This window comes from Undibacterium sp. TC4M20W (assembly GCF_049340245.1).
Classification (GTDB): domain Bacteria; phylum Pseudomonadota; class Gammaproteobacteria; order Burkholderiales; family Burkholderiaceae_D; genus Undibacterium.
Genome location: NZ_JBMPPI010000002.1, coordinates 1 through 57671, shown reverse-complemented (window position 1 = coordinate 57671; position 57671 = coordinate 1). Strand labels below are relative to the sequence as shown.

43 protein-coding genes (1 of these 43 running past the window's edge) are annotated in these 57671 nt (G+C 50.7%); 27 read left to right on the top strand and 16 right to left on the bottom strand.

The features are described from left to right. Positions 1-431, bottom strand: the 5' portion of a protein-coding gene (locus ACO0LL_RS02750; RefSeq protein WP_422949371.1) for a 2OG-Fe(II) oxygenase. It extends 139 nt beyond the left edge of the window; only the first 431 of its 570 coding nucleotides appear in the window; it begins with the start codon at positions 429-431; its stop codon lies beyond the left edge, outside the window. A 157-nt stretch (positions 432-588) separates the two neighbouring features. On the opposite strand from ACO0LL_RS02750, the gene ACO0LL_RS02745 reads away from it, so the two are divergent. The 3 genes from ACO0LL_RS02745 to ACO0LL_RS02735 all read left to right on the top strand — a co-directional run bounded on the left by ACO0LL_RS02745 (position 589) and on the right by ACO0LL_RS02735 (position 5645). Then, positions 589-1341 carry an NUDIX hydrolase gene (locus ACO0LL_RS02745; RefSeq protein WP_422949370.1) on the top strand — a complete coding sequence of 251 codons (753 nt, stop codon included), beginning with the start codon at positions 589-591 and terminating at the stop codon, positions 1339-1341. 261 nt (positions 1342-1602) lie between these two features. Then, entirely contained in the window at positions 1603-4554 is a 2952-nt protein-coding gene (locus ACO0LL_RS02740; protein WP_422949369.1) for a LodA/GoxA family CTQ-dependent oxidase, read from the top strand. Positions 4555-4556: 2 nt separating this feature from the next. After that, on the top strand, positions 4557-5645 hold the full coding sequence (locus tag ACO0LL_RS02735) for a tryptophan 7-halogenase (RefSeq protein WP_422949368.1): 1089 nt from the start codon (positions 4557-4559) through the stop codon (positions 5643-5645). 69 nt (positions 5646-5714) lie between these two features. Here ACO0LL_RS02735 and ACO0LL_RS02730 read toward each other — a convergent pair whose 3' ends face one another. The 3 genes from ACO0LL_RS02730 to ACO0LL_RS02720 all read right to left on the bottom strand — a co-directional run bounded on the left by ACO0LL_RS02730 (position 5715) and on the right by ACO0LL_RS02720 (position 10575). Continuing rightward, positions 5715-6908 carry a trans-sulfuration enzyme family protein gene (locus tag ACO0LL_RS02730; protein WP_422949367.1) on the bottom strand — a complete coding sequence of 398 codons (1194 nt, stop codon included), beginning with the start codon at positions 6906-6908 and terminating at the stop codon, positions 5715-5717. After that, positions 6905-8290 carry a pyridoxal-phosphate dependent enzyme gene (locus ACO0LL_RS02725; RefSeq protein WP_422949366.1) on the bottom strand — a complete coding sequence of 462 codons (1386 nt, stop codon included), beginning with the start codon at positions 8288-8290 and terminating at the stop codon, positions 6905-6907. Before ACO0LL_RS02725 ends, ACO0LL_RS02730 begins: the two co-directional genes overlap by 4 nt. A 950-nt stretch (positions 8291-9240) precedes the next feature. Then, the gene (locus ACO0LL_RS02720) at positions 9241-10575 is read right to left on the bottom strand and encodes an MFS transporter (protein WP_422949365.1); all 1335 of its coding nucleotides are present in this window, start codon (positions 10573-10575) and stop codon (positions 9241-9243) included. Between the two features lie 861 nt (positions 10576-11436). Between ACO0LL_RS02720 and ACO0LL_RS02715 the strand changes: the two genes are divergently transcribed. After that, positions 11437-12798, top strand: coding sequence for a GH1 family beta-glucosidase (locus tag ACO0LL_RS02715; RefSeq protein WP_422949364.1), 1362 nt, complete (start codon positions 11437-11439; stop codon positions 12796-12798). 95 nt (positions 12799-12893) lie between these two features. On the opposite strand, the gene ACO0LL_RS02710 is transcribed toward ACO0LL_RS02715, so the two are convergent. Together ACO0LL_RS02710 and ACO0LL_RS02705 are read right to left on the bottom strand one after the other, a co-directional pair. After that, positions 12894-13370, bottom strand: a complete 477-nt coding sequence (locus ACO0LL_RS02710; protein ID WP_422949363.1) for a cache domain-containing protein — start codon at positions 13368-13370, stop codon at positions 12894-12896. Between the two features lie 215 nt (positions 13371-13585). Continuing rightward, entirely contained in the window at positions 13586-16015 is a 2430-nt protein-coding gene (locus tag ACO0LL_RS02705) for a TonB-dependent receptor (RefSeq protein ID WP_422949362.1), read from the bottom strand. Positions 16016-16418: 403 nt separating this feature from the next. On the opposite strand from ACO0LL_RS02705, the gene ACO0LL_RS02700 reads away from it, so the two are divergent. Then, positions 16419-17999: a tryptophan halogenase family protein gene (locus ACO0LL_RS02700; protein WP_422949361.1), complete on the top strand. Its 1581-nt coding sequence runs from the start codon at positions 16419-16421 to the stop codon at positions 17997-17999. Positions 18000-18212: 213 nt separating this feature from the next. Then, positions 18213-19235, top strand: coding sequence for a LacI family DNA-binding transcriptional regulator (locus tag ACO0LL_RS02695; protein WP_422949360.1), 1023 nt, complete (start codon positions 18213-18215; stop codon positions 19233-19235). A 118-nt stretch (positions 19236-19353) separates the two neighbouring features. Here the strand turns inward: ACO0LL_RS02695 and ACO0LL_RS02690 are convergent, their stop codons facing one another. Beyond that, positions 19354-20325: a phospholipase A gene (locus ACO0LL_RS02690; protein WP_422949359.1), complete on the bottom strand. Its 972-nt coding sequence runs from the start codon at positions 20323-20325 to the stop codon at positions 19354-19356. 695 nt (positions 20326-21020) lie between these two features. Between ACO0LL_RS02690 and ACO0LL_RS02685 the strand changes: the two genes are divergently transcribed. The 6 genes from ACO0LL_RS02685 (at position 21021) to ACO0LL_RS02660 (ending at position 28586) form a co-directional block, all read left to right on the top strand. After that, positions 21021-21653: a TetR/AcrR family transcriptional regulator gene (locus tag ACO0LL_RS02685; protein WP_422949358.1), complete on the top strand. Its 633-nt coding sequence runs from the start codon at positions 21021-21023 to the stop codon at positions 21651-21653. A 148-nt stretch (positions 21654-21801) separates the two neighbouring features. Continuing rightward, complete coding sequence (locus ACO0LL_RS02680; protein ID WP_422949357.1) at positions 21802-22992, top strand: efflux RND transporter periplasmic adaptor subunit; 1191 nt, start codon at positions 21802-21804, stop codon at positions 22990-22992. A 2-nt stretch (positions 22993-22994) separates the two neighbouring features. Further along, a complete protein-coding gene (locus tag ACO0LL_RS02675) occupies positions 22995-26195 on the top strand; it encodes an efflux RND transporter permease subunit (protein ID WP_422949356.1) in 3201 nt (1066 codons plus the stop codon). 40 nt (positions 26196-26235) lie between these two features. Then, complete coding sequence (locus ACO0LL_RS02670) at positions 26236-26886, top strand: protein-L-isoaspartate O-methyltransferase family protein (protein ID WP_422949355.1); 651 nt, start codon at positions 26236-26238, stop codon at positions 26884-26886. Positions 26887-26913: 27 nt separating this feature from the next. After that, the gene (locus tag ACO0LL_RS02665) at positions 26914-27237 is read left to right on the top strand and encodes a rhodanese-like domain-containing protein (protein ID WP_422949354.1); all 324 of its coding nucleotides are present in this window, start codon (positions 26914-26916) and stop codon (positions 27235-27237) included. Positions 27238-27260: 23 nt separating this feature from the next. Next, entirely contained in the window at positions 27261-28586 is a 1326-nt protein-coding gene (locus ACO0LL_RS02660; protein WP_422949353.1) for a TolC family outer membrane protein, read from the top strand. A gap of 81 nt (positions 28587-28667) precedes the next feature. On the opposite strand, the gene ACO0LL_RS02655 is transcribed toward ACO0LL_RS02660, so the two are convergent. From ACO0LL_RS02655 to ACO0LL_RS02645, 3 genes are all read right to left on the bottom strand, one after another. Further along, positions 28668-29543, bottom strand: a complete 876-nt coding sequence (locus ACO0LL_RS02655) for a metal-dependent hydrolase (protein ID WP_422949352.1) — start codon at positions 29541-29543, stop codon at positions 28668-28670. A 75-nt stretch (positions 29544-29618) separates the two neighbouring features. Continuing rightward, positions 29619-30416 carry a helix-turn-helix domain-containing protein gene (locus tag ACO0LL_RS02650; RefSeq protein WP_422949351.1) on the bottom strand — a complete coding sequence of 266 codons (798 nt, stop codon included), beginning with the start codon at positions 30414-30416 and terminating at the stop codon, positions 29619-29621. A 198-nt stretch (positions 30417-30614) separates the two neighbouring features. Continuing rightward, complete coding sequence (locus tag ACO0LL_RS02645) at positions 30615-32714, bottom strand: TonB-dependent receptor plug domain-containing protein (protein ID WP_422949350.1); 2100 nt, start codon at positions 32712-32714, stop codon at positions 30615-30617. Positions 32715-33076: 362 nt separating this feature from the next. Between ACO0LL_RS02645 and ACO0LL_RS02640 the strand changes: the two genes are divergently transcribed. The 11 genes from ACO0LL_RS02640 to ACO0LL_RS02590 all read left to right on the top strand — a co-directional run bounded on the left by ACO0LL_RS02640 (position 33077) and on the right by ACO0LL_RS02590 (position 50906). Further along, a complete protein-coding gene (locus ACO0LL_RS02640) occupies positions 33077-33469 on the top strand; it encodes a hypothetical protein (protein ID WP_422949349.1) in 393 nt (130 codons plus the stop codon). Positions 33470-33546: 77 nt separating this feature from the next. Next, the gene (locus tag ACO0LL_RS02635) at positions 33547-34413 is read left to right on the top strand and encodes a PhzF family phenazine biosynthesis protein (RefSeq protein ID WP_422949348.1); all 867 of its coding nucleotides are present in this window, start codon (positions 33547-33549) and stop codon (positions 34411-34413) included. A 539-nt stretch (positions 34414-34952) separates the two neighbouring features. Beyond that, positions 34953-37751 carry a TonB-dependent receptor gene (locus tag ACO0LL_RS02630; protein WP_422949347.1) on the top strand — a complete coding sequence of 933 codons (2799 nt, stop codon included), beginning with the start codon at positions 34953-34955 and terminating at the stop codon, positions 37749-37751. 83 nt (positions 37752-37834) lie between these two features. After that, positions 37835-39343, top strand: coding sequence for a tryptophan halogenase family protein (locus ACO0LL_RS02625; RefSeq protein ID WP_422949346.1), 1509 nt, complete (start codon positions 37835-37837; stop codon positions 39341-39343). A gap of 83 nt (positions 39344-39426) precedes the next feature. Beyond that, positions 39427-40638, top strand: coding sequence for a cation:proton antiporter (locus ACO0LL_RS02620; RefSeq protein ID WP_422949345.1), 1212 nt, complete (start codon positions 39427-39429; stop codon positions 40636-40638). 365 nt (positions 40639-41003) lie between these two features. Continuing rightward, positions 41004-42377, top strand: a complete 1374-nt coding sequence (locus tag ACO0LL_RS02615; RefSeq protein ID WP_422949344.1) for an MFS transporter — start codon at positions 41004-41006, stop codon at positions 42375-42377. 27 nt (positions 42378-42404) lie between these two features. After that, positions 42405-44081 (top strand): alpha-amylase family glycosyl hydrolase, encoded by a 1677-nt coding sequence (locus ACO0LL_RS02610; protein ID WP_422949343.1) that lies wholly within the window; start codon positions 42405-42407, stop codon positions 44079-44081. Positions 44082-44108: 27 nt separating this feature from the next. Continuing rightward, positions 44109-46517, top strand: a complete 2409-nt coding sequence (locus ACO0LL_RS02605) for a TIM-barrel domain-containing protein (RefSeq protein WP_422949342.1) — start codon at positions 44109-44111, stop codon at positions 46515-46517. A gap of 147 nt (positions 46518-46664) precedes the next feature. Beyond that, positions 46665-48545, top strand: coding sequence for a glucokinase (locus ACO0LL_RS02600; protein WP_422949341.1), 1881 nt, complete (start codon positions 46665-46667; stop codon positions 48543-48545). An 82-nt stretch (positions 48546-48627) separates the two neighbouring features. Then, positions 48628-49725 (top strand): helix-turn-helix domain-containing protein, encoded by a 1098-nt coding sequence (locus ACO0LL_RS02595; protein WP_422949340.1) that lies wholly within the window; start codon positions 48628-48630, stop codon positions 49723-49725. Between the two features lie 206 nt (positions 49726-49931). After that, a complete protein-coding gene (locus ACO0LL_RS02590) occupies positions 49932-50906 on the top strand; it encodes an alpha/beta hydrolase family protein (RefSeq protein WP_422949339.1) in 975 nt (324 codons plus the stop codon). Positions 50907-50913: 7 nt separating this feature from the next. On the opposite strand, the gene ACO0LL_RS02585 is transcribed toward ACO0LL_RS02590, so the two are convergent. From ACO0LL_RS02585 to ACO0LL_RS02575, 3 genes are all read right to left on the bottom strand, one after another. Beyond that, a complete protein-coding gene (locus tag ACO0LL_RS02585; RefSeq protein WP_162057867.1) occupies positions 50914-51489 on the bottom strand; it encodes a putative 2OG-Fe(II) oxygenase in 576 nt (191 codons plus the stop codon). A gap of 97 nt (positions 51490-51586) precedes the next feature. Further along, positions 51587-51877 (bottom strand): GNAT family N-acetyltransferase, encoded by a 291-nt coding sequence (locus tag ACO0LL_RS02580; protein ID WP_422949338.1) that lies wholly within the window; start codon positions 51875-51877, stop codon positions 51587-51589. Further along, on the bottom strand, positions 51874-52650 hold the full coding sequence (locus tag ACO0LL_RS02575; RefSeq protein ID WP_422949337.1) for a sulfite exporter TauE/SafE family protein: 777 nt from the start codon (positions 52648-52650) through the stop codon (positions 51874-51876). The genes ACO0LL_RS02580 and ACO0LL_RS02575 overlap by 4 nt, the downstream gene beginning before the upstream one ends. A gap of 109 nt (positions 52651-52759) precedes the next feature. Here ACO0LL_RS02575 and ACO0LL_RS02570 point away from each other — a divergent pair, with 109 nt between their 5' ends. The 4 genes from ACO0LL_RS02570 (at position 52760) to ACO0LL_RS02555 (ending at position 55969) form a co-directional block, all read left to right on the top strand. After that, positions 52760-53653 (top strand): LysR substrate-binding domain-containing protein, encoded by an 894-nt coding sequence (locus tag ACO0LL_RS02570; protein WP_422949336.1) that lies wholly within the window; start codon positions 52760-52762, stop codon positions 53651-53653. Between the two features lie 84 nt (positions 53654-53737). Next, entirely contained in the window at positions 53738-54604 is an 867-nt protein-coding gene (locus tag ACO0LL_RS02565) for a DUF6348 family protein (RefSeq protein ID WP_422949335.1), read from the top strand. A 93-nt stretch (positions 54605-54697) separates the two neighbouring features. After that, positions 54698-55534, top strand: a complete 837-nt coding sequence (locus tag ACO0LL_RS02560; RefSeq protein ID WP_422949334.1) for a branched-chain amino acid aminotransferase — start codon at positions 54698-54700, stop codon at positions 55532-55534. A 42-nt stretch (positions 55535-55576) separates the two neighbouring features. Beyond that, positions 55577-55969, top strand: coding sequence for a VOC family protein (locus ACO0LL_RS02555; RefSeq protein WP_422949333.1), 393 nt, complete (start codon positions 55577-55579; stop codon positions 55967-55969). An 84-nt stretch (positions 55970-56053) separates the two neighbouring features. Here the strand turns inward: ACO0LL_RS02555 and ACO0LL_RS02550 are convergent, their stop codons facing one another. From ACO0LL_RS02550 to ACO0LL_RS02540, 3 genes are all read right to left on the bottom strand, one after another. Further along, entirely contained in the window at positions 56054-56488 is a 435-nt protein-coding gene (locus tag ACO0LL_RS02550; RefSeq protein ID WP_422949332.1) for an ExbD/TolR family protein, read from the bottom strand. A 14-nt stretch (positions 56489-56502) separates the two neighbouring features. Continuing rightward, positions 56503-56937 carry an ExbD/TolR family protein gene (locus tag ACO0LL_RS02545; RefSeq protein ID WP_422949331.1) on the bottom strand — a complete coding sequence of 145 codons (435 nt, stop codon included), beginning with the start codon at positions 56935-56937 and terminating at the stop codon, positions 56503-56505. A 225-nt stretch (positions 56938-57162) separates the two neighbouring features. After that, positions 57163-57671: MotA/TolQ/ExbB proton channel family protein (locus ACO0LL_RS02540; RefSeq protein WP_422949330.1), on the bottom strand; the 509-nt coding region annotated here is incomplete at its 5' end.

Sequence of the window (57671 nt, the reverse complement as noted above, 5' to 3'; positions counted from 1 at the left end):
TGTATAGTTTCCCAGCGAAAGGATGTGCTGCCGCCAGTGTAGTCACCATTCAGATAAATCAGCAGAGTCAAAAAGCTGACCTCATCTTCGTTGCGGGCATAATTGCCATCCTTATGCCATTTGAAGTATTGACCTTCTTCATACCGGTAAAAGCGAAAGCGTTCATTCAGGCCCAGCAAAGTCCATTCCTTCAATTCTGCAGGCAGGAACAGTTTTGCTCTTTCAAATATGGCAGCTGCCAGGACTTTGTCATCAAAGATAACACGGTCATTATTACGCACATCTTTATACATGCGCATGCCTGTGCCAGTCTGTATCATGGCTTCTTCATAGCCCATTTGTTCACTGGTAAATATCATGCGTTCGCATTCTTCTTCAGTGATAAAGTTTTTGATGCCAAATACGCCTGCACCGTAGTTATTGAGTTCCATATCGTTCTCGGTTTTGTTTCGTCCTGACTGTAATATAAGATACTTTGTTGTAAATTTCAACTAAGTTAGTTTTAAATATTTACGAACTTAGTGACGGATTTGTACTAAATCCAGCTATCGCTTACAATCGCAGTATTGAATACTCAGAGGTAAAAGCATGGCGACTGCTAAACAAAGCGAAAAAGAATTTCTGCTCAATTACAATATCCATGACTATGATGTGCCTTTGACGAGTGTGGATCTGGTGATTTTCACGATCAGAGACCAGGCTCTGCAAGTCTTGCTGGTCAAACGTGGTGATCATCCCTGCAAGGGGCAGTGGAGTTTGCCTGGCGGTTTTATTGATGTTCACAATGATATCGACCTGGATGGTGCCGCCCTGCGCAAACTCAAGGAAAAAACCGGGGTTGAGGCGCCTTATCTTGAGCAATTGCAGGGTTTTGGTAGCCGCAACCGTGATCCGCGTGGTTGGTCCACTACCTTTGCTTACTTTGCCCTGATTTCTTCTGACCGTATCACACTCAGTCACGGCGGCAATGCTGATGCGGTACGCTGGTGCCCGGTTGAATCGGACGAAGGTTTGCCCAAGCTGGCCTTTGATCATTCGCAGATTTTGGATATTGCTGTCCAGCGCCTGCGCAACAAGGTGGAATACACTTCCCTTCCTGCCCATTTGTTGCCGGAAGAATTCACGCTGTCTGAGCTGCAGCGTGTGTACCAGGTCTTGCTGGGGCGACTGGTCGATAAGAGCGCGTTTCGCAAGCGCATCCGTGAAGGTGACTTCCTCGAAGAATTGCCGGGCAAGTGGCGTTTGGGTAGCAATCGTCCTGCGCAACTGTATGGCTTGCGCAAAGGGCAGGGTACGGTCTATTTCAATCGCCTGATGACGGGTGAGGTCGGGGCGAAATAGTTTTTCCTCCATCTTTAGTTTGGGGCATTTTGAGTTAATGCCCCAAACCAACATCGTCAAGTTTTGTCAAAAGTGCACATTCGCGGCCAACTAAACTTGACGAAAATTCAATATTATCAAATAATCATCCTGCATTCCTGATATTCATGTTTGCCGGACTCGCCTTGCTGCGCGCGTCCGGCAAATGTCCGCATCAACAATGCGCACCAGCCAAAACTAAAGCTGGCAATTGCGCATTCAGTACAAAAAGGGAGACAGTGTATGAGCAAAGATCAAGACCCCATTCCGCCATGTTTTGACCAGGCCAATCAGGCACCTGAGCGTCTGACCGAGATGTTCGTTGGGATAGCACAGGGAAACCGCATCAGGCTGGGCCAGCGTCCGGCGGAGCGTGCGGTGTTCCGCAAATTGCATGGGGTTGCCAGCGCCAGGCTGGTCATGGAAAAGAAAATACCGGCCAAACTCAAGGTCGGTGTTTTTGCGCATGAGAGCCTGGATGCCTGGGTCAGGTTTTCCAGTGACACCACGCCAACTTCACCTGACCTGTATTCGACTTTGGGCATAGGTATCAAACTGTTTGGCGTGCCCGGTCCTAAGGCGCTGGGTGATGGTGGCGACACGGCTGACTTCATCATGCAAAACTTCCCGGTCTTCTTTGTCGATAATGCCAAGGAGATGGTGGAGTTCACTTATGCTGGTGTGGTTGCGCAGGATTACCCCGGCTACCTGAAAAAACATCCCAAGACTGCAAAAATACTGGACCAGATGGAAAAGGTCGAGGGCAGTACCCTGACCACGACTTACTGGGCCATTCTGCCTTTCCAGGCCGGGAAAAAAGAATACGTCAAATACCGTCTGGAGCCTGTCACTCCGCCAGAGAATGTGCCGAATGATGAGCGCGATTATCTGGCAGTCGATATGTGCAACCGTTTGGCCAAGCGTGAATACCAGTTCCGCTTCATGGTACAACTGCGTACCAATCCCAAGACCATGCCGCTGGATGAGGCAACGGTGGAATGGCCGGAATCTGAAAGCCCCTTCATCCATGTCGCCACCTTGATCTTGCCGCAGCAGGATATCAGTGTGCGTGGACAGTCTGAATATGGTCAGGGCCTGGCCTTCAATATCTGGCGCGTTCCACAAGCACAGGCGCCGGTAGGTTCCATCGCTGAAGCGCGCAAAGTCGTCTATGCAGCAGGTGCAGATGCCAGGCATGAAGCCAATGGACAGAGCCTGCAAGACCCCCGTGAGCCGCGTTCCCCAACTGCGGGCTGCCCCTTTCACGCAGTAGCGCAGGCAAAAGCAGAATCCGTATTCAAGGACACTTGCATCGTCAAGGCGGTGATTTACCCGTCCATAGGTGTTGCGCGTGTAGGCACCAGTGAGAAGGAATGGTTTTTGGGGCCAGAAGTACCTTATCCCAAACCAGAAGCACCTGGCTACTACCGCGATGCCCACAAAAAACTCAAGCGCCAGGGAGCCAGGTTCCGCGTCTATGGCGTGAATGCCAAAGGCGAGATCGTCAAGGAACTCAATGCCGACAATGCAAAAGTAGAGTGGCAAGTGCAACTGGCCAATACCAAGTCAGCCTGGTATGGCTTCCAACTGGCGCTGGATATCCCTGAAGCCGCCTCTGCGCCGCAAACCACCTTGCGCAATGCGGCAGTGCCGGACAGGACCATGTTGTCGATCACACCCAAACAAAGAAAAGTCAGCGGCAAGAAAAGCAAGCCGCAGCGTTTTGATGATGGCAAATTCATGGGCAAGCCTGTATATCTGGGCGAGGCGTTTACCGATGAGCAAGGTCGTTTGATTGTATTGGGTGGGCATGGTGTATCCGCCTCCTACGATAATAGCCGCGCCATCACCTTTGCCAATAATGAAGGCTGGCATGATGATACTTCTGACGGCCCAATCAACGCCAAGGTTGTCTATGAAGGACTGGAATTGATGGTAGAGCCGTCCTGGGTTGTTGTCGCCCCTCCCAACTATGCGCCACAAAGAAAATCAGTGCGTACCATGTGGGACTTGATGCGCGATGTCGCCATTACTGCTGGTACCTTGCCCAAGCCTAAACGTCCCAGCTTTACTTTCGATATTCTGCCCCTGTTTGAGCGCCTGAATGGCTTGCAATGGGTGAATGCTGGCTTCAATGCAGGCTTTGGCTGGAAGGGCGCCATCGACCTCACCAGTGCAGATGCTTTGTCACGCCTGGCCAGCAATAACACCGCCTATGTAGAATTGCGCCGCACCATTGCCAATCAATTCCGCAACTATGAAGTCGATTCCTGGTCACCAAAGCCTTGGCCGTGGTTGTATGGCGATGCCATGGCTATCCCTGCTGCGCAAACACCAAGACAAAATGCCTCGCTGACAGCCACCCAGCTGGCCATGTTGATGGAATGGGCAGAAGGTAATTTTGTAGAAGATTATGACCCCGATCGCAAACATGCTGAACGCATAGACCAGGTGCCGCTGGAGCAGCAGGGTGATACCCTGACAAAGGCAGCGCTGGATTTTTGCCTAGCTGATGCCTTCCACCCAGGTTGCGAAATGACCTGGCCGGTACGTGCCAGCACCATGTATATAGCACCTTTCCGCTTTGCCCACGCACTCGATGGCTGGATCGCACCTGGTCTGGGCGAGATACTCACCAGCGATGGCGTCACCATACCTAATGGCCCCTTGTATGGACAACAGGCTGGCGGCATCACCCGTTGGATGGCTGTGCCATGGCAGACAGATACGGCAAGCTGCCGTTCCGGTTACGATAAGTCGTATGACCCTTATGTGCCGAGCTTCTGGCCAGCACGCGTGCCCAACCAGGTTCTGACCAAGCAAAACTATGCCGTCGTCATGGATGAGAAAAAACCGCTGGGTGAAAGGCTGGCTGCATTTGCCAACCGTGCCTCGTGGATCAACCCGCTGGGGAGCACCAGTTATACCGACCAGATCAATAATATGATTCATCATTTTGATCATCTCGGTGTCGTTGAAGTGCATCCCGGCCCGGCAGATCATCTGCACTTTCCGGCGGAGTTTGAGGTGGAAGACCAGCACATACCTATCGCCGACATGCCTGCGCCAAATGCTCAGCACGTCGCACATGAGGAGCATGCCAGGGTAGGCGCGGCAGAAGTGACGAATGCTGAATCTGTCGATATCATGACGATAGAAAAAGTACGCCGCTTCCCGCGTGGTTTGCATCGTTAGACGTGGGAACGTTGCAGATAGATGCATTGGTCTTAGGGGCAGGGCCTGCGGGCTCTGCTTTTGCCCTGAACCTGGCACCGTTTCAAAAGGTAGTCATGCTGGAAGCATCACCGCCAGCAGCTATGCGCGTAGGTGAATCCCTGCCGGCCGCAGCCGGTAAGCTGCTGGCTGACATGGGTTTGTATGAAGCATTTTTGCAGCAAGGTCATCAGGCTGCGCATCTGAACATCAGTCACTGGGGCAGTGATCTGGCGACCGAGCAGGATGCCATGCGCAATCTCGATGGACATGGCTGGTATCTTGATCGTCACCGTTTTGATTGCTGGCTGCAGGATGTCGCGCAAGAACGTGGCGCAGCTTTGCTGAGGCAAAGCAAGCTGCTGTCTTTTGCTCCGGCAAAAAGCAATCCGGAATATTGGGATGCTGTCATTGCCGTGCAGGGCAAGACCGTGCAGGTTGAAACCAGAATGCTGATCGATGCCAGCGGCAGAAAATCTCTACTAACGCGGCAACTGGGCATAGCCCGCAAATCCACGGATAAACTGGTGTGCAGCTGGCTGGTGGGCCGAGACACTGACAATACAGCAGGCTCAAGTCACATCAGTGCGGAGGCAGGAGGCTGGTGGTATAGCTCATCCCTGCCAGGGCAAGGCCGCATTGTGGCGTTCTACACTGATGCTGATTTACCAGCAGCAGCCTGCAACCATCAGCAAGGGCTATTGCAGCGCCTGCGTCAGAATCCGCAATTGTCAGCCTGTCTTGATGAATATGGTTTTGTGCCAGGACAGCAGCATGGATATTGTGCTGCCCATACTGCAGTGCTGGAACAGTTTGCCGGTTCCAATTGGCTGGCCATCGGTGATGCTGCGCTGAGTTTTGATCCGCTGTCTTCACAGGGTGTTTTCAATGCCTTATATACTGGCTTGGCAGCAGCGGAGGCGGTGTCGCATTATGATGCTGATGCGCGAGCTGGCTATATAGCTGAGCTAAGCTCCATACAGGCAGCCTATGTGAATCATCTGCAAGTCTGGTATCAGCAGGAACAACGCTGGGCAGATCAAGCATTTTGGCAGCGGCGGCTTGCTGCTTGAATTTACTACCCCTGGTTTGCCAGGCCAGGGGCATTAGTTCAACATTACATCAAACTACGTCAGACTACGTCAAACCGCATCTAGCGCAGATTGCAAATCCTGTCTTAAATCTTCCACATCTTCTATGCCTACCGACAGGCGTATGAATGAATCTGTGATACCCAGTTTGGCTCTTTGTTCTGCCGGGATCGTTGCATGCGTCATGATGGCCGGATGTTCTATCAGGCTTTCTACGCCACCCAGACTTTCAGCAAGGGCGAATACTTCGCAACGTTCGAGGAAGCGGCGTGCGCCTGCCAGGTCGGTGTCAAGTTCTATGGAAATGATGCCGCCAAAGCCATCCATCTGCTGTTTGGCTAGCTCATGTTGCGGGTGGCTTTCCAGACCTGGGTAATAAACCTTTTTGATCTTGGGCTGTTTTTCCAGCCAGCGTGCCAGGTCCAGGCCATTTGAATTGTGGCGTTCGACGCGGATATTGAGCGTCTTGATGCCACGCAAGGCGAGGAAGCTGTCGAAGGGGCTGGCGATTGCGCCAACGGAGTTTTGCAAAAAGCCCAGACGCTCGCGCCAATCAGCCTGATGTGCTTCGCCACCAACGATGGCGATACCGCCGATGATGTCCGAGTGGCCATTCAGGTATTTGGTCATGGAATGGACGACGATATCGAAACCCAGTTCCAGCGGACGTTGTACCTTTGGGCTGGCAAAAGTATTGTCAGCCACGGCGATGATATTGTGCTCGCGGCAGATTTTGGCAATCGCGCGCAGATCAGCCAGCTTCAGCATGGGGTTGGTTGGTGTTTCTACCCACAGCATCTTGGTGTCAGGGCGTATCGCAGCCAGCACTTCTTCCGGCTTGGTCATGTCCACATAAGTGAACTGCAGGCCAGCGCTGCGTTTGCGTACACGTTCAAACAGGCGGTAGCTGCCGCCATACATATCGTCACCGGCGATGATATGGGCACCGCTGTCGACGATTTCCAGCACGGTGGCTATCGCTGCCAGGCCAGAGGCAAAGGCAAATGCCTGCGCGCCGCCTTCGAGGTCAGCTACGGCACGTTCCAGCGCCCAGCGCGTAGGATTGTGTGAGCGGCCATAGTCCAGGCCCTTGTGGACACCTGGGCTGTCCTGCACGAAGGTGGATGTCGCATAAATAGGCGGCATGATGGCGCCGGTGACCGGGTCAGGGAACTGTCCGGCGTGGATGACACGCGTGCCAAAGGCTTGCGGGTGGGTAGGCTTCTTGTATTCGGGATAGCTCATGAAAGTGTCCTGCGCATATGGTTAAGGAGGTCAAAGCGGGTAATCAGGCCATAAAACTGCTTTTCCGGTTTGTCGGCTGCAATGATGGCAACCAGGCCGCGGTCCAGCGTTGCGCGTAATGCAGCAATGCTGGCATCCGGTGCCAGGGTTTCTATCTGGCTGGTCATGGTGTCTTCTACGGCACTGCGGAACAGGCTGGCATCGGCAGATACTTTCAACAGCAGGTCTGATTCATCAATGATACCGATAATCGCGCCATCGCGTATGACGGGCAGTTGCGAGATATCGGCACTGCGCATGCGGTTGAACGCTACCATCAGGGTATCGCTGGCATTGACGCTGATGACGCCGCCTTCATCGTAACGGCGGCTGATGATATCGCGCAGATCGTTATAGTTTTTACGCTTGAGCAAGCCCTGGTCTGTCATCCAGTTATCGTTATACACCTTGGACAGATAGCGTGTGCCGGTGTCGCAGACAAAGGTGACTACGCGCTTGGGCGTGGTCTGGGCGCGGCAAAAGCGCAGGGCTGCTGCCAGCAGGGTGCCGGTGGAAGAGCCGGCCAGTATGCCTTCTGCTCGCAGCAGTTCTCGTGCGGTGCCAAAACTTTCAGCATCATCAATGGTATAGGCATGCTTGACAGCGCTGAGGTCAGCAATGCCGGGGATGAAATCTTCACCTATGCCTTCTACCGCCCAGGAACCGCTGACTTCATTGATATTACCTGTCTCTACATATTCAGTCAGTATCGAACCTTTGGGGTCAGCGAGTACAAATTCCAGTGCTGGCTGGACCTTGTTGAAATAACGTGTCAGGCCCGTCAGCGTGCCGCCCGAACCTACGCCAACGACGATGGCGTCGATTCTGTGATCAGTCTGCGCCCAGATTTCTGGTCCTGTCGTGGTTTCATGTGCGAGCGGGTTGGCTGTGTTATTGAACTGGTCGGCAAAGTAAGAGCCTGGTATTTCTTTGGCCAGGCGTGCTGCATAGTCCTGGTAATACTCAGGGTGGCCCTTGCCTACATCAGAGCGGGTGATGTGGACTTCTGCACCCATGGCTTTCAGGTGCAGGATTTTTTCTGTGGACATTTTGTCCGGTACCACCAGCACCACGCGGTAACCCTTGGCGCGCGCTACCAGCGCCAGACCGAGGCCAGTATTACCAGCCGTTGCCTCGATTACGGTACCACCCGCCTGCAGACGGCCTTCGCGTTCTGCTGTTTCTATCATGGACCTGCCTATGCGGTCCTTGATGGAGCCGCCAGGGTTTTGTGATTCCAGTTTGAGGAATAATTCACATGGCCCTGTGTCAAAGCGGGTAACCTTGACCATAGGCGTATTGCCAATCAACGCAAGTACTGCGGGATCAGTTTGTTTTGTCATCTTAGTGTGCTCCTGGGTGCATACAATAGGGGTGCAACAGGTTTAGCATTTGTTTATGAGGCAGCTATGCTAGCTATTTCATCTCCTGAGGCTAAGGAATTTTTCCAACTAAGCATAGTTGGAAAATGATTTACTTGCATTTGGGTAAGACTGATTTGAGGTCAAAGTGGCAAGTATGGGGATAGTATAGCCATAGTTTGGAAATTTGTTGGGGTATATGCGGTTTGCTTATATCGATGCTTTGCGTATTTATGTTTGGCGTAGATTCTGATTGAGGCACTGAGGATTTACTGTATTTATGTTATTCGTCAAACGCTCTGATATGAAGTTGGAGGGGGCCTGGCTTTGGTTGGTGGATTGATCAGTGCATGACGGCAATCTATATAGCGTCATTCCAGCGTACTTTTGGCTGGAATCCAGTGGCGTTATTAGTGTACCGAGAGGTCTATTAATTTCAGCCTTGAGGGAGTTTATGGATTAGATTTTTAAAATCCGTATACGTAATTTGCGATTGGAGGCCGGTGGTAGACCGGCAGCTACACACCCTTTTGCTTCGCCAAAAAGTTGTGCCAAAAAAGGCGACCCAGGCGTCGCTGCCCCTGCGGGGTTCCCTTTGCTGCATGACAAAAAATGGGAAAGTCCGAAAACTCGCTACGCTCAAACATCGGACTTTCTATTTCCATTTTCTGTCATGCAGCAAAGGCATCGACACATGGGAACTGCGACCTTCAAAAGCAACTACAACACCAAGATCAACGGCAACACCAACGCGACCTTGATTTATATTTCTTTGATACTGGTGAAGAGTCTATAACAAATGAATTTGTTCACTTTATCCGCAACCCGCAAAAGTAAATGCCGCACGAGGCGGCATTGAAAGTGGGGGACTTGTTACGTTAAAGCGTGAACGGTTGGGACGAGCCGCCTTTATTTTATTGTGTGCTACTGATTCAGTTTTCTGTTTGCCCTTCTTTGTGATGGAAGGGCGCAAACCAGCATACCGCAAAAGAGGGGATCGTTGCCAGCATAACGAAGATGAAATAATTTGTATAACCCAGCAATTGCTGTAAATGGCCGCTGATGACGCCGGTGACCATCATGCACAGGCCCATGAGGCCGGTGCCGAAAGCGTAGTGGGTTGTCGTGTATTTACCGGGGGCGAGTTGTTGCATCAGGTAGATCATGAAACCGACGGAGCCAAAGCCAAAGAAGAATTTTTCGATAGCAACGCCGGCGGTGATCAGCCACAGGCTTTCAGGTTGGAAGATGCTCATGACCAGAAAGCTGGCATTCGGGATATTCACGGCGCAGCAGAGTATGAATAAGGTAGGCTGCAAGCCGCGCTTGGCGACAAACCAGCCGCCGAGCAATGAGCCGAGCAAAACGGCGATCAGGCCATACGTGCCATAGGTCAGGCCCAGCATTTCATTCGATAAACCCAGGCCACCCTTGCTGACAGGATCGACCATGAAGAAGGGGCCGATTTTTTCCAGGAAACCTATGCTGAGGCGGAACAGGAAGGCGAAAGCGATCATCAGCCAGACATCGCGTTTCTGGAAAAAGGTAACAAAAGAATCGCGCAGGATGAACAGGGCCTCACTCATGTTAGTGGGCGTGTTTTCTGCTTTCGCGCCATCTGGCATGGTGCGTAAATGCCAGGCTGCCATGAGGGCCATGACACCCGCGACGATGAGGAAAATGATGCGCCAGGCATCCACCCAGTCTGCACCAAATACCTTGGGGTCATGATGGAAAAAATCGGTATGCAACTTGCCACTCAAATAAACCAGGCCACCTGCCGCCACGATGGGGCCTATATTCCAGCTCAGGCTCTGGATGCCGCAATACAGGGATTGTGCCTTGCTGTTCAGCGAGGTGACATACACGCCGTCAGCCGCAATATCCTGGGTGGCTCCGAGGAAGGAAATGACCCAGAACAGGCTCATCAGTATCAGCATGTAGTTGGGCAAGGACATAACCAGGGTAACGCCGACAAAACCGACGGCAATGATCAACTGTGTGCAGATGACAAAGAATTTCTTGGTCTTGTACATTTCTACAAATGAGGCAAACAAGGGCTTGATGGTATAGGCCAGGATCAGGTAACTGGCATATTCAGCGGCCTTGCCATTGTCCATGCCCATGTTCTTGAACATGATGGCGCTGACATTGGTCAGCATCATATAGGCCAGGGCCATCGTAAAGTAAGTGGTCGGCACCCAGAACAAGGGTGATTTCCTGGCCGGGCTTGCTGGCGGGATATTGACTTCTGTCTCAGTAATCATGGGCTGCACGCTTCTTTATGAGTAGGCGGCATGCCTGCTGGTTTCCATTCATGCATAGCACGTCATAGGGCGATGCATGAATGGTGCTCACTTGATGTCTGCCGGTACTGAATCCTCTTTGTGGAGGATATGACCAGTCATGAATGACAAATGAGTTGGCAGGCTGTCTCGTTAATAGTTTTAATTGGAATCAGTGATCATTGTTATGAAAACCTTTTCAAGCGCAGAATAGCATGAATTTTTAAAACGGAGCATTGCATTCGCAAAAAAATATAAACGGATACAGAAAATCTTACTGGCCTGATAGCTTGATACCTCTGAGGAAAGTCTTGTTTACAGCGTCAGCCGGGCAAGGGCGGTTCAAGTATTTGAATTGAAATCGTGTTGTATTACCAGCAGCGGAAAAGGGGTTGCGACTGAAATTGATTTCAGTGAAGGCATTGGAGAGATGCAACATGCAGTATGAAAAAATTTGCATTTTTGAGGTAGTTCGCGATTTTTGTAGAGTGATATAGACGGTTTGTGAAAGTCTGGCGTTGACAGCCCACATATCCGGTGATAAATTCCCATTTGTGAAAACGTTTTCATTAATTTGCTCAAATAATCTTCATGTTGATTGGTTTAAGGTTTGAGCGGCGATTTTTGTTTCAAGCTTAATTGGTGATTAAAAAATCACTTTTTACGATGATTTGAAAACGGTTTCAAACAAATGCATGCTGCATTGATGTCTGGCACTGGCTCTGGTTCTGGCTTTCAGGAGAGGAGTTGGTAGCCAATTCTTGGACAATGAAGCATGACAACTTATAAGAACAGTATGCATGCTTGCCACATGCAGAATGTGAACCTATCCAAAAACAGACCATGACTAATTCATCAACGATGCCCGAGTTTTCTCCTGCTTTTACCTGGGGCGTTGCCACCAGTGCTTACCAGATAGAAGGGGCCGCAGCTACTGATGGCCGTGGCCCTTCTATCTGGGATACCTTTACCCATACACCCGGGACTATCATTGACGGCAGCACCGGCGACGTGGCTTGTGACCATTACCATCGCTATGCTGAGGACGTAGGCATTATTGCTGGCCTGGGGCTCAAGGCTTACCGCTTTTCTGTGTCATGGTCGCGTGTGCAACCCCTGGGCTATGGTGACTGGAATGAAAAAGGCTTTGAATTTTATTCCCGCTTGCTGGATAAGCTGGAAGAGCGTGGTATTGCTGCCCACCTGACTTTGTATCACTGGGATTTGCCGCAGGGCTTGCAAGACCTGGGCGGTTGGCTTAATCGTGATACCTGCGTGCGCTTTGCCGAATACGCAGCAGAAATTGCGCGCCGTTTTGGTCATCGCCTTGCCAGCATTGCTACCCACAACGAACCTTGGTGTACTGCCAATCTTGGTTACGGCAATGCTCAGTTTGCACCCGGTGTGGCAGATACTGCGTTGTCGATACAGGTGTCGCATCATCTTTTGCTGTCGCATGGCTTGGCGTTGCAAGCCATGCGCGCTATCAATTGTCCGGCCAAACTAGGCATAGTCCTGAATCAGTGGCCAGCCATGCCAGCTACTGACTCAGCTGCTGACATTGCCCAGGCAGAATGGGAATATGCGCGCTCTGTGCAATGGTTCATGGACCCGATCTTCAAAGGCAGCTATCCACAAAAAGCACTGGACCGCATGGATATGAGCAAGTTTCATGTGCATGCAGAAGACATGGATAACATTCGCCAGCCTCTGGATTTTCTTGGTGTGAATTATTATTTCCGCGCTTTTGTCAGTACCGACAATCCACCCAAACAGCCTGAAGGCAAGCTCGGTTTTAGTGATATGGGCTGGGAAGTTTATCCTTCCGGCATGACAGATTTATTGTTGAAACTGCGAGCTGAATATCCGACCTTGCCACCGATTTACATCACTGAAAATGGCATGGCAGTTGCTGACAAACTGGAAGATGGAAAAGTGCATGATGAGCAGCGCATCAAATACCTGCAATTGCATTTCCAGGCCATGCATGATGCGATAGCTGCCGGCGTTGATGTGCAAGCTTATTTTTACTGGAGTTTGCTGGATAATTTTGAGTGGAATTCGGGCTATGCGAAGCGCTTTGGCCTGGTGTATCTGGATTACGCAACACAGCAGCGCACCTTGAAAGACAGTGCGTATTGGTATCGTGATTTTGTCCGTGCACAATTGCAGGAACAGCTAGTTCAAACTCCTGCTGCAGCCTGAGCCATAACGACGTATTCCCGCCAGGATTGAAGCCCTGTCTCACTACGAACTTTGCAAAGGCGCAAACTGTGCCTTTGCAAAGTTGTTCTGCTATATCACTTGTATATCCCGCAACCTATCAAGACATCACCCACGCGTTCGATATAAGTTGATTTCGGCTCCATTTGCTTTGTCGTCGGATTGGGCCATTTGTAATCGACCCAGCCATGACCGGTTTTGCTGTTGGCAACATCGAGAAAACTTTTGACGATGGGCATGCCGTCCGCATCTTTCAATTCCAGTAAATTCTTACCCACCATCTTGGCATTCGCTCCATGAGCGCGGTTGATGCCGTCACCATTGGTGTTGTACACAAAAACATATAAATCCTTGACGACAAATTGCCCGGTGGGATTGTTGAACTCGGCATAGGCCTTGTCTTTGCCATTTTCTTTAAGGTAAGCAGCGGCTCTTTTCACCAGGGCCATTGCTTCATCGGCATTCCCTTTGTCTGCAGCGGCAGATATCTGGCTCACTGCCAGCATGGAAAAACCGGCAAGCGCAAGCAAGGACTTAATAAATATTCTTCGCATCTTGATCTCCTGTTATTAAAAAATACATGGCAAGGGGGAAGCTTTATGCTGCTGAGCCAAAATTCATTTTAATGACGAATTTACGTAATGCAATGTTTGTGATTTGCACTTGTGTTAAACAATGCTAAAACGTCTGTTTTCCGGGCGAACAAAGAAAAACCCCGGGCCACTTGCGTGGGCCGGGGCATGTATTGGCAGTTTGAGTCTATGTACTTTTAGAAATCAATACCAACATTGACGCCAAAGGTGCGTGGCGGCAAGTACTGCGCTTGCCATGGGCCATTGGCATTCATGGCGCTGGTCTTGACTTTGTTGTCACCAACATTGCGAACAAAGAAGTCTGCATACCAGCTGGATTTGCCTGTGGACTGATAGCGCAAGCCCAGGTCAGCACGGGAATAGGCTTCTTGCTTATCGCCATCACCATAATTGAAAACGCTGAGCCAAGTTTCAGTCTCGTAATGCAGGCTGATACGTGGTGTCAGTGTGCCTTCATTCAAATGGAAGGTGTGCTGGTACAAGACCTGGGCAGAGAACTTCGGTGTATGTGGCATGGTGTTGCCAGATACATCCAGGCAGTTGCTGATGCCAGGTATTTTACAGGCAGGCAGGGCATAGTCATTTGAGCCGCCTACCAGGTTGCCGAGGGTGGCCTTGGCGATGGCAATGGTGACTTGCAACTTGTCGTCCTTGCTCAGTTTTGCTGCCAGTTCAGACTCAAAGCCATACACGGTTGCGCCATCGGCATTGGATGTCTGCAAGCCGCGTGTGCCGTCAGGTGCAGTAACGGGCGCACTGAACTGGAAGTCTTTGAACTTGCCATAGTACAGGGCGTTATTCCACCTGACAGTGCCGCCCAGCAAAGTACTCTTGCTGCCGAGTTCAAAGTTGGTCAAAGTTTCTGGACCGTAGGTTTTGCCACCATCTTGCAGACCACCAGATTTATAGCCCGTGGAGATGCTACCGTACACCATATTGTCTTTGTCAATGTCGTGTGAAATGCGCAGCAAGCCTGTTACCTTGTTGCCGCTATAGCTGCCATCATTGAAAGAGTAGGGCGCAAAGTTGGAATTGGCAGAAGCCGGATTGACATTCGGTGTGATAGCCGCCTGGCTAAGCTCAGGCTTTCCAGAAAAACCGTAACCACGTCCATCGACATTCGTGCGTTTGTCCTGGGTGTAACGCAGGCCGCCAGTGATATGCGTGTCATTGCCGGCGTTCCAGGTTGCCTGGCCAAACGCTGCTGCTGTTTCCACTGTTTCTTTAGGCTGGATGAAAGAACCTTGCCAGCCTACTGTACCCTGGTAAGTACCATTCAGGATAGGGATGTCGAAACGGATATCATTGGTTTCAGAACCGTAGTACAAACCCAATTGCCAATCTACATCACGTGTGCCGACGGATTGCAGTTCTACTTCATGGCTAAAGTTTTTATAGTTGGATGAAACAGTATTGTTTGCCTGCATGCTGCCACCAGAGGTGAAACTGGTTGGCGCATTGGCACCGCCGTCCTGGTCAAAACGGGACGAGCCACTGAACTTGGAATAACCACCGATGTAAGTCAGTTGCATTTCCTTGTTGATGGCATATTCTATGCGGCCACGGATGGCGTCGCTATCGCGCTCTGAAAACGGGGCTGTATCGATCAGGGCCGACCAGTGGCTTTGTCCCGCACGTGGCGTTTGCAGCAGGTTCATGGATGGAGTGCCACGGTCTATGAATTTCTCATAAGACAGATCGATCTTGGTGGCAGCGTTAGGTTTCCACAGCATGCTGATACGGGCAGCAGTCTGATCTTGTGCACCATACTTGGGGCCATCCTGCACGAACAATGCATAGTTGATAGGCTGGAAGGGAACTACTGTGCCACCATTCTTGAGATAAGTGGCAAACGCAGCTTTCTGGCTATCGAGGGACAGCATGGTAGGTGCCTGATAATCGACATAACCATCATGTTTTTCATGTGCATAGGCAAAGCGCAGCGCCATTTCATTGCTGACCGGGATATTGAATGCGCCACGGGTGCCAAAACGTTTGTAACTGCCCAGGCCGCCCTCTACCGAGCCAGAACTTTCACCGATTTTTGGTTTGGCGGTTTGCATATTGACTGCGCCAACTGTGGCATTACGGCCCCATAAAGTACCTTGCGGGCCGCGCAATACTTCTATGCCTTCCAGGTCAAACAGCAGGGATGTTGCGCCTTCAGGGCGGGGCGCATAGATACCGTCGATAAACAGGGCAACTTCAGGATCGGCGTATTCAGTTTTAGCACTGTCGTTACCGATACCACGCATGGTCATGGTGATGACGCCATGATCACCCTGGCCGGTGGCCTGGAAGCCTGGCACCAGATTAACCACGTCCTGCACGTTTTGCACATGGGCGTCTTCAAGTGCTGCGGCATTGATGGCGGTGATCGCTACCGGGGTTTTTTGCAGTGACGTGGCACGCTTGGTACCGGTGACGATCACTTCAGAAATAGTCGTGCTTTCGCTATTTGCCTTGGCTTGGCTGGCGCTGGTTGGTGCTGGAGCAGGCGCTTGTGTTTGCGCGTGGGCAGCACCCATGCTGGTGATCAGGGTAATGATCGCCAGTTGTATAGGTGTGGTCGCGACTTTACTAGTCGCAAGATTGCGGATTTTCATATGTCTCCTGTTACAGGTTGGATTGGTTTTTTTGCTCTGATTAAACCATGACGTTTTTGAAAACGTTTTCTTATTGGTGTTTCTTTGATTTTGTTTTGAAACCGTTTTCATAATACATAAAACTTGAATTCTGTGTCAAACATAAAATGATAACGTTTTCAAAATGTTGTAATATAAGCCGGATTGAGGTGAAAACCACTGTGCAATGCGTAGTCTGCATCCCTGACTGGTTTGCAATAAACGGGAATTGATTGCCGTCCAGCCAGTTGGTTTTCAAGGTGTTTGCGTGTCACTGCCATTGATATTGTCCTGTGTGAGAGCAACTGATACTGCTAGTGAAACATACCTGTGCGCCGTGAAGCTATTTACTCTTGACCGCAGCTAAACCGAGGAGCTTGCTCAAATGAAAGCCGTAAAAAATGTATTGATCGTAGGCGGTGGAACAGCCGGCTGGCTGACTGCATGTTTCATGGCCAAACACCTGTCATCTTCCAAAGAGGGAGAGGGCATACAGATACGCCTGGTGGAGTCAAAAGACATAGGCATTATTGGTGTTGGTGAGGGCAGCTTTCCTTCGATACGCGGTACGCTGGCGGCGATAGGTATAGATGAGGCACGTTTTATCCGGGAGTGTCATGGCACATTCAAGCAGGGCATACGCTTTGATCATTGGGTCAGGCCAGCTGGTAGCCCGGGTGTTGATCACTACTTTCATCCCTTCAGTCATCCCAGTCAGCGTGGGCCGGAATTATTACCTTACTGGTTGAAGGGGCTGGCTGCGCGCAATGGCCAACAGCCAGCTTTTGCGGATGCCGTGACCATGCAAAAATGCATAGCAGATGCGTCACGCGGGCCTAAGAGATTTGCCGACAAAGATTTTTTGGGGCCGATGAATTATGCCTACCATTTCGATGCTGGCCGTCTGGCAGCATTATTGTCTGAGCACGGGCAATCACTTGGAGTGAACCGGATACTGGGAACAGTAGAGCATGTGCAACTGGATGAACAAGGTGCGATTGCAGCCGTGCATACGCAAGATGGCCAGATGCTGGCGGCAGATTTGTTCATAGACTGCACAGGCTTCAGCGCAGGTCTGATAGGCAAGACCCTGGGGGCGCCATTCAAGTCTTTGAATGATGTGTTGTTTGTAGATAGGGCTCTGGCCTTACAAGTGCCCTATGCTAAGCCAGATGCACCTATACCTTCATATACTATCTCCAGCGCGCAGGAAGCAGGCTGGATATGGGACATAGGATTGCAGGAAAGACGCGGCATAGGTTATGTGTTTTCCAGTCGTCATACGGACGAGGCCAGAGCGGAGCAAGTTTTGCGTCAATACATCGGTCCGGCAGCTGATGGCATGACGCCGAGGTTGTTGAAGCTCAATGTCGGTTATCGCGAAACCCAGTGGATCAAGAACTGTGTGGCCATAGGCTTGTCCGGTGGTTTTATTGAGCCGCTGGAATCATCAGGCATAGGCCTGATAGAAACGGCAGCCTATTTGCTGACTTATCTGTTTCCATTCAATGGCGAGTTTGATGCAGTGGCGACCCAGTTTAATCAACATATGAAAGCGCGTTATGAACGCGTCGTTGATTTTGTCAAAATGCATTTCAGTCTGAGTCAAAGGACAGACTCTGCATTCTGGCGTGATAACAGGGATGCTAACTCTATACCTGAGAGCCTGCAGGAAAAGCTGAAGATGTGGAGCTGCCGCCCGCCACACCGTATGGACTTTATTGCAGATCTGGAAATGTATCCGCCATCGAGCTGGCAGTTTGTTTTGTATGGGATGGAATTTCAGACCGATATGGCGAGCAATAAATTCGTTTATCCACAAGACCAGGAAGCTGCCCAAGAATTTCAGATGATAGCCCAGATGGCGCAACGCGCCCTGGCTGATTTGCCTGACCATAGAAAACTGGTTGAGCACTTGTGCAGGGCGGCGTCTCCGCTTCCTTCGGTGCTGGCAAGGCAGGTTTGAAAGCGATCAACAAGGTGGGCGCAACGATGTCGCGAATGTCGTGATTGTGTTTGTTTGAGTACAGAGACAATGGATAGAAGGCAGACCCACTGCGCACGCGCAAAAATCCATGTTATGCTAATTGTGAAAAGCTTTTCACTGAATTGTGAAGATAAGTTGTTAATACTAAAATAAATCTAAAATAAATAATTACCCTGCTTGGGAAGGCATTGCGTGGTCGAGAGAACAAAAAGTAAAAATGAGCCGGTGACCTTGTTGGATGTTGCGCGTGAGGCGGGTGTGTCGCCCAGCACGGTGTCGCGCATCCTGAACGGCACGGCCAAGGTCTCTGATGTCAAGCGCAAGGCAGTCGAAACTGCCATTGCAGAAATGAAATTTGAGCCCAACCAGCTGGCGCAAGGGCTGAAAAGTGGTCGATCCATGACCATAGGCATCGTCGTGCAGGATATTTCCAGCCCCTTTTTTGATGAAACCCTGCATGGGGTCGATGATGGTTTGAAGGGTACTGGCTATGCCTCGGTGATCGTCAGTGGGCACTGGAATGCTGACGAAGAGGCTTCCCGCATCAAGCTTTTACTGGCACGCAAGGTGGATGGCATTATCTTGCTGTCTGGCCGTATTGCTGATAAAAAAGTGCTGGAATTTGCCCTCGATAAACCCATCGTCGCGACTGGCCGCAGCTTGAATAGCAAGACTGCGGTCGGCTTCAAGCTCGACAATGTCCATGGCGCTTATCTGGCAACCCGGCATTTGATAGAGTTGGGGCACAGGCGCATCGCCTTTGTTACTGGGCCGGCAAATAATACCGATGCTGCAGAGCGGCAAGAGGGCTATCAAAATGCCCTGCGTGAAGCCAATATCCCCTTTGAAAAAAACCTGGTGGCTGAAGGTAACTTTCATGAGGCTAGTGGCTTGCTGGCGATTAACCGCTTGCTGGAAACCCAGCAACAATTCAGCGCCGTGTTTGCGGCCAACGATCTTTCTGCCTACGGTGTCAGGCTGGGCCTGTACCGCAAGGGGATACGCGTGCCGGAAGATATCTCCCTGATAGGTTTCGATGACTTGCCCAGTTCACTGTATACAACGCCACCCCTGACTACCATCCACCAGCCTTTGTATGACATGGGTTTGCTCGCGACCAAGACCCTGCTGGGCCTGATTGCCGGGAATGAAGTCGATACCAGCTTACCTGGCCTGGAACTGATTGCCAGGGAAACCACCAGACGGATGCGCTAAGGACGGTATGCTGGACATATCTTTGCGCCTGTAAAACAGGTAAAAGATATGTCAGCGTGCCTGCCCGGTCGTAAATAATGGGCAGCCTTGCAGGGGCAAAATTCCACAATCAAAGCGGTCAGAAATCAACCATGAATCCCGCACCGATTGATTTTTGCGAATAATTATAATCAATCAGGCTCTGGCCATATCCCGAGAACATTTGCAGATAGGCCTTGAGATTGGTAGTAATAGGCATAGCGAGGCTGGCTTGCAATGCACCATGGCCGGTATTGAAATTGCGGCGTGCGGTCAGGGAAAATTCGCGCCCGCCTTTTTCGCGATAGGTGGCATGTATGTCGCCATGCCCCATGTAATCAACGATATCGATATTGTCATTATCTGACCTTGCGTTATCAAGACGACGCCAGAGTCTTGTGCTGAATGAGAAATTGCCGTGCTCAACACCCAGCTCGGCATAGACGCGGTTCCAGCTGCGCGATAAAGTCGAGGTCTGACCATTAGACTGATGTACCATGCCAAAATTAAGGTAGCGGATATTGAAATCACCCAGGCTTTTATTGATGGGGATCATTGCCATGACTTCTGGCTGGTAATTGGTCTCGCGGAAAGGGCTGGATGCACTGCGGTTATACGCCTGCCAAAAACTTTGCTGGGTGTAGGCTACCCACAGATCAACAGGCGAGTTACCCACTTCTTCAGCCAGTTTCATTTTCATGCTCAGTTGATAAGTCAATTCCACATGCTTGGATTTGACGCCGGCAGGTGTGAATTTCTTGAACGGTTCATCGTTCGAAGCATTGCTGTAATTGCCCACCAGCAGATAATTATCATGATGAGGCCTAAACACGAATTTACCGCGCTTGGATGCTTCATCAAGTTCCCAGCGTTGCACCATGCGCGACATTTCGGGTGCTGCTTCTGGTGGCTTTTCAGGCGCCACGGTCTCTTTCAAATCTTGCAGGGCTTCTGCCTTGGCGATTGGTTTGTCAGCCTCCACCGGGGTAGCTGCCTTGGCGAGGGCATCAAAGCAACTAAGGCGGACACTCGCGTCTCCTAGCACGGAACAACGCAGCATCTGTTGTTCCATCTCGGTAGCCTGTGCCTGGCTAAATAACGCAGGCGAAATGATGAATAAAGGGAATATTATTTTTTTGAAGTGGGCGGGCATAAGCGCTTTAAGTGGCATTTAGTTGTCAAGTGGCGAGTCGGTGGCACATCGCCTGATTAAGTTAACCAGTCGGCGTGCTTCTTTTATGATTGACAAGGATAAGCGGGCTTCAGCAAGAGGTATGTTCGGTAGCAAACATAATTCCGGCTAATTTGCGGGCTGCATCACTGACTCGCAAATTGGCGGACTTTCTTTGTATTTTCTAAGGGGTGGCTGTCATATATCTGCAGCCTGTTCCAAAATTCTTATGTTTGATCTACTCATTTTTGCATCCTGTCGCATGGCGATTGCAATAATCGAATCAGCTTGGCAAAGTAGCTAAAAATCAAAAGGAAGTTGAGTTATAACAAAATTGCAAAGCCTGCTCATGTACGGTTGCTTAATATGCATCTCTGAATACTTTCAACCGCGAACTGGTGATTGTTTAAGACTTTGTTCAAGGCGCTGTTCAACGCTTTATTTAAGGCTTTATTGTTTGACCATTGCTTGATATTTAAGAATTTATTGTTTCGTTCAAGACTTTATTTGGACCTGACAAGTGTTTATCTTGACGCTGAACGGGGGGCGGACTATATTACTGACTCAAAAGTAAGTTAATTTGAGTTGTTAATATTATGCTATGCCCTTTTAAGCCCAAGTGGGAGCGCCGCAAGGATGCCCGCCCGCAAGAATTACTCGCTGCTGCCCTCGATTTATTCGTAGAGCGCGGTTTCGCTGCAACACGTCTGGACGATGTGGCGCGCGCTGCCGGCGTCTCCAAGGGCACTTTGTACCTGTATTTTTCCAGTAAGGAAGAGCTGTTCAAGGCCGTGGTCAGGGAAAGTATTGTTCCCCTGATTGGTGAAGCAGAAAGCGTCATTGAACAGTTTGAAGGTAATAGTGAAGAGTTGTTTCGCCTGATCATGAAGACCTGGTGGGGCAGCATAGGTAATACCAAGTTGTCTGGTCTGCCCAAACTGATGATGGCAGAAGCCGGGAATTTCCCTGAGCTGGCCAGGTTTTATCAGGAAGAGGTCATCAACCGCGGTGAAAACCTGGTCATGACCATGCTCAAGCGCGGCATGGCGCGTGGTGAGATACGCAGTGTTGATGTGGAAATTGATGCCAGGATACTGATCGCCCCCATGATCATGATGATGATCTGGAAGCATTCTCAAGGGGTGTGCAATATAGAGCCAGATAAGCTTGATACCTATCTTGAACACTATATAGAGTTGTCTTTACATAGCTTGTTGTTGAAAAAATAGTTTTAACTTGTGGTTTACGTGTTTAGTTGCATGCGTTGCTTGACCCTCACCTTGTGTCAGGCTTTAAAGTCAGGGTTTTTTACGACCTGGATAGTTTATTTACCATCTTAGCCCAGGCCATGAAACCATTACTTTTTGGAAAACAAGCATGTTAAAACGCAAGACTTTCTGGATCATTGCCGTTGTGCTGTTAGTGGCTGCCGGCGTGATACTGGTGAAGAAAAAATCTCAGGGCAAGGTCGTGCCCGCATCGGCCAGTGCTGCTGCCGTGGGTACGCAATCATCTCCGGCAGTGCTGGAATTCTTGCCCGCCGACATCGTCGAAGTGGCTAATGCCGAAGTCAGAAAACTGTTGGCTTTGTCCGGCGCTCTGCGCGCCATCAACCAGGCTGCCGTCAAGGCCAAAGTGGCTGGTGATATTACCGAAGTGCTGGTGCGCGAAGGCGAAGCCGTGCAGGCAGGCCAGGTCCTGATCAAGATGGACAGCAGTGATTACCTGGCGCGGCAAGAGCAGGCCAAAGGTGCTTTGGCTGCTGCGCAAGGGCAGCTTGAAATTGCCCGCCTCGCACGCGACAATAACAAGGCCTTGCTGGAGAAAAGTTTCATTTCCAAAAATGCCTACGACAATACCAACAGCCAGTATGCGATTGCCGTCGCCAATGTAGACAGTGCCAAAGGCGCATTGAATGTGGCGCAAAAAGCGCTGGCAGATACCGTCATACGCGCTCCCATCTCAGGCATGATCAGCAACCGCATGGTGCAACCCGGTGAAAAGATTTCGCCAGATAACCGACTGCTGGATGTCGTCGATTTGCGCATGCTGGAAATGGAAGCACCGGTACCAACCCAGGATATTGCCAGCATCAAAATCGGTCAGGCCGTGCAACTGAAAATAGAAGGTGTGCAAACGGCTGTCGATGGCAAGGTCGTGCGCATCAACCCCGCTACGACAGCGGGCTCACGCTCTATCATGGCCTATGTGCAGGTCGCCAATCCCGATACCATTTTGCGCGCAGGCATTTTTGGCGAAGCGCAACTGGTCGTCGATAAAAAAGCTGAAGTGCTGACCGTGCCTGACACGGCAATACAGTATGAAGGCGAGCAGGCTTTCGTGTATGCGATAGAAAATAATATCCTGCAACAAAAGCCGGTCAAGCTGGGCTTGCGTGGTGAAAGCCAGGGCAAGCCTGTGGTGGAGGTGCTGTCTGGCCTGGCACCGCAAACAAAGATAGTCAAAGCCAATCTGGGGCGCTTGCGTGCAGGTGTGGCTGTGAAGCTGATTACCACGACAACCACGACAACCACGACAACGACGACAACCACGACAGGCAAGGTGTAATCATGTGGTTCACACGTATCAGCATAGGCAATCCGGTGCTGGCGACCATGATGATGGTGGCCTTTGTGGTGCTGGGTTTGTTCTCTTACAAGCGTTTGCGGGTAGATCAGTTTCCCGATATTACTTTCCCGGTAGTGGTAATCCAGACCGATTATCCGGGAGCCGCACCTGAGACCATAGAGTCGGACATTACCCGCAAGGTTGAAGAAACCGTCAATACCATAAATGGTATCAGCGCGCTGACTTCACGTTCTTACGAAGGTACGTCTGTCGTTATCCTGGAATTTGATCTGACCGTTGATCCCGCACAGGCAGCACAGGATGTGCGTGAAAAAGTCGCACTCATCAAGGCTGGCTTTCGCAAGGAAGTCAAAGAGCCCAGGGTGACGCGTTACGATCCTTCTGATAAACCCATTTTCTCGGTGTCGGTGACGAATGACGACAAGATCAAGAAACGTGATTTCCGTGAACTGACCACCATCGGTGACCAGTTGGTGAAGAAGCGCCTGGAAAATGTGCGCGGCGTAGGCTCGGTAACCCTGGTCGGTGGTGTCAAGCGTGAGATCAAGATTTACCTGAAGCCGGGTGAAATGGAATCGCTGGGCCTGGGTGTAGATCAGGTCATCAATGCCCTGCGCAATGAAAACCAGGAATTGCCTACTGGTGCCATCCGTGCACTCGATAATGAAAAAGTCGTGCAGATACAAGGGCGCATCAAGAACCCGCAAGACTTTGCCCGCATCATCGTGGCCCGCCGTGGTGGCCAGCCAGTCATGCTGTCGCAAGTCGCCAGTGTGGTGGATGGTCAGGAAGAGCAAGAGAGTTTGGCCCTGTATAACGGCCAGCGCACGGTCGCACTGGATATTTTGAAGGCACAGGGACAAAACACCATAGAAGTGGCGGATGGTCTGACCGAAGCTTTAAAGGCGCTGGAACCACAATTGCAGGCGCAGTATCCTGGTGTCAAAGTACAAGTCATCAAGGACGGTTCGCGCCAGATACGCGTGGGTGTAGAAAACGTGCGCCGCACTCTGATAGAAGGGGCAGCACTGACCATACTGATCGTTTTTCTGTTCCTCAATTCATGGCGCTCTACCGTCATCACCGGACTGACCTTGCCAGTGGCATTGATAGGTACATTCCTGTTCATGGACATGTTTGGCTTCACCATCAATATGATTACCCTGATGGCCTTGTCGCTGTGCGTAGGTTTGCTGATTGATGATGCGATTGTGGTGCGTGAGAACATCGTGCGTCATGCAGGCATGAAGGTTAACGGCAAGTTCAAGGATCACCATACGGCAGCGCTGGAAGGTACGGCAGAGATAGGTTTGGCAGTTTTGGCGACGACGTTCTCCATCGTTGCCGTATTCTTGCCAGTCGGTTTCATGGGCGGCATTATCGGTCGCTTCTTCCACCAGTTTGGTATTACCGTTACCGCAGCTGTATTGATTTCCATGTTTGTGTCTTTCACGCTGGACCCGATGTTGTCATCAATCTGGCCAGACCCGGATGCCCATGGGCATCCTACGGTAGACGAAAACGGCAAATCCATTCGCAAGGGCTGGTATGCGAATAGCATAGGCCGTGTACTGGAACAGTTTGAACGTGGCGTGCAGTGGTTTTCGCGCGGCTATCAGGTGATGTTGCGCTGGTCACTCAAGCATCGTATCAAGACCTTGCTGATTGCAGCACTGACTTTTTTCCTTGGCCTGGCAATACCTGGTACCGGTCTGATCGGTTCAGAATTTGTACCACAGGCTGATTATTCTGAAACGGGCGTGACTTTTTACACGCCGGTAGGCTCATCACTGGAGTTGACCGAAACCAAGGTGCATCAGGTTGAGGCCGTGATCAAGGAATTCCCGGAAGTGCTTGATACCTATAGTACGGTCAATACCGGCTCCGCACAGGGCAAAAATTATGTCAGTACTTTTGTCCGCCTGGTGCCGCGTAAGGACAGGGCCAGGACTACCAGCCAGATGTCGGTGCCTTTGCGTAATCGCCTGAGCCAGATTGCCGGTATCACCGTCACGCATATCGGTGCGTTGGATGGCGTGGGTGGCGATAACAAGAATCTGCGTTTCAGCTTGCAGGGCAGCGATCTGAATGAACTGGGAAAATTATCTGAACAGGTGCAGGCAAAATTACGTGCAATTCCGGGCCTGGTGGATCTGGATTCCAGCCTCAAGGCACAAAAGCCGACCATCTCGGTGCAGCCACGCCGCGATATCGGGGCAGATCTCGGAGTAGGTGTGGCCCAGATAGGCGGCGCTTTGCGGCCTTTGCTGGCAGGTGAAATTGCCACGACCTGGCGTGCGCCGGATGACGAAAACTATGATGTCACTGTGCGCCTGTCACCGAATGACAGGAATAATCCTGAAGATCTGTCGCGCCTGATGCTGAGCAGCACCCAGACCAATGCAGACGGCTCACCAAAAATGGTGCCACTACGCCAGATCGCAGACATCAAGCCATCAACAGGTGCAAACCAGATCAACCGCCGTGACCTGAACCGCGAAGTGGAGCTGTCTGCCAATGTGGTAGGCCGTTCTGCCGGTGAAGTCAGTGCTGAAGTCAAAAAAGTGCTGGATGGCATGCAATGGCAGCCTGGTTACCGCTACAAGATGGGTGGTGCCACCAAGAACATGACTGAATCCTTCGGCTATGCCTTGTCGGCGCTGGCTTTGGCGGTGATTTTCATCTACATGATCCTGGCGTCGCAATTCGCCAGCTTCTTGCAGCCCATCGCCATTATGTCCGCCTTGCCCATGACTTTGATTGGTGTTTTCCTGGCTTTGATGTTCTTCCGCTCCACCTTGAACATGTTTTCCATCATCGGTTTCATCATGTTGATGGGATTAGTTACCAAAAATGCGATTTTGCTGGTAGATTTTGCTAATCAGGCAAGAAAAGATGGCATGAACCGTATGGAAGCCTTGCTGGAAGCGGCCCATGTACGCCTGCGCCCCATCCTGATGACGACGCTGGCGATGGTGTTTGGCATGGTGCCACTGGCATTTGCCTTGTCTGAAGGTTCTGAACAGCGCGCACCCATGGGGCAGGCTGTGATAGGCGGAATTATCACTTCGTCATTGCTGACTTTGGTGGTTGTACCGGTGATTTATACCTATCTGGATGATTTGGGGCTGTGGATTACGCAAAAATGGCGCGGTAATCGTCAAACTGCCCAAGTGCTTTGATAAAATGCCGTTTCCATCAATTTTGCAATCGAGTATAGAAATGAATATCGAAAAAGCACGCTTCAACATGATAGAACAACAAATCCGCCCTTGGGATGTGTTGAGCCAGGAAGTACTGGATATGCTGATTGTGGTTAAACGCGAAGAGTATTTCCCGGCAGAACAGAAAAGCCTGGCGTTTTTTGATACCGAGTTGCCTTTGCCGGACGGCAGCAAGGCCATGACGCCCAAGCTGGAGGCGCGCATTTTGCAGGAACTGGTGTTGAAGAAGCAGGAAAACGTCTTGCTGGTTGGTGCAGGCACAGGTTATCTGGCCGCATTGCTGGCTTACTCTGCCCGTCACGTGACTGTGCTGGAATCATCCAAAGTCTTGCATGCACTGGCGACCAGCAATTTGCACCGCAATCATGTCAGCAATGTTGATGTGGTTCTGGCTGATGCTTTCAGCGATAAAAATACAGGTGGTTACGATGCTATCGTCATCGCCGGCGGTCTGGAAGAACTGCCAGAACATCTGCAACAGCAATTGAATGTGGGTGGCCGTTTGCTGGCTTTCATAGGGCAACTGCCAGCATTGACAGCGCAATTATTCACGCGCACTTCTGCAACTGCAGTGAACAAGAAAAACTTGTTTGAAACGGTGGTAGAGCCTGCTGCAGGTGCCAAACCAGTTTCGCATTTCAGCCTGTAATCCTGAAAAGAAAACAGGAGACATGTCATGCAAAACATTACTGCAACAGAGCTGGCGCAATGGTTAAGCGATAGTAGTAGAAAAGCCCCGGTTTTACTCGATGTACGGGAACCTTGGGAGCATGAGACTTGTCATATCCCCGGTGTGCAACTGATGCCCATGCAGACAGTGCCAGCCCGTTTTCAAGAGCTGGAACCGGATGATGTGATTGTCTGCATCTGCCATCACGGCGGGCGCAGTATGCAGGTAGCAAATTTTTTAGAGCGTCAGGGTTTTACCCAAACAATTAATCTGACTGGTGGTGTGCATGCATGGGCACAACAAGTCGATACGGGTATGCCCACTTATTAATTTACTTTTTTTCGGAGCCTTACATGCGTAATCCTATTCTTGCCACACTGCTGGCCTCAGCTTTCTTGACCTTGAATGCAAATGCAACTGATTTGCTGCAAATTTACAAGGATGCTCTGGCAAATGATGCGCAGTACGCAAGTGCCCGTGCCAGCCTGACTGCGGCACAGGAAAAACCTGTGCAAGGCCGCGCAGGTCTGTTACCCGGTATCGCTCTGAAAGGCAGTGACGGCAAAGCACGCACTGAAGCAGAAAATGACGTAGTCAGCGGCAGCCGTTCATTTACTGGCGTGACCAATACCTGGACACTGGGATTGTCGCAACCCCTGTTCAACTGGGGCAATTGGCAAGCTTATGAACAAAGCAAATTGTCTTTGGTCATCAACCAGGCTTTGTTCGAACAGTCCAAGCAGGATCTGATTATTCGCGTAGCCCAGGCCTATTTTGATGTACTGGCCGCACAAGATACCCTCGAGACCCTGCGTGCACAAAAAAGCGCCATCTCTGAACAACTGGCTTCTGCCAAACGCAATTTTGAAGTTGGCACGTCCACCATTACTGATACGCACGAAGCGCAAGCCCGTTACGATCTGGTGACTGCGCAAGAATATGCAGGTCAAAGTGATTTGCAAGTCAAGCGCGCTGCCTTGCAACAAATCATCGCCAAAGAAGCCGGTGAGCTGGCACAATTGAGAACAGGCGTTAAACTCAATGAACCACAACCGGCAGTAATTGATCAATGGGTGACTTCTGCTGAACAGCAAAATTTCAATGTCGTGGCTTCACAAGTGGCGATTGAAGTTGCCAAGCGTGAAGTTGAAAGAAACCGTGCCGGTCATTATCCTACCGTTGATCTGGTCGCCAGTACTGGCCGTACATCCAATGCCGGCGCCACTAATCCTAATCTGACTGGTGTTAACAAGACTACCCAGATCGGTGTGCAATGGAATATCCCTATCTTCGCAGGTTTTTCTGTTGATAGCCGTGTCAAAGAAGCGGTTGCCCTGCAAGAAAAAGCGCGCAATGATTTTGAAACTACCCGTCGCTCAGCAGCGCAGGGGGCTCGCCAGGCTTTTGTTGGCGTAACTTCTGGCCTGGCGCAGGTCAAGGCCTATGAAGCGGCAGAAATTTCCAGCCAGTCAGCACTGGATTCCAACAAGCTTGGTTATCAGGTTGGTGTGCGTATCAATATCGACGTATTGAATGCACAGCAGCAGTTGTACACCACACGTCAGACCCTGGCGAAAGCACGTTACGACACTATTCTGAATGGCCTGCGTTTGAAATCAGCCGCCGGCACTTTGAAAGAAGATGATCTGGCAGAAGTGAATGCCTTGTTGCAGCACTAAGCTATTCTTCTGGATTAATCCTTGAAATAAAAAGCTCGCTGAATATATATTCAGCGAGCTTTTTATTTGTGCGCATGTTTTTCAGGTTTGTGCGGGTTTGCCTATCTCGCGATATGTATTGCTTTGCTCTTCCAGCCATTGTTGGGTCAGGTGCAGGTTCTTGCGTTCCCAGGGTTGAAAACCAGGTTTGAAATAAGCGAGCACATGTGGCAGCGAAAACCATAACAGGCCACGCGGGCGCAGGCAATATTTGATGGCCTGCCACCAGGTCTTTGGCTTAAATAACTGGCCATCCTTGTACAGGCAATACATGGTTTGCACAGCAGTATCAACACTGAACAGCATGCTCACATACAGGAACCAGGCGATGCGCCGGAAATAACCACCACCTATTGCATGATAGGTATCAAAGGCCACGGATTTGTGTTCAGTCTCTTCTACCGAATGCCAGGTCCACAGGCTCTTCAGCGGTTCTTCTGCATCACCTATCCAGCAGGGTTCACTCAAAGCACCATCGGCAAAAATGGCAGTGAAATGCTCATAGGCCATGGTGATGGCGAGGTTACTCCTGACACTGAGCATGGCTGCCGTGCGTATGCGCCAGGCCACATAGCCTTCCAGGAGATAGCTCAGGCCCTGGGCATCCAGCTGCTGATTATATTGCTTGTGGATATGACGGTGGCTGGCTTCCTGGCCGATAAACGCCCTGATGTCTTCTTTTAATTGCTCATCCTTGAGCAGGGGCAGAGCCGCCTTGACGCTGTCGATGAAATATTGTTCACCAAGCGGGAAACTGTAGGACTGCGCATTGAATAAATGGGTGCGGAAGGCGTCACCTCCCAGCCAGTGACGTGAAAAACCCTGGGATAAATCAACTTTCAATTGACGTACTTGCAGAGGTTTTTGTTGATTCTTTGGGCTGTTTTCTTGCTGGCTCATATTTATCGTGTTTCTCATGTTGGCAATGAAAAACAGTCTAAATAATCAGGCGTATCTGTAATTGTACCAAGGCGTCAAATTTGTACCGACCCGTCAGTCAATCAATAAAAAGAGTTTATTGAAATCATCATCCGGCATCAGATAAATCCAGTAGGCCGGATCGCGGGCGCTGATTTTTTGCCTGAGCTGCGCAGGTGGGATGCCTGCCAGCTCTACATATTCCCTGTGCATGTGGGCCTGATCGTAGTAACCGGTATCCTGGGCAATCTGGGTCAGGTCTCCCCAGGCGACATCTGGCCTGATAATGTGGGGCAGGGAAAAACCAAACCTGACGATGCGCCTGACATCACGCAGGGTGACGCCAAAATTCTCGCGTACCCGGCGCTCCAGTTGTCTTTGCCCTATGCCAAAATATTCTGATAATTCCAGCAGCGGGAAGAATATCTTCTTGTGTGCCGCCAAAAATGCCGCGCCTATGCTGCTCCTGGGTTTGTGATCAAGTACATCAAGCAAAAACTGTTGAAATAAATCCACGATGGCTTTGCCATCTTCTACTTTGTCCAGCCCTTGCAGGAAGTTTTGAGTGCGCTCGGGACAAACCAGATCCTGAAAAGGCAGGGCACTACCGGCAATACTGGCAACGTTGATGCCCATGGCTTGTTGCAGCATGCCAGGACGGAAACATACCGACAAGCTCATGGTTCCAGGAGCGTAGCGCACATGTGCAGGCTCCATGAAGGGGCCACGCAAAAAAAAGCGTTCAGCGACGAATTCGCTTTGATCTGCCCCGATGACGGTTGCGCCGCCACGGGCGAACAGCATGATGGAGGGGCACAAGGTAGCAGGCAAAAATACTTCGCAGGCATCCAGCTCCACTAGCATGATATGCATGATTAATGGAGACAGCCTGGGTTGTGAGGGAAAAACCTGGTATTTAATAGGAGTATGCAAGGCGGTCCGGATAGTCGTCTGGTACTTGGTCAGGCGTTATTTTACCCAAAGCCCACACTCCGCTGCTATTTCATGCAGATGAAAAGCAGAGAACCCCATCATCTGCTGATGCTGCATGCTGGGGGTGGAGCATGGCAATCACATTTTATACATGACTTGCAGGAAGAAATTGCGTTTTGGCAGCGGTATGTCATTGGTAATACTGCCTGGCGCAAAACTGGGTTCGCGCGCATCGACATTCATCAGGTTGCGGATACTGCCAGATACTTCCCAGGCGCCGGTATTGGTACGCAGGCTGATGTCAATCAATTTGTAATCTGCCACCGGTGGGCGCAGATCGCCAACGGTGCGCTTGCGTCCTGCCACCCAGTTGAATTGCGGGCTCAATAACCAGTCTGGCGCAAATTGCCAGTCAGCGCGTGCAAAGACATGGTGGTGTGGCGCGTAGCCTGCATCCTGATTGGTGACCTGGTCAGTATTGACCTGATAGCTGTAGTTGCCGCTCACCCGCAACTGACGGCTGGCTTGCCAGTTCAACTCGGTTTCCATGCCATGCCCTTCCTGGCTATTGGTATTGGCATAGGAGCTGCCTGTGCCTTTGATCGCATTGGGCACGGTACGTATCAGGTTTTTCATCCTGAACTGGAAGATATTGAGTTTTGCCTGCAAGTCATTGCGTGCTTGCCAGATCAGGGCGGCTTCCAGGGTCTTGATGCTTTCGGGTTGTATGGACGGGTTGCCGCGTTGTGCAGGATTATTAATGCTGTAAAGCTCATTAAAAGAGGGCGCACGGAAAGCCTGTCCATACAGGAGCTTGGCAGTCAGGTTGTACGCCGCTTCCCAGACCAGCGCTAAACGTGGGTTGGTCGTGCTGCCTACATCAGAAAAATTATCGTGCCGGATACCTGCAGTCAGATTCCAGTCAGGCGCGAATTGCCATTCATCCTGAGCATACACATAATCTATCTTGCGGCGGTGTGGCTCCAGAAATGCCAGTGCACCCGTGTAAGTTTGTACCGCACCCGCAGGTTGCGGCAAGCCTGCCGGAGTGATCAGAAAATTCTTGAATTCATAGGTGTCATACATGTTCAGATCATCATGTCCGACGCCGACACGTAGCTGATGGTCACGCCAGCCTGAATACACGGCATAGGCAGACACACGCAATTGTCGCTCTGAGGTATTGGGGGCGCCTATGATCCCGTCAGGGAAATTACCAGTAGGGAAAGTCACTCCTGGCGGATACAAAACCAGGGGCGAAGGCAGGCGTTGCAGGTACTGCGAATAACTCATATTGAAGCCCAGACCCCAGTCGTGGCCGATGTGATTATCGCTCCACGACAAGTCTGATGTGAGACGCTGGCTTTTTAATTTGCCGCTAGGGTCCAGGGCTGAAGAAGTCCCGGTTCCCGTACCCATGTTATCGCGCAGGATGAAGTTGCTGCGCCAGCGCCATTTTTCATAACTCAGGTCAAGGTGGGCATCCACTGCATCATGACCATTATTCAAGGGGCCAGGAGCCAGGCTGGCGTGGGTGCCAAATACGCGGTCCAGGCCGGTTTGCGCATCGGCTGTGATGATTTCCGCGCTGCCTGCGCTTTTGCCTATCCGAAAATAAGCGGCGACATCGACGCTGCCCAGTTTGCCGCCATGCTGTATCCAGACATCGCGGGTGGAAAATGAGCCGGTATTAATACCAAATTCCGTGCCCTGTATTTCTGCAGCGGTTTTGGTGATGATATTGATGACGCCACTGTAGGCATCTGCACCATATAAAGCTGAACCAGGCCCGCGTATGATTTCTATGCGGGAGATATGCTGCAAGGGGTAACTGCCCCACAGGCGCGACCTGTTCCCAGTCAGCAGAACAGTCATTGGTACGCCATTTTGCAATACCAGGATTTGCGAATTGAGTTCATTGATAATGCCCCGCACTACATAGGCAGAAAAATTATTGGCACCGATTTTCTCTGCATGCATGCCTGCCACGGTTTCCATTACCTGATCAAGGTCGGTCGCACCCATGGCGCGAATATCGGCTGCGGTGATGACACTGGTAACGGCGGGAGCCAGCCTCAGTGACTTTTGGCTGCCCGTGGCAATACTGACGGTCAGCTTGTCGCCGTAGACGGCTTTGAGATCATCGTCTTCTTCGTTATTGTCTGCGGCAGCATGTGCTGCCAGTGAAAAAGACAAAAGCAGGGCGCTCAGCATGGCTGTATGTGGTGGCAACTGCATCATTCCTCCCGGAGCAGACATTGCTTGAATGCACTCATCATAAATCTGCCAGCGAAGACTGTCACCGGTTTCTGCAGCAGCCTGCTGAAAGTAGCAATGCTTAACAAGTCTGAAGACAGGCAGTGTGGCGGGAATGCCGCATTCTCGCTGATCTAGAGGCAGGATTGTATTTTATACATGACTTGCAGATAGACTGTCCTGAGTGCCATCGGCAGGCTATCAAGCCAGGCAAGCTAAATCTTCAAAAACAACGCCGTTTTACAACGGCTGCAAGAAATTACAAAAATCCGGGTGGTATGATATTCCTTTAATGCGCTGACTTTTTGTCAGTATTTGCTTTCTCTTTTCTGGTTTGACAGATCATGTTAATCACTATCTTTTTGGCTGCCAGTTTGCTGGTACTGGCAGGTTCTTATAGTCTGTGCAGCAACCTGTATCTGTTGTTCTCAGGCGTGCGTCCAAAAAACTGGCAAAAACATTTTTACCTTTGTTTGTTGGCTGGACTGTTGTTGGGTCTGGCCTCGTGGCTAGGCACTTTCTGGATGCTGCTGCCTTATCCCAATATAGCGGGTGATGGCTGGTTCGCTGGTTTCCCGTATGTAGCGGTATATATAGACGATACTGCTTATCACTACCAATTTGGTTTCACCAAAGCCAGCGTGATTGCCAATGGCGTGTTCTGGTTTTTGTTGCCGATGACAGGCCTGCATTTATACGCCAGATACTGGCAACGTCAACAAAAGAAAACTGGCTGAGAATTTGCCTGGCGTCAAAGTTTTTTTGCCTATACTGGTGAGATGGTTCTGAACCAGGGCTGACCAGGGAGTAAAAAATGAAAAAACAAGTTTTCCCATTTACCATGGTGGATGTCTTTGCCAGGCAAACATTGGCAGGCAATGGCCTCAGTGTCTTCGTGCTGGAGCAAACCTTGTCTGCTTACATGATGCAGGCAATGACGCGCGAAATGCGCCAGTTCGAGAGTATCTTCCTGCAGAAGCTGGAAGGGCAGCACAGATGGCGCACCCATATTTTCACCATGGAAGAAGAACTGGGCTTTGCCGGTCATCCCATCATCGGTGCGGCAGCATGCCTGCATCAGCTTTACCAGCCGGACAGCAAGACTGCGGAATTTGAATTTGTCCTGAATGAACGAAGTGTATTTGCCAGCAGCAAACAAGAGAATAGCCATTTTTTTGCTGAAATGAATCAGGGCAAAGCCAGTTTTGGCGAACCCTTGAGCACAAGTGTCGCTGAAAATTTCTTGAAGGCCCTGAACCTGCATGCACATGATCAGGTAGCGGATTTGCCACTGCAAGTGGTATCGACAGGCCTGCCCTATCTGATCGTGCCTATACAACAACACCTCGACAAAGCGCGTATCTGCCATGAAAAGTTTGAAGCGCTGCTAGCCAGCGCGGGTGCAAAATTTGTTTATGTGCTGGATGTACAGCGCCGCGAAGGGCGTACCTGGGACAATGAAGGCAAGGTTGAAGATATCGCGACTGGCAGTGCGGTCGGCCCTGCCGGTGCCTATATGGTCAGGCATCAGCGCGCCCAGGCTGGTGATACGCAAATTTTTGCCCAGGGCGCCTATGTGCACAGACCGAGTGAATTGCATGTGAATGTGAGTGCCGAAGATGAAACCGTGCTGGTACATGGGCAAGTTTGTCTGGTCGCCAAGGGTGAGCTCTACGTATAAAGTCGTGAGTCCTGCATGGCCGATACAGCGGTAAAAAATTTCCCCGAATTGCGGCGGCGTTCATGGCTCGCCCCTTTTTAAACGATCACTGCGCGATTTGGCATGATAAATTCAGTTTCCCCTATGTTCGTCCTTCTGATCTGAACATCGCTTTGGAGTCACTCTGGCCTTGCTTTTGGCTTGCTAGTTTTTGCGTGAATCATGGATCTTGCTGGCCCTCGTAGCTGAATTTACATGCCAAATTTTAAAAATTTAATAAGTAGCCCAATTACATAAAGTAGTCTAACTACATTACTCTCTTGCCCGCTTGTGGGGCATACGCAACACATTTCAGTGCATAGAGCTAGCCTTGCTATAGAGGTCTTATATGGTGCACGTATTTTGTTTGTAGTTTTTTGTAGTCTTCGTTTGACATTGAATCTAGTTTTAGTACAAAATTCATCTCGGAACCTTGGGTTCTGATTGCCAGGCTGGGATGTTGGGTTTCTGTCTGGTGACTCAAAGAGTGCAAGTCAAATAAAAGTGTGAGGGGACATTACATGAAACAAGCTACGCAAAAGCGTCGGCAGGGCGAAGCTCTGCACCGTTTTTCTTTTAAATTGAGTCCAGTCGCGGCTGGATGTGCGGTATTGATCTTTGGCATGACCGACATCGCTACTGCACAAGAAGCAACTGGTACTACCGTGGTCGTGACAGGCATCCGCAAGGGTATAGAAGAAGCCATCTCGATCAAGAGAAATTCCAATTCCATTGTCGAAGCAATTTCTGCTGAAGACATCGGCAAACTGCCTGATGCCAGCGTAGCAGAATCGATCGCCCGTTTGCCTGGTGTGACCGCACAGCGCAGCCGTTCATCAGGCAAGGCGGCAGATGTCAGCGTGCGCGGCTTGTCCCCAAGTTTCAATGGTTCCCTGTTGAATGGCCGTGAACAGGCTTCGACAGGCAATGCCCGCAGCCCGGAGTTTGATTTGTTCCCGGCTGAACTCATGGGTTCCGTATTGATCTACAAAACGCCAGACGCAGCGCTGGTTGGTCAGGGGCTGGCAGCGACGATAGATTTGAATACACTCAAGCCACTAGATTTTGGCAAGCGTGTACTGGCAGCCAGCTATCGCAAACAACGCACCGGCGTACAATCAGGCTCCGAAGAGGGCACAGGCGACCGCGCATCATTCTCTTATGTGGATCAGTTTGCCAACCGTACTCTGGGCGTGTCTTTGGGCTTGACCAAGTTCAAGGAAGACGGCGGCGGCCAGCAAAAGTTTGATTCATGGGGTGGCTTTGCGCCAACAGTAGATTATAACGGCGCCAAAGTCGTGGCACCGGGTGGTTTTAAATCTGACACTGAAGTCAGCAAGAGTAACCGCGACGGCGCTTCTCTGACTTTGCAATACAAGCCAAATAAAAACTTCAAATCTTCTGTAGACGTATTTTATTCTGCCGGTTCTAGCAGCCTGAAGAAAACCGGTCTGGAAGGTGCAATTGCCGGTTCAGCCGGTGGCTATGATCCAGACGGCGTACTCAGCAATGCAACCATCGTCAACGGTGTTGCGACTGCAGGTACTTTCAGTAACTATAAAGGTGTAGTTCGCAATCACAAAGAAAGCGCTGACGACAAACTGACGTCGATAGGCTGGAACAGTGAAATGAAACTCGATGAGTGGACGGCAGTAGCCGATTTATCTTATTCGAAAGCCGTCAAACATAGCAAACGTTATGAAACCACGGCTGGTCAGCCTGGTGATGTAACGCCACTGGGTTCGATTTCTTATACCGGTTTTAATGGCGGTAATTTTGCAGACGTGAAGTATTCCACCAGCCTGAATTATTCTGACCGCAATGTCTCCAGACTGACTGACGTCGATGGCTGGGGTGGTGGTCCAAATACACCGCAAGCCGGCTATGTTGCTCTGCCAGATATTAATGACAAGGTCAATAGCATACGCCTGAGCGCCAAGCGTGACCTGAATTTTGGTCCTGTGGTAGCGGCGCAGTTTGGCCTTAACTATACTGAGCGCGATAAAGCCCGTACTGGCCAGGAAGGACGTCTGGTCGTTAAAGGCGGTGGTGGCTATGCTTCTGCAGCGGTACCAGGCAGTGCAGTGGCAACTGCGGGCACAGTTGGTTTGCCAGTAGCCTCTTTTGACCCTGATGGTTCTTTGGGCCCGATTTATGAACTGGCGCGCTGGGTTGATGCATCCGTGCTCGCCAAAGACTGGACCGTCAATGAAAAAGTAACGACCGCCTACGCAATGGGTGATCTCGATGGTCAGGTAATGGGTTTGAATTACCGTGGTAACTTTGGTGGTCAATTCATCCACACTAACCAGCGCTCGACTGGTAACCAGGTTGATCTGGCCAAGTGCACGGGTATCACTGTAGATACTTGCCCATTCAAGACTGCCTTTGGTGGCAAGTCTTATTCTGATTTTTTGCCTAGTCTGAATGTCTCTTTTGATCTGGGTAAAGAACAGTTCTTGCGTGTAGGTCTGGCAAAAGTTTTATCTCGCGCAAACATGGATGATTTGCGTGCCAGCCAGGAATTTGGCGTCAAAACTGGCGGCGCTTTCCCTATCATCACTGGCAGCGGTGGTAATGCTGAGCTCAAGCCTTTCAGTGCCAAGGCTTTTGATTTGTCGTATGAAAAATATTTCGGCAAGAAGGGTTATTTTAGCGTTGCTGGTTTCTATAAGCAGCTTGATACTTATATCTATCGTGCACCACGTACTTTCGACTTTAAGCCTTTTGTAAGTGCAAGCACGCCTTTGCCTCTGAGTGGTCCATATCAAGGTTCTACGGTTGGTTTGCTGACGACGCCACAAAATGGTGAAGGCGGTAATATTCATGGCTTTGAAGTTGCCCTGAATATTCCATTCTCCATGATCACTCCAGTGCTGGATGGTTTTGGTGTCATGGTGAATCACTCTGATACCTCAAGCCAGATCACACTGCCAGCGTTTGGTTTCGGCACTTCAAATATCAGTGCGCAAAATATTCCTTTGCCAGGTTTGTCCAAGCGTGTCAGCAATCTGCGTTTGTACTATGAAAAAAATGGTTTCCAGATCGCTGTTGCAGGTCGCAAACGTTCTGATTTCCTGGGCCAGATCAGCGACTTCCAGGACAATCAGCAATTGACTTTCATTAAGGGTGAAACTATCGTTGATTTCCAGGTCTCGTATGAATTCCAGACTGGTTACCTGAAAGGTTTATCATTGTTGGCGCAAGCGAATAACTGGAACAACGCACCGTTCCAGCAATATGACACTGATCCAAACAAGATCACAGATAAAACTGTGTATGGCAGGACTTATTTATTCGGCCTGAACTATAAGTTCTAAGATCGTAAACAGGTTCTAAGCTGAACTGCAAGCAGCCCCTGTCAGCGTCAGCTCACGGGGGCTGGTTTTATGGTGGAGACGAAATGCAAAATACAATTATAAAAAACGTCGTGATTGTAGGTGGTGGTACGGCAGGCTGGATGGCAGCAACGGCGCTGGCGACTGTCTTGCAGGGGCAATACCGGATACGGGTAGTAGAGTCGGATGAAATTGGTATTGTCGGTGTCGGCGAAGCCACCATCCCGATGATACAAAGATTCAACCAGGTGGTCGGTATTGATGAAAATGAATTTCTGCGCGAGACGCAAGGTACCTTTAAGCTGGCGATAGAATTTGTTAACTGGGGCAAGCAGGGTGAGCGCTATATGCATGGCTTTGGTACTATCGGCCAGGATTTTGGCAGTGTGCGTTTTGATCAGTACTGGCAAAAAATGCGCAAGCTGGGCAAGGCCGATGAACTGGCTGCTTATTCGATTACCCGCATGATGTGCAAGGCAAACAAATTCATGCCCGCCCGTTACGATGTGCCGAATTCACCACTGAACCAGATTGCGCACGCCTATCATTTTGATGCCAATCTGTATGCGCGTTACCTGCGCAAGATTGCCGAATCGCGCGGTGTCGTGCGTACCGAAGGCAAGATAGTCTCAGTCAGTCAGCGCGCAGATGATGGTTTTGTCGATGCCATCGTTCTGGAAAATGGTGAACGCATAGACGGTGATTTATTCATCGATTGTTCCGGCTTCCGTGGCTTGCTGATAGAGCAGACCTTGCATACCGGTTATGAAGACTGGTCACACTGGCTGCCTTGCGACCGGGCGCAAGCCGTGCCTTGTGAATCTGCGCCAGAACTCTTGCCCTATACCCGCGCCACTGCGCACCGCGCTGGCTGGCAATGGCGCATCCCCTTGCAACACCGCATAGGCAATGGCCATGTGTATTGCAGCCAGTATGTCAGTGATGACGAAGCGGCTTCCGTGTTGTTGTCCAATCTTGATGGCAAGCCACTGGCTGATCCACGCGTCATCAAATTCAAGACTGGTATGCGCAATAAAACCTGGAACAAGAATGTGGTAGCGATAGGCTTGTCCAGCGGCTTTCTGGAGCCACTGGAATCAACCAGTATCCACCTCATACAATCGGCCATTGCGCGGCTGATTGACTTCTTCCCTGACCAGAGTTTCAATGCTGTTGATATCGCTGAATACAATCGTCAGTCACGCTTTGAATATGAGCGTATCCGTGATTTTGTGATCCTGCATTACAAACTTAATCAGCGCGATGATTCTGACTTCTGGAAAGCCTGCGCAGCCATGCCTGTGCCAGACAGTTTGCAGCACAAGATCGACCTGTTCCGCGCCAGTGGACGCTTGCTGCGTGTCGATAATGAATTGTTTGCCGAGGTTGGTTGGCTGCAGGTTTTTGAAGGGCAAAATTTAATTCCTAAAAACCTCAATCCTCTGGTAAATTTGCAGACCGAAGCGGACACCATGGAATATCTCGATAGTGTGCGTGAGGTAGTGCAGAAATGCGTGGCCATCATGCCAGGACATGCTGCCTATATTGCCCAGCATTGCAAGGCCAGAAGCTGAGTCAAGACTGAGTGGGGGAGGTGCCACTGTGAGGTTCCACCAGCAGTGGCGCATAAAAAATAAACTCAAAAAAAATATAAATTATGCATACTGGTATGAGCACTACCGAGATTTTTCTCATCGCGATGTTTGTTATTTTTACCGTACCTTATCTGATCTGGAGGGTAGCCAAAACCGACTATTACGCACCACTGGTAGTAGTGCAAATTATCACTGGCATTTTGCTGGGGCCTGGTGTCCTTGGTGCGATTTATCCCGACTACTATAAATTCGTATTCAATCCCCAGGTGATACAGTCATTGAATGGCATAGCCTGGTGGGCCGTCATGATTTTTGTCATGATTGCCGGAATAGAACTGGACTTGAAGAAGGCCTGGGAATACAGGCGTGAAAGCACCATCACGGCGGGCCTGGCATTGGGCATGCCTTTATTGTTTGGTTGTGTAGCTGGTATGGGCCTGCTCAGCATGGACGGCTGGATGGGGCCCAAAGCCATGAGCTGGCAATTCGTGCTCGGCGTGGGCATGTCTTGCGCAGTAACTGCCTTGCCCATCCTGATTTTGCTGATGGAAAAACTCGATATCCTGCGCCAGCCCATAGGCCAGCGCATACTGCGTTATGCCAGTCTTGACGATATTGCGATCTGGGGCGTGCTGGCGGTGATCTTGCTCGACTGGACCAGGGTAGGGCGACAAGTTGGCTTTTTAGTGGTGTTTGCGGTTGCTACCTTGTTGTTTCGCAAACTCATGGTCTGGCTGGAAGAGCGTGACCGCTGGTATGTGGGCCTGATCTGGCTGGCCGCCTGTGCTTTTGCAGCTGACTGGGCAGGCCTGCACTATATGGTAGGCGCTTTCCTCGCTGGCGCTGTCATGGATGCCCACTGGTTCAACCAGGAAAAAATGGACCTCATGCGCCACCATGTCTTGCTGGCCATCATGCCAGTGTTTTTCCTGAGCACGGGTTTGCGTACCAACTGGGCGGTGGGCGGCGTCGCCGTCTTCGTCGCTGCGGCTGTTTTGCTGTTCGCCTCTGTCACTGGCAAGCTGATAGGCATACAGGTAGCAGGCAAGATACTCAAATGGGAAAAAGGTGAGGCTTCCATCATAGGCTGGCTCTTGCAGACCAAGGCTTTGATCATGATTATCTTTGTCAACATCCTGCTTGATAAGAGCATCATCACCAGTGAAACCTTTACTGCCTTGTTATTGATGGCGATTGCCAGCACCATGATGACCGTACCTGTGGTCTACCCGAAATTGCAGAAGATGAAGGAGCTGATTTTCAGGAACAAGTAAGATTTTTGAATCTCCGTTTTTGCAGGTGAAATGCCCGCTGCTTTTTTGGAAGTAGCGGGCATTTTCTTGCAGTGGCTGGTACGTCCGGATGTGTCAGGATACGCTTGAAAAGTGCAGGCAGTCATGGGTAGTATTGCTACAGTTTGCTGTTTTCAAGTCAAGGTTTTGCGCAAGATTCTCATTTTTACTATGCATGGCTTCTGTTTGTAGTGAGCCTTAAAAATTTATGTAGTTTGATTACATTTTGCTGTGGTAGTATTTCAGAATGCTGGCATTCTTGGTATGGTGACTTTGTTGGGAAGTCGTTTTTAGCCTCTAAGTAATACCGCAATAGTAGTTCATAATAAATTTGGGGACAAAACACCATGCAAGTATCTGCATACAAACCACGTCTGTCGTTCTGGCAGTTGTGGAATATGAGTTTCGGTTTCTTTGGCATACAGTTTGGCTTTGCGCTACAAAATACCAATACCAGCCGCATTTTTTCTACCCTGGGTGCGAATCCCGATGAGCTGGCGCTGTTCTGGCTGGCTGCACCCATCACCGGCTTGCTGGTGCAACCCATCATTGGCTACCTGAGTGACAATACCTGGCATCCATTCTGGGGACGCCGTCGTCCTTTCTTTTTCATCGGTGCGATACTGGCTTCGATTGCCATGTTCCTCATGCCTAATTCCAGCGTCTTGTGGATGGCGATAGCGGTGTTGTGGATGATGGACAGCGCCATCAATATTTCCATGGAACCTTTCCGCGCCTTTGTTGGTGACAAGCTTGATGTCTCGCAACAAACCGCTGGCTTTGCGATGCAAACCTTTTTCATCGGCTGCGGTGGTGTGATCGCCTCTTTGCTGCCGACGATATTTACCGATTACCTCGGCGTCAGCAATGTGCCTGTGAATGGCGCGATCCCTGACACTGTACGTTATTCCTTTTATTTCGGTGGTGCGATATTTGCCTTGTCTGTTATGTGGACAGTTTTCACCAGCAAGGAAATTCCTCCGGCAGACCTGGAAAAATTCAAGCAGGAACGCAAGAATAACCAGGGCATAGGCAAGGCCATATCAGAAATTCTTGGCGGCTTCACCAAAATGCCCAAGACCATGGTGCAACTGGCGCTGGTGCAGTTCTTTACCTGGGTCGCCTTGTTTGCGATGTGGGTGTACACCACGCCTTCGATAGCGCAAACTGTTTTCCATAGCAGCGATGCGCAGTCAGCCGCTTTCCAGGAAGGCGGTAACTGGGTGGGCATCATGTTCGCGGTGTATGGTGGTGTCTCTGCAATCGCGGCTTTCTTGTTGCCTGTGCTGGCGAAGATGACCAGCCGCAAATTTGTTCACATGTTGTGTCTCGTGATAGGCGGTGTCAGCCTCATGAGTATCTTCCTGATCTCATCCAAACAAATGCTGCTCTTGCCTATGGTGGGTGTGGGCATCGCATGGGCCAGTATACTGACCATGCCATATGCAATTCTGGCAGGTGCTTTGCCTGCGAACCGCATGGGTTATTACATGGGCCTGTTTAATTTCTTTGTGGTGATACCGCAGATTATTGCCGGTGTCGTGCTCGGTGCGATCTTGAAGCATTTCTTTGATAACCAGTCCGTCAAGGTGCTGATGCTGGGTGGGGCTTGCATGATATTGGCGGGCTTGCTGACTTTGCTGGTCAAGGATGAAGCTGCTGAGGGAGCCTTGGTTGCATCAGGTGTGGACAAGACGGCAGCTAATGCCGCTACCGTTTAAGCAATCAGCATCAGCCGGAGTCTCATCATGCAAGCAAAAGCAATCAGACTGGGGCTGGCAGCACTGCTGGCCGCGTCTTGTAGTTCCATGTCGCTGGCTGCATCCAAGCTAAAAACAGCCCAGCCATTTTTATGGGAAAACGCCACTGTCTACTTTTTACTGACAGATCGCTTTCATAATGCTAATCATAAAAATGATCTCGCTTATGGCCGTAAAAATGACGCAGCGCCTTTGCGCGGCTATGCTGGTGGCGATCTGGCTGGCATTACGGCGAAGATCAAGTCTGGTTATTTCAAAGACCTGGGTGTCGATGTCATCTGGCTCACGCCGCCGGTCGAGCAAATCCATGCCGGTACCGATGAGGGGACTGGCAAGTCTTATGGCTTTCACGGCTACTGGGCCAAGGACTTCACCCGTGTCGATGCCAATCTGGGTACAGAAGCTGAAGTGCGTGAGTTTGTCGACACTGCCCATGCACATGGCATGCGTGTCTTGCTCGATGTAGTCATGAACCACCTGGGACCCGTGACAGAGCAAGATCCGGTCTGGCCAGATGAATGGGTCAGGACATCGCCCACATGTACCTATAAAGATACTGAAACCACGGTCAGTTGCACCCTGGTCAAAAACTTGCCGGACATACGCACAGACAGCAAAGCCGCAGTCAGCTTGCCGCCAGTGTTGGCAGAAAAGTGGAAGGCGGAGGGGCGTTACGAAAGGGAAGTCAAAGAGCTGGATGATTTTTTCCAGCGCACAGGTTTGCCACGTGCGCCACGATACTACCTCATGAAATGGCATGTAGATTGGGTGAGGAAATATGGTGTTGATGGCTTTCGCGCAGACACTGCCAAACATACAGAACCAGAAATCTGGAAAGAATTGCATGGCCTTGCCAGCGCAGCTTATGAAGACTGGAAGCAGGCCAACCCTAAAAAGAAAATGGGAAAACAGGCTTTCTTCATGACCGGTGAAGTGTATAACTATGCACTCGCTCACGGCCAGGACTTTGACATGGGCGGTGGTCAGACCGTCAATTTTTACCAGAACGGTTTTGACAGCCTCATCAATTTTGGTTTTAAGTCAGATGCCAATAAGACTTATGAAGCCTTGTTCAGTGATTATGCCGCGCGTTTGCATGGGCCTTTGGCTGGATATTCCGTACTCAATTACATCAGCTCGCACGATGATGGCGGGCCATTTGATCTCTTGCGCCAAAAGCCGTTTGAATCTGCCAATAAACTTTTGCTAAGTCCTGGTGCGGCGCAGATTTATTATGGTGATGAGACTGCACGCTCGCTGAATGTCGCTGGTGCGCAAGGCGACGCGACTTTGCGTTCTTTCATGAACTGGGATGAGCTGGCAAAGAATGCCAGCCGTGATGGCTATCGTATTGCTGATGTCAGACAACACTGGAGCCGCCTGGGTTTGTTCCGGCGTGCCCACCCTGCCATAGGAGCAGGTATGCATGAAAAACTGGCCGACGCCCCTTATACTTTTAAGCGCACTTATGGCAAAAACGGCATCAGCGACAAAGTAGTGATTGCGCTGGATATCCCGGCTAACAGCAATCCTGCCATCAACGTCGCAGGCGTTTTTGCCGATGGACAAAAACTGCGCGACTATTATTCCGGCAAGACGGCCACAGTCCTCAATGGCAAGGTGCAATTCAATAGTGGCTTGAGCACTACATTGATTGCACCTTAGTAAGCTCAAAAAAATAATTAGAGACACATGAGAAAAACATCCATAGTCAAACTGAATGTCTTTGCAGTCGCGATCCTGTCGCTGGCAACAACAGCACACGCACAAAATTCTGTCCGCACTATTGTGGCTGTCAGCAAGCAGGCTGATCATCTGGAAATCAAGACCAATGATGGTCGCTACATCTTGAAACCTTACAGTGACAAGATAATCGAAACCAGTTTTATCCCTGCTTCTGAAAAATTCAACCCGGCTTCGCATGCCGTCGTCTTGTTGCCAGCGCGCGTCAAGACCAGTTTCAAAGAGACAGCAAGCAGTATTCAGTATATCGCGGGTGACATAAGTGTCAGCATCACCAAATCACCGCTGCAAATTGCCTATGCTTATAAGGGCAAGCCCTTGCTATCAGAAAAAAATGGCTATAGCAAAACCGCAGATGCGGAAGTCCTCGAATTCAACCTGGATGCCAGCGAAGCCCTATACGGTGGCGGCGCCCGTGCTCTAGGGATGAACCGTCGCGGCAATCGCCTGCCTTTGTACAACAAGGCACACTATGGCTATGAAGAGCGTTCAGAGCAAATGAACTTTGCCATGCCGCTGGTATTTTCATCGAAGATGTATGGCCTGCATTTTGATAATGCCGCAATAGGTCAGCTTGATCTCGACAGCAAGAAAAACAATGTGCTCGCGTATGAAACCATTAGTGGCCGCAAGACTTACCAGGTCATCGCTGGTGACAACTGGGCGGACATCGTCAGTAATTACACCAGTTTGACCGGGCGCCAGCCTTTGCCACCGCGCTGGACTTTTGGTAATTTCGCCAGCCGCTTTGGTTATCACAATGAGGCAGAAGCGCGCAGCATACTCGATAAATTTCGCGCTGAAAAAATCCCTGTCGATGCAATCATCTTTGACCTTTACTGGTTTGGCAAAGATATCAAGGGCACCATGGGGAATCTGGAATTTGATAAAGACAGTTTCCCCAATCCCAAAGGCATGATTGCAGACTTTGCACAGCAAGGCATCAAGACTGTGCTGATCACCGAGCCTTTTATTTTGACGACTTCAAAAAAATGGCAAGAGGTAGTTGATAAAAATATTCTGGCCACCGACAAGCAGGGCAAGCCCTACACCTATGATTTTTATTTTGGGAATACCGGCCTCATTGATATCTTCAACCCTCCGGCGCAAGACTGGTTCTGGGCTATCTATAAAGACCTGAAGAGTATGGGCGTAGCTGGCTGGTGGGGGGATCTGGGTGAACCGGAAGTTCATCCATCGGCCTTGCAGCATAAAACTGGCAGTGCCGATGAATTGCATAATATCTATGGTCATAACTGGGCCAGACTGATTGCTGATGGCTACAAGAAAGACTATCCAAATCAGCGGCCTTTCATCCTCATGCGTTCTGGTTATTCAGGTTCGCAAAGACTGGGCATGATACCGTGGTCTGGTGATGTCAATCGCACCTGGGGAGGATTGCGTTCACAACCTGAGATCGCCTTGCAGATGGGTATGCAAGGCATGGCCTATATGCATTCCGACCTCGGTGGTTTTGCCGGTGCCAATCTGGATGATGAGTTGTATGCACGCTGGTTGCAGTATGGCGTGTTTCAGCCTGTGTTCCGCCCTCATGCGCAGGAAGAAGTTGCTTCTGAGCCGGTCTTGCGTGAAGCTAAGACCAAAGCTTTGGCAAAGGCAGCGATAGAATTACGTTACCGCATGCTGCCGTATAACTATACCCTGGCATTTGAGAATAACCAGCACGGCCTGCCTTTCATGCGCCCGCTATTTTATGCGGAACCACAGAACCAGAAACTGCAAACTGTGGCTGACACTTATCTGTGGGGTGACAGTTTCCTCGTGCATCCTGTCATGAAGGCAGGGGAAAAAGAAGCCAACGTGTATTTCCCGGCAGGTAGTACCTGGTTTGATTTTTACACTGATCAGCAACATCAGGGTGGTGCGACTGACACTGTAAGCGTGGAGCAAGACCATATACCGGTGTTTGTGCGTGCTGGCGCTTTTATCCCGATGAGCCCCCTGGTCCAGAATACCCGCGACTATTCAGCAAAAAAACTGGAGCTGCATTACTACCATGATGCCTCAGTCAAAAAGTCAGCAGGCAAGTTATATGACGATGACGGTGAGACTGCTAATGCTTATGAGAAGGAAGCTTACACCCTCATATATTTCCATAGTCAGGCAAATACTGCGGAGTTGAAAATCAGTCTGAGAACAGAAACCGGCAAGAGTGCTGAGGCGGTGGACAGAGCCATTGCGCTGCATATACACAATATTGCCAGCAAACCGGTGTCAGTAAGCTTGCAAGGCAAGGCGACGCCTTTTAGCTGGGATGAAGCCAAAAAACAGTTGCTTATCGATGTGCACTGGCTAAAAAACAGTAAGGCAGAGCTATCAATAAAGTTAAGTAAATGATATTGTCATGCCCGTTTACAGGTGGATGCACGCAGCTTGCCATGGCAAGTACAGATTTGGGACATGAATTTGCAGGTGTTTGTGGTAAATTGCGTGATTGCATTCTCTGTAAGAAAATAGGTAGTAAACCGTATATATGAAGACAGCATGACGACAGAACACGCACTTGTAGAACATGGTAGCGCGGCAGGTTTTTCCAGTGGCCCGCGCTTGTTGGCAGATATAGGCGCTACCCATGCGCGCTTCACACTTGAGTCTTCACCAGGTGTGTTTGAATCCGTCAAGGTCTTGAAGTGCGATGAATACGCTGACATCATGGCCTTGCTGCGCGCCTATCTTTCTACTGTGCCTGCCAGCAAGGTACATCATGCGGCGTTTGCACTGGCCAACCCTATCGAGGGTGACCAGGTCAGGATGACCAATCGCGACTGGGCATTTTCCATCGAAGATGTGCGCCGTGAATTTGGCTTATACACTCTGCTCATCGTCAATGACTTTACTGCTCTGGCCATGTCCTTGCCGGGTTTGCAGGCGAAAGACCTGATGCAGGTTGGCGGTGGCGCACCGGCTGCTAAATCTGTTATCGGAGTCCTGGGGCCGGGTACTGGCCTGGGTGTGTCTGGCCTGATCCCGACTTCTGATGGTTTTGTAACGCTGGGCAGTGAAGGCGGACACGTCAATTTCGCGCCGGTGGATGAGCGTGAATATGCGATCCTGCAATTCGCCTGGAAAGAATGGCCGCATGTCTCTACTGAACGCCTGATTTCTGGCCCTGGTATGGAATTGATTTACCGTGCCCTGGCCGACAGAAATAACAAGAAAGTCCAGGCCCTGCCCGCGCAAGACATCATGCGCGGTGCCCTGGCGGCTGATGCCGATGAACTTTGCCTGGAAACCCTGGAATGCTTTTGCGGCATGCTGGGCAGTTTCAGTGCCAATCTCGCTGTAACCCTCGGCGCTTTTGGCGGTATTTATATAGGCGGTGGCATAGTCCCCCTGATGGGTGATTATTTCGCCACGTCCGCCTTCCGCACACGCTTTGAAGCCAAAGGGCGTTTCACCAGCTATCTGGCGCAAATACCTACTTTTGTGATTACGACGCCCAACCCGGCGTTTTATGGCGTGTCGGCGATTTTATCTGAGCACCTGCGTGGCCGTAGCGGCGACAGTTCATTGATGGACCGCATACAGCAAATCCAGGCAGAACTGACACCGGCAGAACGCCGCGTCGCTACCCTGGTGCTGGAAAACCCGCGCACGGTATTGAATGAGGCCATCGCCGAGATCGCCCGCCTGGCCGATGTCAGCCAGCCTACCGTCATCCGCTTTTGTCGGTCGCTGGGCTTCCTCGGTCTTGCTGACTTCAAACTCAAGTTTGCCAGCAGCCTGACCGGCACGATACCCGTGCGCCATAGCCAGGTACGCATGAGCGACAGCACGCATGACCTGAGCGCCAAGGTGATTGATAACACTGTGTCGGCGATTTTGAATTTCCGTGACCAGCTCGATGTACGTTCGCTTGATCAGGCAATTGCCCTGTTGCGCAAGGCAAACAAGGTTGAGTTTTATGCCATGGGCAATTCGCGTGCCGTGGCGCTGGATGGCCAGCATAAATTCTTCCGCTTCCGCATTCCTACCGCGTCCTATGGCGATGCGCATTTGTTTTCCATGGCGGCGGAATTGCTGAACCCTGGCGACGTCGTTATCGTGGTCTCGAATTCCGGCAAACTGCCAGAGTTGCTGAAAGCCGTTGATGCTGCCCGCCTGGCCGGGGCCGATGTTATTGCGATCACGCCGAATCAGTCACCACTGGCAAAGAAGGCAACAGTCTGTCTGGCGGTCAATCATACTGAGGACAACGCAACTTTTCTGTCCATGATTTCACGCATACTGCAATTATTGCTGATTGATATTATCGCGGTAGGTTTGTCGGTTGATACACCTGAAACAGAAGGGCATGGCGATGACGTCAAGCGCAAGGAGTTATCGCGTTTCAGTAATTTGCTGATTTCTCATCTGGATAGCTGATTACACCTTAATCCAAGCGATGCAGCTTGCCTGAGCAGTCTGGCTGCTGTTATTGTTTTGCCTTTCATCTTCATGGACAGGCATGTTGGCTTTTGATCCCTTGGTCTTGCTCGATGCAGCTTTGCGCGGCACGCTACTGGCTTTGCTGTTGCTGCTGTCTGCCATACTGGGTCGTGACCGCCCGCAATTGCTGGTGGTGCGTGCTGGCATCGCACTTTGCCTGGGCCTGGCGGTGCAGGTGATCAGTGCCACTCCCTGGTTTGAAGCCACGGTGCCACGTCTGTGGCAAGCGCCACTGGTGGCGATTTCTGTTGCGAACGCCGTACTGTTCTGGGTATTTGTACAAGCCTTGTTCGATGATGACTATGCATTGCGGGCCATGCACCTGCTTGCCTGGTTTGCAGTGGCTGCCCTCAGTGCGCTGAACTGTGCCGTGGTGGCTGGCAGTGCCTCTATCATTGCACCACTGACGGTGGGCTTACAACGTGCGATACCTTTGATATTTGCCATTCTGGCCGCATTGGCAGCAGCAAGAAACTGGCGTACCGATCTGGTTGAAGCGCGACGTCGGCTGCGCGCTTTTATCGTGATTGCTGGCAGTATCTATACCGTTTTATTGTTGCTTGCCCGTTTGAGTTCGCCACAGGGGAGGCTGGCAGGCGGTACTGCGATGGCAGATGTGCTTGTGTTGCTGCTCATCATCGCCATCGTGACATTCAGGATGTTAAAACTGGGGCATCTGGATTTGTTTCCGCTGCCTGCAGTTTCATCAAAAGAACAAACCTTCCTGCAAGATGATCCTTTGCCCTTGACTGCGCCTGATGTAGGTGAAGATAAGCTGGTGATTGCTTTACAGAAGCTCATGCAGGATGAGCGCCACTACCGCAGCGAAGACCTGACACTGGCCAGCCTCGCTGGCAAGATGCAGATCCCTGAATACCGTTTGCGCAAGCTGATCAACCAGCAGCTTGGCTACCGCAATTTCAATGCCTACATCAACGCCTTTCGCCTGGACGAAGCACGCGCTGCTTTGGCTGACCCGGCGCGGCGCGATTTGCCTGTTCTAACGATTGCGCTGACTTCTGGTTTCCAGTCCATAGGGCCATTCAACCGTGCCTTCAAGACTGCCACCGGGCTTACGCCTACCGAGTACCGCAAAGAAAATATGGCCGATTCCTGAAATCGGCTAGCCGAAATCTGTAATTTGCAGTCTGCGGCAAGACATCATTCGCTTTCCTGCGCATAGTCCGGTTTATCCGGGGCCTGGTCTCCGGCACTCAACCGATTGGAGCCTGAATGATGAAAGCGAAGTATCTACTTCTTGTTAAACGACTATTTCACTGTTTCACCTATGCGCTGCTATGCCTGCTGTTTTTTAGTAGCGGCATGGCGAGCGCATCGGTTGGTCTGACAACAATAGCCCCAAGCGCCACCGATGGCACTATCACCCTGTATTACCCCAGCAATGCGCCCGAGCAACAAGTACATCGTGGCCGCTTTGAGTTCAAGCTGGCTGAACACGCAGACCCTGTGCGCGGCAATGGCCATCTGATCATCATTTCGCATGGTTCAGGTGGCTCACCCTGGGTGCATGCCGACCTTGCGCGCAGCATGGTCGAGGCAGGTTTTATCGTCGCCATGCCAGAACACCATGGTGACAATTACAAGGATGACGGCCATCCCGGGCCCGACAGCTGGACCTTGCGACCTGCGGAAGTATCACGTGCCATCGATGCCGTTGGCCGTGACCCACGCTTCGCACCCTTGCTGACGCTGGACAAGGTGGGCATGTATGGCATGTCGGCAGGCGGCCATACCGCACTCAGCATGGCAGGCGGGCGCTGGTCACCGGCTGGGTTTAAACAACATTGTGAAGAAGACCTGGTTAATGACTTTCAATCATGCGTGGGCCTCAATACCAGGCTCACTGGCGGTTTTTTTGATGGTCTGAAGAAATGGCTGGCTTTGACGATCATCCGCAGCCGTTTCAGTGATACCACCGTGCGTGGACATCATGATTCCCGTGTGGTGGCAGTCGTGGCTGGTGTACCTGCCGCTGCTGATTTTGACATGGCATCGCTGAAAAATCCGTCTGTGCCGCTGGGCCTGGTCACTGCGGGACAAGACCGCTGGCTGGTGCCGCGTTTTCATAGTGGTCGGGTATTGGCAGCCTGCCAGACTTGTGAGCATATTGCGGACGTACCTGAGGCTGGCCATGGTTCCCTGTTGTCGCCACTGCCACCAAACCTGACTGGGCTGATTGGTGACATGCTGAATGATCCGCCCGGTTTTGACCGTGGGCAAATGCCTGCGGTGGATAAGAAAATTACCGCATTCTTTGAAAAGCATTTATTACATTAGAACTACCTTACTTATTGAGCAGGTAATTGAAGCTGAAAGACACCCTGTCGGTATCCGTCAGGTTGGGGCCTACTCTGTGAAATACATCGGACCTGAACAAGACCAGTTTGCCGACTTCAGGTTCGATGACATAGTTTTCAAACTGCTTGTATTGCATGTCGCAAGGGAAGATGGCAAGCTCGCCATCATGCTGGTTGGTGCTGAAATAATAGACGCCGCTGATGGGCACGCCTTCAACATTCCTGTCGTGATTATGCCTTTCCTGGTAACCAAATTTCTTGGTGACATTGATCCAGCTTTGCGTATATTGGTGATCTATTTTCCAGTCCTTGTCGCGCCTCGTCATGTGGACAAACTGCAAGACACTGTCTTCGATGAATTTTCTTAAATGCTGCAATCCGGCAAGTGCGAAAATATTTTTTTCATTGTTGAATGAACTCAGGACATTGTCACCCCATGAATGACCAAGCAAGCGATTCAAGTCTTCCTTGCGGCGCAAGACTTCGTCATTGATGGCATAAATGGTGTCGTCATCTGCCTTGGAGATGCCAACCAGGGTAGGGAAGAGTACTTCGATATTCATGTGCACACCTTATGAAGCGATGCACATGATCATAGATGATTTGCCTGCTTATTTGCGTATTATTGCGATACTTTATCGCGGTGAAAGCAGTGATTTTTTAATGCTTCATTCCCTGCTCATTTCCCTTTTCGCAAATCACCTCAAGCCCCGGGCATTCTGCATGTAATTGCGCGAGTAAGGCCCTGGCTATACCAAGCTCACGATAACTGGGTTTCACATACAGGACATTTACACATACCTGCCCGCCAAGGATGCTGCAATCCAGCGCGCCCACATGCTGCTGGTCCAGAAATGCAGACAGTAATAAATGCGTGCAGTTGCTTTGTTCATCTTGTTTGCAGATGCGCAGTGCCGTTTTCACAGCTTCTCCAGAATTGATCTCTGTCATGATTTCACTGCTCCCCATAAGTAGTGGACACCCAAAGCCAGCAAGCCGATGAAGAAACAGCGCCTGAAAAGCGCTGGCTGCATTTTGTCGCGTATGACTTGCCCCAATTGCATGCCAGCCAATGCAGGCAGCAGGGCCTGCATGGAATCTCCGGCAATATTCCATTGCAAAGTACCACTGCCGTACAGATTAATACCCAAGGCCAGTGTAGATACCGTGAAAGACAATCCCATTGCCTGCACCAGTTTGTCTTTGTCAAGATCGAGTGCTTGCAGATAAGGGACGGACGGCAAGACAAATACGCCGGTAGAGGCGGTGACCATGCCTGTCGCAATGCCGATGACAGGGGCGAGTCTGTGTTCTGCATGGCCTGGCACTTGCCAATGTACCGACGCCAAGCCCATGACGCCATATAGCAGCAATGCCACGCCCAGTCCCGCCCCTGACCAGACTGGATTGAGCTTGCTGAATAAGAGTCCCGAAACAAAAGTACCCAGGCAGATGCCCAATAGCATAGGGGTCAGGCGGCGTAATAAGGGCAGTAACCTGGCACCGCTGGTGAGTTGCCAGATATTCGTTAAAAGCGAAGGTAAAAACAATAGGGCTGCGGCTTGCATGGTCGTCATCGACAAACTCAGCAAGGCAATCGCCACGGTAGGCAAGCCCAGGCCTATGACACCTTTTATCATCCCTGCGAGCAGAAAGATAAAGGTGATCGCCAGCCACTGGGTGCTGTTGCCATGAGAGGTAAATAGAGTATTCAGCGATTCCATATAGACAGTTTGCCATTACCAGCAAGAACTGAAAATGTGGAATATACTCAGACAGACTTCGTATTTTACGTAGTCTATATTTTGTACTTGTATCATAAATAATCTTTTCATGCGCTTTGATCTGGTCGATTTGCAGTTATTTGTCCACGTGGTGGAGGCAGGCAGCATCACTGCCGGGGCTGAACGTTCCCATCTGGCGCTGGCGTCGGCCAGCGCACGTCTGCGCGGTATGGAAGATTTGCTGGGCGTGCCGCTGTTGCTGCGAAAAAGGCGCGGTGTGGAAGTGACTGATGCTGGCCGCACGCTGCTGCACCATGCGCGCATGCTGATGCAACAAATGGAAAGAATGCGTGGTGACCTCGGTGACTATGCCAAAGGCCTCAAAGGACATATACGCATGTTGTGCAATACCTCGGCGCTGACGGAGTTTTTGCCGCAGGCACTGGCTATTTATATGCAGGCCCATCCGCACATCAATATTGAAGTTGAAGAAAGACTCAGCAATGACATCGTGCAAGCCATTATTGCCGAACAGGCTGATATAGGCATCATTGCCGATACGGTTGATAGTGCAGACTTGCAGGCATTTCCATTCCGTCAGGATCAACTGGTGCTGGTGACTGCGGCACAGCATCCATTGCATGCCGTGGCTGCGGTCAATGGCAGCCTGGCCTTTGCCGATGCCCTGACCTATGATTTTGTTGGTCTGGCAGGTGACAGCGCGCTGCAACAATACCTGAATGAACATGCGGCGCGGCTCGGGCAGCGTTTGCATTACCGCCTGCGTTTGCGTAGCTTTGACGGTATTTGCCGCATGGTGGAAAGTGGCGCTGGCATCGCCATCATCCCCGAGACGGCAGCTTTACGCTATGAGCAGTTGATGAAAATACACAGGCTGTATCTGACGGATACCTGGGCTGTCAGGAATCTGCTGATCTGTGTACGCCAATATGATGAATTGCCAACGTATGCGCGTGAACTCATCAATGCCATCAAGGCCTGAAAGTTTTGTGCAATATGCAAATAGCTTGGTCTGCCGGTCTTCTTGTTACAATGCAGGTCCGTTTCATCTTCAATCTCCGTTCTCATGTCCGTTACCACTTCCCTAGGCAATGCTTTCAAAAGCTTCAAGAGTAAATTTGCCTCCAGCTCGACGTCACCTGTTTCACCTTTGTCACCTGTAATGGCACCGGTATTTGCCAATCTGAATATTGATGCTGAATTGACGCTGGCCTTGTTTGAGGTCTTGACGGCAGAAGCAATCAAGCTCAAATGGCAAGACAATTACCTTGTCGTGGAAGATGGCTTGCTGCTGGCAGTTGAGCGGGTGGAAACGGTCACTCTTGCCGAAGATAAATTCCGTACCTGCACACGTATCTATGCCAGCCATGCGAGCTACTTCCCGCAAGGCTTGAGTGAGTATCAGCATGCCATGGGGGTCACTGAATCTGAAGCCATACTTGAGGGTTTGCGTACCTGGGCCAGGATGGACTTATTGGTTTTGCTGGATGCTACCCGTGAGCAGCCACTGAATTGCACAGTCATAGAAATGAACACGAGTGCTGAGGCTGAGAACAGCAGCAGTTATCGCCAGGTGATACTGGGGCCGGTAGCCCATCTCGCCAGCCTGCCCGCGCCCAGGAAAAAAGAAGAGCATCCATTTTGCCCATGCTGCCTGTTTACAGAAAGTATGCCGGCTTTTCATGATCTGTTGCAGACCAGTGATTTCATCGGCATACGCCTGTTTGCCTCGCGCGATAACGAGGGCAAACTGGCCGCTGATTGCCGTGTCAATGGCGAGGATTTTGTGCCAGCAGTTGAACACCTTAAGCAATATGCAGAAAAATGGCCACAGCGCGGGCTTGAGTTCCGCAAGCAATATGTGGTTGTCAGAACTAGCAGTCACAGTGTAAATCAAGCTCAATTAGCGCAGATCAAACAAGCGCAGCTTTGATCCATCTGTATTTACAGCAATGACGAATGTGATACATTAGAAATAAGCATTCACTATGCGCCGCCAATTTACTATCAATGAGTGAGGAATATTATGTACCGTAGCTACTTCAAGGGACAATGGAGTGAAGGCAATACGCCACTGTTTGGCGCCATGGATAATGCAGTCTGGCTGGGTTCCTCAGTGTTTGATGGTGCGCGTTCCATTCGCGGCCTGACGCCGGATCTGCGCCTGCATCTGGCCCGCGTCATACAATCAGCCCAGCGCCTGGGTTTGCAATGTCCTTACAATGTTGATGAACTGGAAGCATTGTGCCGCGAGGGCATCGCCCTGTTCCCGGCTGATGCCGAGCTGTATATACGCCCGCTGGTGTTTGGCACTGACGGTTTGCTGATCCCTGAACCATCAACTACCGGCTTTGCGCTGACTTTGTTTGATGCGCCCATGCCGGCATTCACTGGCTTCTCTGCCTGCCTGTCCAGCCTGCGTCGTCCCGATCCATCCATGGCACCGACTGATGCCAAGGCTTCCTGCCTGTATCCAAATTCCACCAGAGCCTTGCGCGAAGCCAAAGAGCGTGGTTTTGACAATGGCGTGGTCTGCGATGTGCATGGCAACGTGGCTGAATTTGCCACTGCCAATCTCTTCTTTGTGACGGCAGATGATGAAATCGTCACACCTGTGGCAAACGGCAGTTTCTTGTCCGGCATTACCCGCGCCCGCGTGATTGGTTTGCTCAAGGAAGATGGCAAGCAAGTGTTAGAGCGCACTGTAAAACCGGAAGAATTGCTGGCAGCCAAAGAGATTTTCAATACCGGTAATTTTGCCAAGGTAACGCCTTGCACCAGATACGAAAACCGTGAATTGCCTATAGGTATAGTGGCGACACGTGCCCGTGATCTGTATTTGCAGTTCATGCAAAATACCTGATTCGAACGCTTACTCTGACTCAGAGCGGACGACAACAGATTGATGCTCAAGCGCATACATCATGTAGCGATCATTTGCGCTGATTACCAGCTGTCAAAAGATTTCTATACCCGGATTCTGGGCTTGAGCATTATTGCTGAAACCTACAGGTCAGAAAGAGCTTCATACAAGCTCGATCTGGCCCTGCCAGATGGTTCGCAGATAGAATTGTTTTCATTTCCTGATGCACCTCCCAGGGTATCACGACCTGAAGCACAGGGTTTGCGTCACCTGGCATTTGAAGTTGATGACGTTGCAGCCTGCAAAGCGATGCTGGAGGCAAATGGGCTGGAAGTGGAAGATATCAGGCTGGACGAATTGACAGGACGGCGATTTGTCTTTTTTGCTGATCCTGATGATTTGCCCCTGGAGTTGTATGAAGCTCTGCCTCGATAGATTTGCCAGGTAATATACAGAAAGCATGAGTCGAAAAAAAACCGGGGAATGAGATTCCCCGGTTTTTTTTTGACATACTCTGATTTACTTCAGATACTGCTCATTCCCGACCATACCGATCTTGGTCACACCAAGACGCTGTGCCGCTGCCATGACCGCAGCCACAGACTTGTAAGGCACAACCGCAACCGGACGCAGATGGATCTCTGGCTGGTTTGCTGTAGGCATTGCTGCTGCTTCAGCCAGCTTTGCTTCCAGCTGTGCATGATCAACTGCTGTACCATTCCAGGACACCGTACCGTCAAAGTCTACGTCGATACTCACAACAACAGGTTCTACTGTCTGTGGCGGTGGCGTACCTGTCGGCAAATTCAGATTCACTGCGTGATTCTGGATAGGAATAGTAATGATCAACATGATGATCAATACCAGCATGACGTCAATCAGCGGCGTCATGTTCATTTCTATCATTACTTCCGGATCGGCTGATCCACCGCCGGAACCCATTTGCATACCCATAATGCTTCCTTTACTTAGTTCCGTGGAGGCGGTTCAATCACGAAGCCGACCTTGGCGATGCCGGCACGTTGTGCCGTCAGGATACTTTTGCCAATAAACTCATAGCGGGTATTCTGATCTCCACGGATATGCAACTCCGGTTGCGGGATCTTGACCGCTTCTAACTTGAGCTTTTCAAACAGGGCATCCGTACCAGCTAGCGGCCTCATGCTGCCGTTCCAGTACAGATCACCATCCTTGTTCACCGACAGGGTGATGTTTTCCGGTTTGGTTTTGTAAATCACGTTGGTTTCTGCCGGTAGTTTGAGCTTGACCGTATCTGTAATCACCGGGGTGGTGATCAGGAAGATGATCAGCAAAACCAGCATGACGTCGACCAGCGGGGTGGTGTTGATGGTGCTGTTGACTTCGTCTTCACCATCTCCATCATTGCCAATTGCCATTGCCATAATGTGTTCTCTTTCAAATTACTGAATACAGAAGACCCCTCACCACAGAGACACAGAGTCACAGAGTAAAACCCACAGAGAAAACCCTTTCATTACGCGCTGCTTGCAATGACTGGGGGAAACGATCTCTCATCAATTTCAGCTAGAAGATTTTCCTCTTGCTTTTCTCTGTGTCTCTGTGCCTCTGTGTTGAGAGGTCTTCGGGTGTTAATCAGTGATTACTAATTACTTCTTAGCAGCTGTTTTGCCCATATTACCGGACAGAACAACGGAGTGCAGGTCAGCAGAGAACGCACGGACTTCTTCCATGGCGCTCTTGTTGCGGCGTACCAGGAAGTTGTAACCCAGAACAGCAGGAACAGCAACCGCCAGACCAATCGCGGTCATGATCAGCGCTTCACCAACAGGACCCGCTACTTTGTCGATCGATGCCTGACCGGACATACCAATCGCTGTCAGCGCATGGTAAATACCCCATACGGTACCGAACAGACCAACGAATGGTGCTGTGGAACCAACTGTCGCCAGGAAGGCCAGACCGTCTTGCAAACGGCTTTGAACTTTATCAACAGCGCGCTGGATGGACATGGAAACCCAGGTGTTCAGATCGATTTGTTCGAGCAGCGCGCCTTCATGGTGTTCTGTGGCTTTGATGCCAGAGTCAGCGATGAAGCGGAATGGGCTGCCTTCTTTCAAAGAAGCGGCACCGGCTTGAACAGAGGCTGCTTTCCAGA

Bases quoted from the DNA above. Each gene is read 5' to 3' on its own strand.
- ACO0LL_RS02745 (WP_422949370.1), top strand. From the start codon at position 589: ATGGCGACTGCTAAACAAAGCGAAAAAGAATTTCTGCTCAATTACAAT.
- ACO0LL_RS02740 (WP_422949369.1), top strand. From the start codon at position 1,603: ATGAGCAAAGATCAAGACCCCATTCCGCCATGTTTTGACCAGGCCAAT.
- ACO0LL_RS02730 (WP_422949367.1), bottom strand. From the start codon at position 6,908: ATGAGCTATCCCGAATACAAGAAGCCTACCCACCCGCAAGCCTTTGGC.
- ACO0LL_RS02725 (WP_422949366.1), bottom strand. From the start codon at position 8,290: ATGACAAAACAAACTGATCCCGCAGTACTTGCGTTGATTGGCAATACG.
- ACO0LL_RS02720 (WP_422949365.1), bottom strand. From the start codon at position 10,575: ATGATTACTGAGACAGAAGTCAATATCCCGCCAGCAAGCCCGGCCAGG.
- ACO0LL_RS02715 (WP_422949364.1), top strand. From the start codon at position 11,437: ATGACTAATTCATCAACGATGCCCGAGTTTTCTCCTGCTTTTACCTGG.
- ACO0LL_RS02710 (WP_422949363.1), bottom strand. From the start codon at position 13,370: ATGCGAAGAATATTTATTAAGTCCTTGCTTGCGCTTGCCGGTTTTTCC.
- ACO0LL_RS02705 (WP_422949362.1), bottom strand. From the start codon at position 16,015: ATGAAAATCCGCAATCTTGCGACTAGTAAAGTCGCGACCACACCTATA.
- ACO0LL_RS02700 (WP_422949361.1), top strand. From the start codon at position 16,419: ATGAAAGCCGTAAAAAATGTATTGATCGTAGGCGGTGGAACAGCCGGC.
- ACO0LL_RS02690 (WP_422949359.1), bottom strand. From the start codon at position 20,325: ATGGAACAACAGATGCTGCGTTGTTCCGTGCTAGGAGACGCGAGTGTC.
- ACO0LL_RS02685 (WP_422949358.1), top strand. From the start codon at position 21,021: ATGCTATGCCCTTTTAAGCCCAAGTGGGAGCGCCGCAAGGATGCCCGC.
- ACO0LL_RS02680 (WP_422949357.1), top strand. From the start codon at position 21,802: ATGTTAAAACGCAAGACTTTCTGGATCATTGCCGTTGTGCTGTTAGTG.
- ACO0LL_RS02675 (WP_422949356.1), top strand. From the start codon at position 22,995: ATGTGGTTCACACGTATCAGCATAGGCAATCCGGTGCTGGCGACCATG.
- ACO0LL_RS02670 (WP_422949355.1), top strand. From the start codon at position 26,236: ATGAATATCGAAAAAGCACGCTTCAACATGATAGAACAACAAATCCGC.
- ACO0LL_RS02665 (WP_422949354.1), top strand. From the start codon at position 26,914: ATGCAAAACATTACTGCAACAGAGCTGGCGCAATGGTTAAGCGATAGT.
- ACO0LL_RS02660 (WP_422949353.1), top strand. From the start codon at position 27,261: ATGCGTAATCCTATTCTTGCCACACTGCTGGCCTCAGCTTTCTTGACC.
- ACO0LL_RS02655 (WP_422949352.1), bottom strand. From the start codon at position 29,543: ATGAGAAACACGATAAATATGAGCCAGCAAGAAAACAGCCCAAAGAAT.
- ACO0LL_RS02650 (WP_422949351.1), bottom strand. From the start codon at position 30,416: ATGCATATCATGCTAGTGGAGCTGGATGCCTGCGAAGTATTTTTGCCT.
- ACO0LL_RS02645 (WP_422949350.1), bottom strand. From the start codon at position 32,714: ATGCAGTTGCCACCACATACAGCCATGCTGAGCGCCCTGCTTTTGTCT.
- ACO0LL_RS02640 (WP_422949349.1), top strand. From the start codon at position 33,077: ATGTTAATCACTATCTTTTTGGCTGCCAGTTTGCTGGTACTGGCAGGT.
- ACO0LL_RS02635 (WP_422949348.1), top strand. From the start codon at position 33,547: ATGAAAAAACAAGTTTTCCCATTTACCATGGTGGATGTCTTTGCCAGG.
- ACO0LL_RS02630 (WP_422949347.1), top strand. From the start codon at position 34,953: ATGAAACAAGCTACGCAAAAGCGTCGGCAGGGCGAAGCTCTGCACCGT.
- ACO0LL_RS02625 (WP_422949346.1), top strand. From the start codon at position 37,835: ATGCAAAATACAATTATAAAAAACGTCGTGATTGTAGGTGGTGGTACG.
- ACO0LL_RS02620 (WP_422949345.1), top strand. From the start codon at position 39,427: ATGCATACTGGTATGAGCACTACCGAGATTTTTCTCATCGCGATGTTT.
- ACO0LL_RS02615 (WP_422949344.1), top strand. From the start codon at position 41,004: ATGCAAGTATCTGCATACAAACCACGTCTGTCGTTCTGGCAGTTGTGG.
- ACO0LL_RS02610 (WP_422949343.1), top strand. From the start codon at position 42,405: ATGCAAGCAAAAGCAATCAGACTGGGGCTGGCAGCACTGCTGGCCGCG.
- ACO0LL_RS02605 (WP_422949342.1), top strand. From the start codon at position 44,109: ATGAGAAAAACATCCATAGTCAAACTGAATGTCTTTGCAGTCGCGATC.
- ACO0LL_RS02600 (WP_422949341.1), top strand. From the start codon at position 46,665: ATGACGACAGAACACGCACTTGTAGAACATGGTAGCGCGGCAGGTTTT.
- ACO0LL_RS02595 (WP_422949340.1), top strand. From the start codon at position 48,628: ATGTTGGCTTTTGATCCCTTGGTCTTGCTCGATGCAGCTTTGCGCGGC.
- ACO0LL_RS02590 (WP_422949339.1), top strand. From the start codon at position 49,932: ATGGCGAGCGCATCGGTTGGTCTGACAACAATAGCCCCAAGCGCCACC.
- ACO0LL_RS02585 (WP_162057867.1), bottom strand. From the start codon at position 51,489: ATGAATATCGAAGTACTCTTCCCTACCCTGGTTGGCATCTCCAAGGCA.
- ACO0LL_RS02580 (WP_422949338.1), bottom strand. From the start codon at position 51,877: ATGACAGAGATCAATTCTGGAGAAGCTGTGAAAACGGCACTGCGCATC.
- ACO0LL_RS02575 (WP_422949337.1), bottom strand. From the start codon at position 52,650: ATGGAATCGCTGAATACTCTATTTACCTCTCATGGCAACAGCACCCAG.
- ACO0LL_RS02570 (WP_422949336.1), top strand. From the start codon at position 52,760: ATGCGCTTTGATCTGGTCGATTTGCAGTTATTTGTCCACGTGGTGGAG.
- ACO0LL_RS02565 (WP_422949335.1), top strand. From the start codon at position 53,738: ATGTCCGTTACCACTTCCCTAGGCAATGCTTTCAAAAGCTTCAAGAGT.
- ACO0LL_RS02560 (WP_422949334.1), top strand. From the start codon at position 54,698: ATGTACCGTAGCTACTTCAAGGGACAATGGAGTGAAGGCAATACGCCA.
- ACO0LL_RS02555 (WP_422949333.1), top strand. From the start codon at position 55,577: ATGCTCAAGCGCATACATCATGTAGCGATCATTTGCGCTGATTACCAG.
- ACO0LL_RS02550 (WP_422949332.1), bottom strand. From the start codon at position 56,488: ATGGGTATGCAAATGGGTTCCGGCGGTGGATCAGCCGATCCGGAAGTA.
- ACO0LL_RS02545 (WP_422949331.1), bottom strand. From the start codon at position 56,937: ATGGCAATGGCAATTGGCAATGATGGAGATGGTGAAGACGAAGTCAAC.